The following is a 56,973-nucleotide window of genomic DNA, read 5'->3' on the forward strand; positions in this document are numbered from 1 at the left end:
GCGCCCGCCTTGCGGTTGGTCGGGCTGCGGCTTCGGCCGTCCCTGCTCCTGTGGCTTCCTGCTGCCCGGTGTACCTTGGGGCGTACCCTGCCCGAAGCGCCCGCCTTGCGGTTGGTCGGGCTGCGGCTTCGGCCGTCCCTGCTCCTGTGGCTTCCTGCTGCCCGGTGTACCTTGGGGCGTACCCTGCCCGAAGCGCCCGCCTTGCGGCTGGCCGGGTTGCCTCCGATCCTGCTCCTGCACCTTCTTCTGGTCGGGCTGCGGCTTCGGCCGTCCCTGCTCCTGAACCTTGCGCGGCTCAAACTCCTGCCGACCGCGATCCTGCGTCTGCCCGCGCTGTTCCTGCTGCTGGCCGAAACGCGGCTTCTGGCCTGGCTCCGGCTGCGTCCGCTGGAACTGGCCGCTGCCGACACCGCGCTGCTGCTGGCCACCGCGGGGATCCTGCGGCTGCTGCGCGCGCTGGTTCGGGCCGCCACGTTGCTCCGATCGACCGCCACCGCGGGGCTCCTGCGGCTGTTGCGCGCGCTGGTTAGGGCCGCCACGTTGCTCCGATCGACCGCCGCCGCGCTGCTGATCCTGCTGACCGCCGCGTTGGGGCTGCTGACCGCGCTGTTCATCGCGCGGCTTCTTTTTCTGGTCGTCGCCCTGCTGCCCTTGCGGCTGAAATTGCACAAGCTGCACTTGCGCTTCGGCGGTGCCCGGATCTCCAAACGCGATAACGCACGACGTTATACTCGTCAGGAGAAGCGGCATGACCATTTTCGGTGACATGACGGTTCCCTTTCGTGGAGCCAGCGCGTAGCCGAGGACTTGAAGCTCTCATGGAGAATTCCGAAAAGCCGGAACCGTCCCGCGCTAGGTTGTTTGCTCCAGTGGCTGAGGAGATGATTGAACGGGTGTTTCGGGCGGAATTTCGGCGGGAATAAATGCCTCGAGGCGTGCGAGACTTTCGGGGTCGGACAGTAAAGCCGCCTTCTCACCCGGTTTCAGCAGGTTCAGCAGTCCAGCCAGATTTGCGGAAACGTCAAGTTTAGCTCGTCCAATGGCGAGATTCGGCGAAATTCTTGACTCCAGCGTGATCGGTTGCATTTGAATCAACTCGCGATGGAGACGGCGAAGCTTCGGGCTCTTTACAAGTTGCGTGATGGCCTCATGCTCGGATGCGGCCTTTTCAACTTCGGCCTGCGCGCGATGCGCTTCGCCCGCGATTGGCGGCGGAGATTTCTCTTCCTCGATCTGAAGCAGCCCGAAGCGGCGGAATCCTTCGCCGGCCGAGCGCTGCGCCGACCACCACGACAGCGGACCGGCAAAGACGAGGCCGAGCGACGCGGGCAGCATCCAGAGGAACAGGATTTTTGACGAATACCAGGTGCCGATCGCCAGCGCGATGCCGATGATCATGTGCAGGCGGTGGAACTGCATGATTTCCCGGAACGGGAGCGAACCGTCGTCGCGGCGCTGGGGTTTCCATCCGCTGTCGCGGCCTCGGAACACGTCCACCACGGCGCCCGACTGGAGCAACATCATGATGTGCGCGAAAAGCGACGAGAGAATCGTCTCGACCAGCACGCCGATGAAGAGAAGAAACGGCCCGCCGAAGCCCTTCCGCTGGCGGCTGTCCATCAGCGCCAGCACATAGGCGAAAAGCTTCGGCAGCAGCAGCACGCCGAGCGTCAGGATCAGAAGTTGCAACGAACGCTCGCTGTCCTGAATCGGCCATTTCGGGAAGAGCGAGAAGTCGTCCGTGAAATATTGCGGCAACGTGTAGATGGATTGCAGCGTCAGTGCGAGCGCTATGATGATGAACAGAAACCACACCAGCGCCGACACATAGGCCATGATGCCCATCGCCATATGCACGCGGCTCACCCAGTGCAGGCCGTCCGCGAACATCACGCGCGAGTGCTGGAGATTGCCCTGCGCCCAGCGGCGGTCGCGCATGGCGAAATCGATCAGCGCGGGCGGGATCTCTTCATAGGAACCGGGGAGGTCCGGCACCATCACGACGCGCCAGCCCGCGCGGTTCAGAAGCGCCGCTTCGACGAAGTCGTGGCTGAGGATCTGCCCGCCGAAGGGCGGCTTGCCCGGCAGCATCGGAAGCCCGGCGCTCTCGATGAAGGCTCGCGTGCGGATGATCGCGTTGTGCCCCCAGAAATTCGACGTGCCGCGATGCCAGAACGCGAGGCCGGTGGCCAGCATCGGCCCGTAGAGCCGCCCCGCGAATTGTTGCAGGCGCGCGAACAGCGTGTTGCGGCCGATGGAAAGCGGCACCGTCTGCACGAGGCCGAAATCCGGGTTCTTCTCGATGATCGCCGCGAGCTTCGCCACCGACTCGCCCGTCATCAGGCTGTCGGCGTCCAGCACCAGCATGTATTCGTAGTTAGCGCCCCAGCGGCGGCACCAGTCGGCGACATTGCCTGCCTTCTTGCCGGTATTCTGGGAGCGGCGGCGATAGAAGATCCGATGGCCGCACGCCTCGCGCTCGCGGACGGACTGGAACGCCGCTTCCTCTTGAACCCATATGTCGGGGTCGGTGGTGTCGCTCAGGATGAACAGGTCGAAGCTCTTGCCCTGCCCGAGCTTGGCGACCGAGTCCAGCGTGGCGACCGCCATGCCGAAGATGCGGGCGGGCGCCTCGTTGTAGGTGCAGACGAGGATCGCCGTGCGGCCCGTCAGCGGGGCCTTCGCGTCGTAATCCTCGTGTTTGACGAGCGAGCGCCGCATTCCCGTCGCGATGACGAAAAAGCCGGCCAGCGCCGTCATGAACGACAGCGAAAGCCAGAAGATGTTGATCGAGAACAGCACCATCAGCGCAACGCCAAGGCCGCCGAAGCTGCCCACGCTCAACACGAGATAAAGCTGCACGATCAGATAAGCCGTGATCGCAAACGCAGCGCCGAAAACCAGGAAGCGGCGCAGGGGCGCCTGCACGTCCATCGGGGGCTTGCGGCGCGTGGCGCGGTCGAAACTTTCGAGGCTTTGCGGCGCGAACACCGATTGAACGCGCGAGGCCGGTACGGCGGGGGTCTCGGCGGGTGAAAGCGTATCGTGCATGCTTGACCTCAGGCCGTCCACCGGTAGATCCAGACTTCGGAAATCGGTTTGCCATCCGAAACAAGCGCGCATCGCAAATCGGCCTCGACCGAACCCTCGGCGGGCTCATATTCGAAAGCGACACGATGGCCCCCGGAAACCCGGTTTCGCCGGATGATAGCGTTCAAGATAGTTCCTGCACTCGCGGTTAGTTCCATGATACGGCTCTTGTCGCCGCAAAATTCGACGGAGTCATCGCAGAGCTTGAACTCTTCGGTTCCGGCAAAGTCAATGTTGAACAGCCGCCGTCCGGCGTTCTGCAACGATGCGCCGACGAGCGTCTGTGCCACGGTAGCGTAATTGATGCGTAGCGGCGGAGCGTCGCACCAGGTCAGGCGATACTTGTAGGCGTAGCTTTCGCCCGCCGCGAGCGGCTCCTTCGGGTGCCAGAACGCGACGATGTTGTCGAAATATTCGGTTGTTGTCGGTAGTTCGACGAGATCGACCGAACCTTGGCCGAAGCTTTCGCGCGGCTCGACCCAGAGGCTTGGGCGCTGCTCGTAATGAGCCTCGAAATCCTCGTAGCGATCCCCGCGCCGCTCTCGCTGCACGAGGCCGAACCCGCGAATGGCGTTGTCGACGAACGCCGAGAACTGCACGCGCGGCGGATTGATGAGCGGCCGCCAGATATGTTCGCCCTTGCCGTTCCAGATCGCGAGCCCGTCGGAATCGTGGACGCGGTCACGTACTTCGTCTGCTTGATATGATGTGCTTGGCGCGAAATAGAACATGCTCGTCAGTGGCGCTATCCCTGCATAGGTCATGGACTTGCGAGGAAAGAGCGTGCAATCCACGTCCATCACGGTATTAACTCGCGCCGAGATAACAAACTTGTAAGCGCCCGATACGCTTTCGCTATCCAGAAGCGCGAAGACTGTGACCGAGGCCGCGCCGGCGCGCGGGCGGACGATCCAGAACGCCCGGAACACCGGAAACTCGTCATGCGGCGGCAGCGCCGTGTCGATGGCAAGACCGCGCGCCGAAAGGCCGTAGCCTTGCCCCGGCGCTTTCGCCCGGAAATAGCTCGCGCCCTGGAAGACGGCGAACTCGTCCATCTGGTTCGCCTTGTCGATGGGCGTATGGATGCGGAAGCCCGAAAAGCCGGGCGCTGTCCCCTCCGGCGGCGGCGTCACATTCTGCCCATATGCGAAAAAGTCCGGGCTATATTTTATTTCGGTCGCCCGGCCGCCCGCCACCGTGAAGATCTGTATCGGCGTCGTGTAGAGATAGCCCGCGCTGAAAAGCTCCGCCGTGAAGCCGAGATTGTCATTCGCCCAGAGCGCTTCCTCCCGCTTGAAGCGGATATCGCGATACTGATCGTAATTGAGATCCTTGTAGTTGGCCGGGATGGTGTCCGCGGGCGGCGCGTAGGGCGACAGCGAAAGCAGGCGCGCGCGCTCGATCAGCGTCGCGAAGGAAAACGGCTCGCCGTCGTCTGCGCGCGCCTCTCCGACGACATCCGCATGCCGAGCCAGATAGAGCGCGGCTGCAAAGCCAGCGCCAAGCTTCAGGACATCCCGTCTGTCCATGGTGCACTGCCTCGCAAATGCCTGAGTCTTAAAAATGCTCGATGAGGTCGGGTAACGCCTCAGCGCGCCCACCTGAAAATCCAGGTTTCGGAAACGGCCTTTCCGTCGACGAGCAGTTGCGCGCGCAGATCGGCCGGATCGCTGCCCGATGGCGAATATTCGAAGCGCAGCCGCTGCATGCCCGCTTCCGGTCCCGCAGCGACGCGGGCATTGCGCACCTCGCCGACCGAGGCCGTGACCTGCGTGGCGATTGTCGACGGATTGCAGCCCTCGCAGCGCTCCGTGTTCGCGAAATCGACGATGAAAGCGATCTCGCCCGACTTCGTGTCGCCTATGCGCGTCTGCGTCACGGTCGCGCGCCGGTTCTCGACAGGCGGCGTCCAGCACCAGTGCATGCGGTAGCGGTAGCGATGGCCGATGCCGGGGCCGAGCCCGTCCTTCGGCCGCCAGAAGCAGACGATGTTCTCGTTGACTTCTTCCGGCGCGGGAAGTTCGATCAGGTCGATGGAGCCTTCGCCCCAGTCTCCGACCGGCTCGATCCAGAGCGACGGGCGCTTTTCGAACTGCGCGTCCGTATCTTGATAGGCTGCGAACGAGCGCTCCTTCTGGATGAGGCCGAAACCTCGCGGGCCCTTGTCGACGAAGACCGAGAATTGCAGCCGCTCGGGATTGAGAAGCGGACGCCAGATCTGCTCGCCTGCGCCGTTGAGGATCGCCAGCGCCTCCGAATCATGCACGCGCGGGCGGAAATCCCGGCGTTTCGGCGCGGCGGAGGGGCCGAAGAAGAAGCGGCTCGCGATGGGCGCGATGCCCGCATAGGCAATGCGGCGGCGCGGGTAAATCGTGGCCTCGGTGTCGATGATCGTGTCGAAGCCGGGCGTCACGGTGAACTTGTAGCGGCCGACCGCGCTTAAGCTGTCGAACAGCCCATGCACGACGAGCGACTGATCGACCGGGCGCGGCCTCTCGATCCAGAACGAGCGGAACAAGGGGAAATCTTCGCCGCCCGTCTGCCCGGTGTTGATCGCAAGCGCGCGCGCCGACACCCCGAAGACCTGACCGCTCGCGATGGCGCGGAAGTTCGTTGCGCCGAGGAACCGCAGGAAGTCGCGAAACACGCCAAGGCGGTCGATCTGCGCCTGCGCATGGAACCCGGCAAAATCGGACTGCGCGGGCGTTGCGGGCGCCTTCGCCGGCGGGTTGAACTCGAAAGCATCCGCCGCATAGGGTATCTTGGTGGCTCGTCCGGCCTCCACCTGAAACAGCTCGACCGGAAACGCGAAGATCGCGCCCGCGGTGTGGTAAGGTTCGAGACGGAAAGGCGCGTTATCGTTGCGCCAGATGGCCTGATCGTCCTTGTAGACGATGGCCCGGTTGTACTGTTCGTAGGTCAGATTCGTGAGCGCTTCGTCCACCTTCTTTTCCGGCGGCTTGAACGGCTCGTCGGCGCGGCGCCGCGCGAAGGCATCAAGCAGCTCCTCCGAAAAAGGATAGGAGTCCGGGCTATCGGGCGAGAGGTTGATCTGCGCGAACGACGGCATCGGGAACGCAGCAGCGGCGGCTGTGGATGCGGCGAGCTTGAGCCACGTGCGACGGTCCATTCCGTACTCCTGAAAGCAATCTGCCGTTGCGCGAAAGGATTTCCAGAACAGGTCAGATGCGACCGGCCGGCGCCACGACAAGGTGTCCGTTCACGACCGGATACAAAAATTCCTACCCCGCCTGATCAAGAGACGGTTTGGGGTCTTTTGGGGCGAATTTGAGGCGCTTTCCGGGGTTTCCGAAAGGAAGCGACAGGCGGTGTCAACGGGCTTCAGAAAAGCGTGAACACGCGCTCTTTCAGCCGCTCCGCCCAAGCCTTCCGAGGTCGCGCCCCTTGATCTTGCGTGTTATGGAAGACTATCTGACCGGCTAGGCCACTCATTATGTGAGCCTTCCAGACTGCAAGCGGGTGTGAATGACAAACTGGGTATCGAAATCCGTGCGCGGGCTTTTCCTGGCGTGCATCCTTCTTGCAGGTGGCGCGTCGGCGGAAGCCGCTCCGAGAAAACACGTCGAAGTCGATCTTCTTGCCGGGAACACCGCCGTTGTGCCCGGCGAAACGATCACAGTCGCCGTGCGCGAGCGGATCGAGCCGGAATGGCACACCTACTGGCTCAATCCGGGCGATTCCGGCGAGCCGACGACCATCGCATGGTCGCTGCCGCAAGGCTTCGAGGCCGGGCCAATCCAGTGGCCGCTTCCCGATATCATCCCCACGCCACCGCTCGTCGATTATGGCCACAGGGGCGAACTCCTGCTTCTCGTCGACATCGCCGCGCCGAAGGATGTGGCGGGCGACAGCGTGACGCTTGCCGCGAAGGTGAATTATCTCGTCTGCAAGGACGTCTGCGTTCCTGAAGAAAGCGACGTCCGGCTTACGCTGCCCGTCGCGGCGGCAGGCGGCGGAGCGCCATCGGACCACGCGGCGGCCATCGCGACGGCGCGCGCAAAGGTTCCGGTGCCGCTGCCCGGTACGGCTGCCTACTCCGTCGACGCCGCGAAGGGCGATCTTCGGCTGACGGTTAGCGCTGATGCGTCCATCCTCGACGGCGCGACGGACGCGCGCTTCTTCCCCCTCGACTGGGGTGCTGTGTCCAACTCCGCGCCACAGAAAATGGCGCTCGACGGCGGCAGGCTCACGCTCGACCTGAAGCAGGGCGAAACGAAAGAGACGCCGGACAAGCTCGAAGGGGTTCTGGCGCTCACCAAGGGCGGCGAGCGCAAGGGCTATGTGATCGCGGCGACGCGCGGGCCGGACGGCGCGGCGCTCGGCGCTCCCGCGAAGCTTGTCGAAGGCGGCGCGTCCGGTGGCGGCATCGCCGCGCCGCGCGCAGATACGCCTGCCGTGAACGACGGCGGCGTTTCGAGTGTCGGCCTCGCCATACTCTTCGCTTTCATCGGCGGCGCGATGCTGAACCTCATGCCATGCGTCTTTCCCGTGCTCGCGATCAAGGCCCTCGGCTTCGCGAAGAAGTCGGAAGGCGGCCACGTGCAGCAGGGGTTCGCCTATCTCGGCGGCGTGCTGGTGTGCTTCGCTGCGTTGGCCGCGCTCCTCGCCGTCCTGCGCGAAGGAAGCGCCGCTTTCGGCTGGGGCTTCCAGTTCCAGTCTCCCGCCTTCGTGCTGGCGCTGGCGATCCTGTTCTTCGTCATGGGCTTGAGCCTCTCCGGCGTCGTGTCTTTCGGCGGCGGCCTTATGAACGCGGGCGACGCGCTGGCGCGAAAGCCCGGCAATGCGGGCTACTTTTTCACGGGCGTCCTCGCTGCCGTTGCAGCGACGCCCTGCACGGCCCCGTTCATGGGCGCGGCCATCGGCTACGCGCTGACGCAGCCGACGGCGGTTCTCGCCGCCGTCATGCTCGGCCTCGGCCTCGGCTTCGCGGCGCCGGTCGTGCTCCTGAGCCTCAGCCCCGGCCTCCAGCGCGTGCTGCCGAAGCCCGGCGCGTGGATGGAAACGCTGAAGCAGGTGCTCGCCTTCCCGCTTTATGCCACCGCCGCGTGGCTCGTGTGGGTGCTGTCGATCCAGACGGGCAGCGACGGCGTGATGGCGGCGGCGCTTGCCTTCGTCGCCGTCGGCTTCGCGGCCTGGCTTGCGGGCAAGACGGCCTACGCGCCGCTTCGGACGAAGCTCGTCGCGCCCGTGCTCGGTGTCGCGGCCTTCGCGGTGTCGCTGTCGCTCGCGGAAACGGCGGGAAGCGTCAACATGGCGGCGACTTCGGAGAAGGCGGCGCTTTCGGGCGAGACCTTCACCAAGGCGCGCCTCGATGGCCTCGTCGCCGACGGCAAGCCCGTGTTCGTGAACCTGACCGCCGCCTGGTGCATCACCTGCAAGGTGAATGAACGCGTGGCGCTGAAATCCGACGCGGTCGCCGATGCCTTCGCGAAGCGCGGCATCATCTATCTCGTCGGCGACTGGACGAGCCGAAACCCCGAAATTACCGACCTGTTGCAGAAATTCGGCCGCGCGGGCGTGCCGCTCTACCTGTTCTATCCCGGCGGCGGACAGGAACCGCGCGTGCTGCCCCAGATTCTGACTGTCGGTCTCGTCCTCGACGAGACGAAAACGAAGGCGAAAATCGCCGGTCCATCCTCGAACAAGGGAGCCTGACGATGTCTTTCCTGAAACCTTTGGCCGTGCTGTTCGCAAGCGCTGCGATGACCGTCGCCGCGACCGCCGCGCCGGAAGTCGGCAAGCCCGCGCCGGACTTCTCGGCCACCGACTCCAACGGCAAGACGGTGAAGCTCTCCGACTATCGCGGCAAGACGGTCGTGCTCGAATGGACGAACGACGGCTGCCCCTACGTGCAGAAGCACTATTCGACGAAAAACATGCAGGCCCTCCAGAAGGACGCGGCTGCGAAGGGTATCGTCTGGCTGTCGGTCATCTCGTCCGCGTCGGGCGAGCAGGGCGCCGTCTCGGGCGCGGAGGCGAACACGCTCAGTGAAAAGCGCGGAGCCGCGCCCGCCGCCGTGCTTCTCGACCCGCAAGGCAAAGTCGGCCGCGCTTACGATGCACGCACGACGCCGCACATGTTCATCGTGAACGGCGACGGCACGCTCGTCTATATGGGCGGCATCGACGACAAGCCCACCGCGATGACGTCCGACGTCAAGGCCGCGAAAAACTACGTGCGCGCGGCGCTCGACGAGCTTGCGGCGGGCAAGCCGGTGGCGACGCCGGTCACGCGGCCCTATGGCTGCTCGATCAAGTACAAGCACAGTTCATAGCTTTAGCGCCGGGAACCGCCTTGACTCGGCGGCGAGAGGCCAAGCGCTTCGAGGCCCGACGCAACCGCCTTCTTCATGATTGCAGGCAGGGCGAAAGCCGCGAGTTTGTCGAGCGGCGCCCACTCGCCCGAAAAGGCCGCTGCGGCCGAGGCATCGGCGTCCGCGTCGGCCGCGAAAACGCGAAGCTCCAGATGAAAATGCGTGAATGTGTGCTGAACGATGCGCGCCTTCCGCCATGCCACCCTGGCAGGCGCCCCGACGCCTGAAACGGATGCATCGGCTTGGGCGGCATCCACCCATTCGGACGTAGGCACTTCCATCATGCCGCCGAGCAGGCCCTTGTCCCCGCGGCGCCGAAGCAGGATGCAGCCGCCGCGCACGATCACGAAAGCCTCGCCGCGCCGCGTCGGCCTCGCCGCTTTCGCCGCGCGCAATGGAAAACGCTCCGCCTCGCCCGTCGCGGTCGCGGCGCAGAAAGTCCGGACCGGACAGACCAGACACGAGGGAGAACGCGGGCTGCAAATGCCCGCGCCGAGGTCCATCATGGCTTGCGCGTAGTCGCCGGGGCGCGACGCGGGCGTCAACCCTGCGGCGAGCTTGCGCAGTTCCGGCTTCGCGGCGGGAAGCGGCGTCTCGACCGCGAACACCCGCGCGAGGACGCGTTCGACGTTTCCATCGACCACAGCGGCGGGTCGGTCGAAGGCGATGGCCGCAATCGCCGCCGATGTGTACGCGCCGACGCCCGGCAGCGCGCGAAGGCCCTCCTCGTCGGCCGGAAAGCCACCTCCGGCGAGCACTTGCGCGCAGGCGTGAAGGTTCCGCGCCCGGGAGTAGTAGCCGAGCCCCGCCCAGGCCGCGAGCACCTCGTCGCGTGTGGCGGCTGCCAGTGCATCGACGGTTGGCCAGCGCCGCGTGAATGCCTCGAAATAGGGGACGACAGCCTTCACGGTCGTCTGCTGAAGCATGATCTCCGACAGCCAGACGCGATAGGGATCCGCGCGCTCGCCCGGCTTCGCCCGCCATGGCAGATCGCGCCGCGCGATGTCGTACCAGCCAAGCAGCGCGTGCCGGAAGCTCTCGGCGGCGAACGGGGGCCGCATACTGTGCCTCTTCTGCATCAGCCGCACATCGAACGGGAGCACCCGGCGTTTCGCGCCTTCATGTCATGCCTCGAATCAGCCATCGCCCAAGCTATGGCGATCTTAAATCAACACGGCAAGAGCAGCGGCGCGAGTGCGTCGGCGGTTCCCTACAAAGGTCCGGTTTCGGTCGGACGGTTCATCGCGCCGGTCGCAGGCAAGACGCTTGCGCGGGGCGGCACGGTCATGGCCGAGCTTCTAGCGGAGTGGCCCGCTATCGCGGGCGCTGGTCTTTCGGCGCACACCAAGCCCGAGCGCCTGACGAAGGGCGCGCCGCAGCCGGGCTTCGACGGACGCACGCCGCCGTCGGTGCTGCATCTCAAGGTCGATCCGGCGAAGGCGCTCGACGTTCAATATATCGCGCCGCAACTGGTGGAACGGATCAACAGCATGCTCGGCTTCCGCGCGGTCAGTGCGCTGCGGATCGTGCAAGGGCCGATCGTGGCGAAGCCGGTTCGCCGCGCGCCGACCCGGCCCGCGCCCTCATCGCCGGGCGCCTCCGCTCCGGTTGCGTCCGCATCGACAAGCGGCACGCCCTCCGCGACGCCCGAACCTCAAGCCGCAATTCCGCAACCGCAGGATCGTCTCGCCGCCGCGCTCGCCCGCATGGCCGAAGGGCGAAAGGCGCGCGGTCTCTGATCGCTATCTCCCAGCCTCATGCGATGTCGCGCTTGAATTTTATCGTTCTACGCTCCAAAACATCGCGAACGCGGATTTGCATTTGGGAGAAAGCGCTCGTGTCTTCGAAACTGAAATTGGCAGTCTTCGCCCCATTGGCGGCTTTGGCCCTGGTGCTGGGCTTATCTTCTCTGACCGGCGGTCGCCTCGTTTCCCCTGCCGCGGCGCAGGACGCGGCGGCGCAGCCTGCCCTTCCGGACATGGCGCTCGGCAAGGCCGATGCGCCCGTCACGATCATCGAGTATTCGTCGCTCTCCTGCCCGCACTGCGCGACCTTCCACAAGGATGTCCTGCCGGAACTCAAGAAGCAGTTCATCGATACCGGCAAGGCTCGCTATATCCAGCGCGAGTTCCCGCTCAACGACGCCGCGTTTGCGGGCTCGGTGCTTGCGCGCTGCCTCGATACCAGCCGCTACTTCGCGTTCAACGATCTTTTGTTCAGGAAGATGGACGATTGGGCGTTCAAGCAGGACGCGCTGACGCCGCTCAAGCTTTACGCGAAGCAGGCGGGGCTGAACGACGCCGAATTCAACAAGTGCCTTTCAAACGAAGACCTTCAGAAGAAGGTGCTCGCCGTCCGCGAACTTGGCGAGAAACAAGGCGTGCGCGGGACGCCGACGTTCTTCATCAACGGGAAGAAGCTCGACGGCGCGGCAACGATCGAGGCATTCGCCGAAGCGATGAAGCCCTATCTCAGCACGCAATAAGCGACAACGGCGCCGCGAAAGCGGCGTTTTTCTTGTATAGAGGCCGCAGCGCGCCGGAGGGAGGCGCGCCCTGGTTGTACGGGTGGGACCGATGACATTTTCCAACGTGGCGCGTCTTGTGGGCGCGGCATCTTTCGCGGCTCTTCTGGCCGGCTGCACCGGCGGCGTTTCGTTGCCCGACATGCCATCCATGCCCGCGCTTCCGTCTCTGTCGCTTGGCGCGGAAGAACCCGTGAAGGTGGACGCGGACAAGCCGAAATCCGAAAAGCAGATTTCGGCGGCCGATCTCGCGGAGCCCGGTCCGCTCGGCGATCAGGTGATCGGCAAGGCGAACGCGCCCGTAACCGTCGTGGAATATCTTTCGCTGACCTGCACGAACAGCGCGAAGTTTCACGCCGAGACGCTGCCGAAGCTGAAGAAGGCATATATCGACAAGGGCAAGGTGAAGCTCGTCCTGCGCGATTATCCGATCGGCAAGGCCGCCGCTTCGACCGCTGTTCTGAGCCGCTGCCTGCCGCAGAAGGACTATTTCAAGGTCGTGGAGAAGCTTCTTTCGGCGCAACAGACATGGGCTGCGCGGGAGGTTAAGCCCGACGACATTTACAATGCTGTGAAGTTCACAGGAATAAAGCGGGACAAATTTGACGACTGCCTCACGAATCAAAGCATTAATGATGCGTTGGTCCTGGTAAAACAGCGGGGCAGGGGCTTTGGCGTTTCGGGAACGCCGACATTCTTCGTGAACGGCAAGAAATTGGCGGGTGCCGTGTCGTTCGAGGAAATGCAGCCGGTTATCGAGGCTGCGCTGGCGAATCCCGCCGCACCGGCGACGCAGCAGCCCCAGCGCTCCGCCAATCCGGCCTGACGCGATCCGCTCGCGTCGCGGTCTGGCGGGCGTGACCGGGCGGTGAAACGGAAGGGCGAGACTTGTGCAGATCACACGGCTAAGGCTTCTTGGCTTTAAATCCTTCGTGGAGCCGACCGAGCTTCTGATAGGCCCCGGCCTCACGGGCGTCGTCGGGCCGAACGGTTGCGGCAAGTCGAACCTGCTCGAAGCGTTGCGCTGGGTGATGGGCGAAACGTCCTACAAGACCATGCGCGCATCCGCGATGGACGACGTCATCTTCGCCGGCACCGACAAGCGCCCGGCCCGCAACATGGCCGAGGTCATGGTTGCCGTGGACAACACGAAGCGCACCGCGCCCGCCGCCTTCAACGACGCAGACGTGCTCGAAATCTCGCGCCGCATCCAGCGCGAGGCAGGGTCCGTCTACAAGGTCAACGGCAAGGAAGTGCGCGCGAAGGACGTGCAGATCCTGTTCGCAGACGCAGCGACCGGCGCCCGCAGCCAGGCCATGGTTCAGCAAGGCACCATCGGCCAGCTCATCAATGCGAAGCCGCAGGATCGCCGCCGCATCCTCGAAGACGCGGCGGGCATCGCGGGCCTCTATACGCGACGCCATGAAGCCGAGCTTCGCCTGAAGGCCGCCGAGGCAAATCTCGAACGCCTGAAAGACGTGCTCGGCCAACTGGGCAACCAGCTTGCGAGCTTGCGCCGACAGGCGCGGCAGGCGCAGAAATATCGCGAATTGACCACCGAGCTTCGCAAGCTCGAAGCCATGCAGCATCACCTGCATTATTCGGCTTCGAACGCCGCTGTTCAGAGCGAGGAGGCGCAGCTTCTCGAAGCCTTGCGCGCGGTCGGACAGTTCACGCAGGCTGAAGCGGCTGCCCTGCGGCTTCAGGCCGAGGCGGCGGACGCGCTCCAGCCCTTGCGCGACGAGGAAGCCACGCGCGCGGCGGTGCTGCATCGCATCGAGGTGGAACGCAACACGCTCGACCGCGAGGAAGCCCGCGCGAAGGAGCGCGAGGCGGAGCTTCGCGCGCGTCTCGTGCAGGTGCAGGCGGACGCCGAGCGCGAGGACGCCGCCATCGCGGAGGCGCGCGAGCTTCTCGAAAAATTCGACCGCGACGAGGAGGCCCTGCGCGCGCTTGGCGACGGGTCCGAGGCGCGCGCCGAGACCGAGGCACGCGCCGAAAACGCGATGGAAGGGCTGAACGAGGCGGAGGAGGCGCTCAACGCGCTCACTTCGAAGGTGGCCGAGCTTCGCGCCGAGCGCCGCCAGCTCGAAGCGCAGATCGCCGAACATGGCGGCCGCGCGGGCCGCTTCGCGCAGCAGGAGGCGGAGCTTTCGCGGCAGTTGGCGGAGCTTCGCGCGCGGGCCGGGGCTGCCTCGCCGGTGGAAGATTTGCGCGAAGACGTCGCCATGCTCGAAGCGCAGATCGAGGCCATCGAGGGCGACATCGTCGCAGCGGAAGACGCCGTCGCGGCTGCGCGGCTGCGCGAGAAGGACACACGCGATGCGGCGGGCGCGGCGCGGCTTCGCGCGAGGAGCCTCGAAACCGAGGTGGCCACGCTCATCAAGCTGTTGAAGCCGTCCGACGCGGGCCGGTTCAAGCCCATCGTGGACCAGATTTCTGTTTCGCCGGGATATGAGGTGGCGCTCGGCGCGGCGCTCGGCGACGACCTCGACGTGACGGCCGATCAGACATCGCCGACGCGCTGGACGCTTGTCAGCGATGCGGGGGGCGATCCGGCGCTACCTTATGGCGCGGAACGGCTGTCGAATTTCGTGCGCGGGCCGCTGGAGCTTTCGCGTCGCCTCGCACAGATCGGCGTCGTGGCGAGCCGCGAGGATGGCGAGCGACTGAAGGCGAGCCTCGCCGTCGGCCAGCGTCTCGTGACACGCGAGGGCGATCTCTGGCGCTGGGACGGGTTCGTGTCGGCCGCCAATGCGCCGTCCGCCGCCGCGCGGCGGCTCGCCGAGAGAAACCGCCTCGCGGGGCTCGAAGTGCAGCTCGACGAGGTGCGCGAAGCCGCCGATCGCGCGGAAGCCGACCGGCTCGCCGCGCAGAATGCCGCCACCGAGGCTCAGGCAGCCGAAAAGCGACTTCGCGAGGCCGTCCGCGCATCGCAGGCGCAACTGGCGCAGAAGCGCGCGACCTTCTCGCAGGCCGAGCGCGCCGCGATGGAAGAGGCGAACAAGCTTCGCAATATCGAGGAGGCCCGCGAGCGCGCAGCCTATGCCCGCGAAGAGGCCGAAGCCGCGCGAGAGGAGGCGCAGGCCGCGCTTGAGGAGGCGCGGCCCGTCGATCAGGCCGAAGCCGAGTTGGCGCGGCTCAAGGAGCGCGCCGCCGCTGCGCGCGACGTTTACACACAAGCCAAGGCCGCGCTCGACGGCATCGACCGCGACATCCGCGCCCGCGCCTTCCGCCTCAAGCAGATCGGCGAGGAGCGGCTTCGCTGGCTCCAGCGCACCAAGAGCGCAAACGCGCAGATCGACAGCCTCACCGAACGGCTCGATGGCATCCGGGCGGAACTTGCCGAGGCCGAGGAGCTTCCGGCGAAGATTGCGGACCGGCGCAACAAGATTCTCACCGAGATCGGGCAGGCCGAAACCGCCCGCAAGGCCGCAGCGGATCAACTCGCGGCCGCCACGAACAGCCTTCGCGACGCCGACCGCGCACTTCGCGACGCGCAGTCGGGTCTATCCTCCGCGCGCGAAACGCGCGCCCGCATCGAAGCGCGCCTTGAGGCCGCTCGCGAGCGCCGCGCCGAATATGCCAACGCGATCCGCGACACGTTCGAATGTCAGCCGCCCGAGATTTTGAGCGCGGTTGGCCTTGAGGACGGGGCGCCCCTGCCCCCGCCGCAGGAGATCGAACAGCAGATCGTGAAGCTCAAGGCGGAGCGCGAGCGTCTCGGCGGTGTGAACCTGCGCGCGGAAGAAGAGGCTGCGGCGCTCGGCGGCGAGTTCGACGGCATGGAGAAGGAGCGCTCCGACCTTCAGGAAGCCATCGGCAAGCTGCGCACGGGCATCGCGAGCCTCAACAAGGAGGGCCGCAAGCGCCTGCTCGAAGCCTTCGAAACCGTGCAGGCGCATTTCGAGCGGTTGTTTCAGGTGTTGTTCGGCGGCGGCGCGGCGGAGCTTCAGCTCATCGAAAGCGACGATCCGCTGGAAAGCGGCCTTGAGATCTTCTGCCGCCCGCCCGGCAAGAAGCCGCAGGTTCTCACGCTGCTCTCTGGCGGCGAGAAGGCGCTGACCGCGCTCGCGCTGATCTTCGCGGTGTTCCTCACGAACCCGTCGCCGATCTGCGTGCTCGACGAGGTGGACGCGCCGCTCGACGACGCCAACGTCGACCGGTTCTGCACCATGATGGAGGAGATGGCGCGTTCCACCGAGACGCGCTTCCTCGTGATCACCCATCACCCGATGACCATGGCGCGCATGAACCGGCTCTACGGCGTCACCATGCAGGAGAAGGGCATCAGCCAGCTCGTCAGCGTGGATTTGCAGGCGGCGGAGCGGTTCCGCGAGGCGAGCTAATACGCGTTTGCCTCGCAAGCGTCAGCGCGGGAGTGCCTCCGCTAGAGGCGCAATCCATGGTAAGATTTTCTTAACGCTTCGCGCGCGACGGTGACGCTCCATGTGTGAGCCTTGAGGCAAGCCGAATCATTCCATGGTGGGCCCGGTGATGAGGTGACGGAATGAGAACTCGGTCGATGGCTTTGGCGCAGAAAACTCCCCATTGGGGCAGCGTAGCTGTCGGCACAGGCGCCGCCGCCGCCGTGACACTGTCTCTCGCGGGCCTGGGTGAGGCGGCTCTTGCCCTTCTCGCGTTCGTCGGGGCCGCCGCCGGGGTTCTGTTCGCGACCGGCCAGATACAGTTCAAGCCCTCCGAGGTAACGACCGGCGACGCAGCCCACGATATTCTGCGGGCGCTTCCCGGCGCAATTGCCGTCACCAACAGGAAGGGCGTGATCCAAGGCTGTAGCGACAGCTTCATGGCCATCGTCGGGGGGCTTGGCGTCGATCACAATCTCTCCCGGCTCGGCGACCGAGACCGCGAAACGGCGGCTGCCGTTTTCCGCCTCCTTACCGCCGGACGCGAGGGCAGAAAGCACACCGAGACCATCCTTATTTCGAATGTGGCGGGCGGTGAAACTGCGGTGCTCGGGATAGCTCCCCTGGGCGAACAAGGGAGCCGCGCGCAGCTTCTTCTCTGGCATATCGAGCATTTCCGGAAGGATGCCTCGGGCGAGCGTCGCGCCCCCGATCTGCTCGAAAGGCTCCCGGTTGCCGCGCTGACGGTCAGCAAGGATCTCAGCGTGCAAAGCGCAAACAAGGCGTTCGAGAAACTGGCGGGAGGTTCGCCCATCGGCCGGGAGGCCTGGTCGCTTTTCAGAACGCGGCGCGGCAATCCGCTCACCCGGGCGAGACTTCGTGACGTCATCGCGAAGGCCGGTGGCAATATCCAGATTCAGGTGGTGAGCGCCACGGGTTTCACCCGGCAGGCCTCGCTGCATCTGGCCGACACACTCAATGGCGGCGGCGTATGGCTCGTGACGCCGACAGACGCCGCAGCCGGACGACTCGACGAGGCCTTCGAGACGATTGTCGCCTGTGCCCCCGAAGCGATGGCAATCCTGAGCACGAAAGGTGTCATCGTCGGCGCCAACGACGCTTTCCGTCAGATGTTCGGTGCCGAAAACGTGGACGGATCGCAGATCGACATTCATGGCAAGACGCTGGCCTCGCTCCTGGCCGAATCCTCCGCGCAGACGGTGAAGGAAAAGATCGGCGCATTGCTCTCCGCGCCGGATGCGAACCCCGCCCCGGTCGAGCTTCACGCCGCCCCAAAGGACGCGATAAACCGCCGTATCCGGCTTGTGATGTTTCCGGCGGCGGATGGAAACCACCTTGTCGTTACCGCCGCGGAACCCGTAGCCAGCGCGCTCACCGACGAAAAAGCCGCCCAAGGACAGAAGCTTCAGGCCGTGGGTGAGCTTGCGGGCGGCATCGCGCATGATTTCAACAATCTGCTGACGGCCATCATAGGCTTTTCCGACTTGCTTCTGCGTCGCTTCCGCGCGTCCGACCCCGCGTTCAAGGACTTGATGAACATCAAGAACAATGCGACCCGCGCGGCTGAACTCGTCAAGCAGATCCTCGCCTATTCGCGTCGCCAGACATTGCGCCCGGCGATGCTTCGACTGACCGACGTCATCGAGGAATTCCAGGCGACGATGGGGCGAACGCTCGGCGAAAAGGTCAAGGCCAAGGTGCAGCACGGTCGCGACCTGTGGTTCGTGAAGGCCGATGAGGGGCAGCTTTTCCAGGTCATCATGAACCTAGCGGTGAACGCGCGGGATGCGATGCCGGACGGCGGCGATATCACAATCTCCACTGCCAATGTGAGTGAACGCGAGTCCCTTCTCCTCAAGGATCGCGGCGTCGAGCGTGGGGAGTATGTCACGGTGGAGGTGCGGGATACCGGCACCGGCATCAAGCCGGAGATTCTGGAGAAGATTTTCGACCCCTTCTTCTCGACGAAAGAGGTCGGCAAGGGGACTGGCCTCGGATTGTCGACCGTTTACGGCATCGTGAAGCAGACGGGCGGCACAATTCTCGTCGACAGCGAGATTGGAAAAGGGTCGTCGTTTCGGATTTTCCTGCCGCGCTATGTCGAAACCGAACTGGATCTGAAGACGCTCGAAACCCGCACCGAGGCGCCGGAACAGACCGTCGATCTCACCGGCAAGGCAACCGTTTTGCTGGTCGAGGACGAAGACGCCGTGCGCTCCTTCGCCTCTCGCGCGTTGGCCACGCGCGGCTATACCGTGCTGGAAGCCGCGAGCGGCGTCGAGGCTCTGGAAATCATGGACAGGCATGAGGGGCAGGTCGATCTCGTGGTGAGCGACGTGGTGATGCCGGAGATGGACGGCCCCACCCTGTTGCGCCACCTGCGTCAGCGCAATCCCGACATTCGCATTGTCTTCATGTCAGGCTACGCCGAAGAGGCGTTCCGCAAGAACCTTGGCGCCGACGAGAATTTCATCTTCCTTCCGAAGCCCTTCACTCTCAAGAAGCTCGCAGAGACAGTGAAAGCCGCCGCTGCCTGAAAGCATGATCGGTAAGGTGGAACCGATTTTGCGGCGAGCTGGTGCTCAAACCCCGGAGCGCGCTCCGCTTTTCTCGGACGACGGACAATCACAATGGAAGTTGCAAATCAGGCGATGATGTCGGGGAGAAGCTGATCCTCGAACTGCGCAATCTTGTCCTTGAGAAAGAGCTTGCGCTTCTTGAGACGGGTAAGACGCAGCTGATCGCGATCCGGAGCCCCCTCCAGCGCCTTGATCGCATCGTCGAGATCGCGGTGTTCCTGTCTGAGCTGGGCGAGCTTCTGGCGCACGCCCCCGTCTTCCGAAGTGTTCATGAACCCCCCGGGGATGACGCCAAAAATACTCGGCCCCGAAAAATCGCTGACGAATTTCATCATAGCACGAATCCCGAATTTCCGAAAAAGCGCAATCTCCACGATCCCGTACGTGTAACACGGAATGGAAAGATTCTCATGAGATTTTGCAGAGGTTTAAAGGGTTTTGTTAAGATATGCCGCTAATTTGCAAAGGATTTCCGGTTGCGCGTCAGCGACTTCGCAACCGCGACATATTTGGCTCGTAATTTTGTCATCTTTTCGCCACAAATTGGAGTTGCGATAGGAGGGTTAAACAAAAGTGGAGGCCGGAAATGAGCCTTATTGCGCATATCGACGAACTCAAAGAGAAGCATCAGACCATTCAGCGGCAGATCGAGCTTGAAATGGCTCGCCCTCTCGTCGATGGGTTGAAAGTTTCCGAACTAAAGCGCCGTAAGCTCCTTCTCAAGGAGAAGATCGAAAAGCTCAAATCCGGGCAGGACGTCGCCCTCCGGGCGTAGCGCCTCCGAAACGGGCCAAGGCGGCAGGGCATGAACCTGCCGCTCAGGCCATAGCCTCATCCCTCCTTTCCAAGCCAATCTTTGTTGCTCCGCGCCCCATCCACCACGTCGTCTTTGGTCGCCGCGCGTCGCCTCAATCAGCACAAAAGTCTTGCGCTCGCTCGCGGTCGGCTTCATTCCTTTCCGCATGAGCGACAAGAAGCCATCGAAATCCCAGGTCAAGGCGCGACTGCCGAAAGGCATGCGCGACGTCGAAGCGCAGGAACTGCGCGCGCTGAAGCACATGCTCGACACTATCAGCGAGGTGTATGAGCGCTACGGCTTCGAGCCGCTCGACACGCCCGCGTTCGAATATACGGACGCGCTCGGCAAGTTCCTGCCCGACACCGACCGCCCGAACGAGGGCGTGTTCTCGTTCCAGGACGAGGACGAGCAATGGGTGTCGATGCGCTACGACCTCACCGCGCCGCTCGCGCGCTATGTCGCGCAGAATTTCGATGCCACGCCGAAGCCGTTCCGCCGCTACCAGACGGGCTATGTCTACCGCAACGAGAAGCCCGGACCGGGGCGCTTCCGGCAATTCATGCAATTCGACGCGGATACGGTCGGCACGGCCAACCCCGCCGCCGACGCCGAGATGTGCATGCTCGCGGCGGATACGCTGGAAGCGCTTCGCATTCCGCGCGGGTCTTACGTCATCAAGGTCTCGAGCCGCAAGATCCTCGACGGCGTGATGGAAGGGATTGGCCTCGGCGGGCCTCAGAACACGGCGCGCCGTCTCGCTGTGCTGCGTACAATAGATAAGGCGGATAAGTTTCCGTTGTCTGAAATCAAAAAATTACTCGGTACTGGCCGGATAGATGAAAGTGGAGACTTCACGAAGGGTGCTGGCCTTGACGAAACGCAAATAAAAATACTATGCGACTTTCTGTTTGCTGCTGAAATTAAGTTTTATGATTTAAATGATGCACATCCGTATATTGTATCCGGTGACGAATATATTAATGATTGTGGTTGGACTTACTCAAATATTGCTACATTAGCTAGCCTTTCCCCCTTCTTGCAATCATCTAAGGTCGGTGAGGCGGCTGTCTATGAACTCGAAAAGATTTTCCAACTTTCAGCCATCAGCGGCTACGGATCAAAGCGCATCCGTTTCGACCCAACCGTGGTGCGCGGCCTCGAATATTACACCGGCCCCGTCTTCGAGGCGGAGCTGACCTTCCCCGCGACCGACGAGAGCGGCCAGACCGTGCGCTTCGGCTCGGTCGGCGGCGGCGGACGCTATGACGGCCTCGTGTCGCGCTTCCGCTCGCAGCCCGTACCCGCCACCGGCTTTTCCATCGGCGTGTCGCGGCTTTATGCGGCGCTGTCGCATCTCGGCAAGATCGGCGCTGCGAAGGCGGCCGGACCTGTCGTCGTGCTCGTCATGGACAAGGCGCGCGTCGGCGACTACCAGCGCATGGCGAAACAGCTCCGCGACGCTGGCATCCGCGCGGAGATGTATGTCGGCGATGCGGGCATGAAGGCGCAGATGAAATACGCCGACAAGCGCGGCAGCCCCTGCGTCATCATTCTGGGGGAGGACGAGCGCGCCAAAGGCGAGGTCACGATCAAGGATCTGCTCGAAGGCGCGCGGCTTTCCGGCGAAATCTCCGATCATTCCGAATGGAAAGAAGCGCGCCCGGCGCAATTTTCCGTGAGCGAGGGCGATCTCGTCGCCGCCGTGCAGAAACTTCTCGAACAGCAGGCCAAGGCGTGACGGCGGAAGGCGCAAGGGAATTCGAGGCGCTCGAAGCGCAGGCTGCGTCCATCATGACGCTGTTCGCGGCGAAGGGGTACGAGCGCGTGGCCCCGGCCTTCATCCAGCCCGCGAGCCTGTTTCTGGACCGCATCGGCGAGCGGCTGCGCGCGCGCACCTACATCTTCAGCGATCCGAGCGGCGTCGAGCTTTGCCTTCGCCCCGACCTCACGCTCCCCGTGGCGCGCGTGTTCCTTGAGCGCGGCGGCGCCGATGGCATTTCGAAGTTCTGCTACAACGGCCCCGCCTTCCGCATTCAGGCGAAGCCCGAGCGGCTGCGCACGCGCGAATTTCGCCAAGCCGGCATCGAATATTACGGCGCGCGCGGCATCGACGCCGACCTCGAAGTGATGGCGCTGACGCTCGATGTCGTGCGATCCTGCGGCGTTCTCGATTTCACCATCCGCGTCGGGCATATCGGCCTCGTCCGCGCGCTGCTCAACGCGCTCGACATGCCGCAGCGCTGGCGCGACCGCCTCGCCCGCGCCTTCCGGCGGCAAGCCTTCGCGGAGGAACTCGACATCCTCTCGCGCTCGCAGGCGGACCGCGCTCCCGCGCTGCCGGAAACGGCGCTCGACGAAGACGGCTTGCTCGCCCATCTCGACGCGCAAGGTGTGCCGTTCATCGGTCTTCGTCGCCCGTCGGAAATCGTGAGGCGGCTGCAAGATCGCGCCGCGGACGTACAGGAAGCGCCGCTTTCCGCCGAAACCGTGCGGCTCACGCGCGACTATCTCGACACGCGCGGCGACGTGGATACGGCGCTCGACCGCATCGCCTCCCTCGCCGCCGACGCCTCGCTCGACCTCGGCCCGGTGATGGACGATGCGCGCGCGCTGCTCGACGGCATCAAGAAACTCGCGGGCTGTGCCCCGGTGATCTTCGAGGCAGATTTCGGGCGGCATTTCGAATATTACACCGGCATGGTGTTCCGCATCGACGCGGCGGGCGTGGACCGGCAAATCGCGGGCGGCGGGCGTTACGACGGCCTCATCGCTGCGCTCTCGGGCGGCGCGCGCGACCTGCCCGCCGTGGGCGCGGCCATCCACACCGAGCGGCTGCTCGTCGCGGCGTCGGGGAGATAGCGCATGGACAAGCTCATCGTCGGCGTGCCGTCCAAGGGGCGGCTGATGGAAGACACGCTCGACCTGTTTCGCGCGGGCGGCATCGCCATCGAGAAGACGGGCGACGCGCGAGGCTACAAAGGCGCGATGGCGGGCGTGCCGGATGTCGCGGTGGAATTTCTTTCGGCGGGCGAGATCGCGCGGCACCTGCAAAGCGGGCGCGTGCATCTCGGCGTCACGGGCGAAGACCTCGTGCGCGAGCAGATCCCCGATGCCGACGAGCGCGTGGACCTGCTGGTGAAATTCGGCTTCGGCCATGCCGATGTCGTCGTTGCGGTGCCGGATTGCTGGCTCGACGTGGAGACCATGGCCGACCTCGAAGAGGCGGGCGCGCTGTTCACGGCCGAGCACGGCAGGCGGCTTCGCATCGCCACGAAATATCCCATGCTGACGCGCCGCTTCTTCACCGACAAGGGCGTCGTTCACTATCGCACGGTGGAGAGCCTCGGCGCGACCGAGGGGGCGCCCGCCGCCGGCATGGCGGAAGGCATCGTCGACATCACGAGCACGGGCGCGACGCTCCGCGCGAACGGGCTGCGCATCCTGAGCGACGGGCTGATCCTTCGGTCCGAGGCCAACCTCGTGGCCGCGCGTGCGGCGCTCGCGGAGCCCCGGCTCGCCGCGCTCTGCACCGACATCGCGGAGCGGCTCCGCGCCGCGCGTGGGAGTTGACACGCTTTTAGTTCAAGCACCCATTCTGCGCTGTCGTAGCGGCCTTCTGACTGACAAAGCTGTCGCCTTGGCGGGAGCTTTGTCAGCAGTCAGAGGCGTCGTGTCGTAAATCGACACGACCCTCTGCGTGACGAGGAGTGATTCTTATGTACGGATGCCCAGCAGACGATAAGCGGGGCAGAAGCCGATAAGTGCGGAAGCGAGCGGAATGACGCCGAGCCAGCCCCACGGTGTCTGCGGTCCGACGAAGACCAACGCGATGAGACCCAGGCCCACGACGATCCGCAGGATACGGTCGAGTCCGCCGACATTGCTTGTCATGTAATCCTCCACATTTCCTAGATGTTATCTGATGAACGGCAGGCTATGCGTTCCCTGTCGGCGGGTCTGTGACTTAGTCACTTGAGCGGAACTTTTCGTCATTCTTATCGAATGCGTCATTTCACTTCGCCCGAACACTCTGCATCACCCGAGTTTGATCTTGGTCTCGCCGATAAACTCGTAGGGCGGAATGTCGAGGTTGCGCGGCGCGGGACCGCTTCTGACGCGGCCGAGCGTATCGTAGACCGAGCCGTGGCAGACGCAGAAATAGCCGCCGAAGGGACCGCGCGGGTCGCCGGGGTTCTGGCCCTTCGGCACGCAGCCGAGATGGGTACAGATGCCGACCGCGACGAGCCAGTTGTCCTTCCCGGCCTTGGTGATGTTTGCTGCCGTCGCAGGAAGCTCGGCCGTCGAACCCAGAAGCCGCGCGACGGGGTCCTTCAGGTCGGAGACATCGGCAGCCTTGCCCTTTTCGACTTCCTCGGCGGTGAGATTGCGGACGAAAATCGGCATGCCGCGCCAGAGAACGGTGACTGCCTGCCCCGTCTGCACGGGCGTGATATCGATCTCAATCGTCGCCAGAGACAGGGCGGACGCATCGGGGTTCATCTGGTCGACCAGCGGCCAAAGCGCCCCGGCTGCCCCGATCGCTGCAAATGCGCCGGTGGCGAGATAGAGAAAATCGCGGCGCGATACGTCGCCTCCGATGTCTTCAACAGTCGCGTTCATCAAGCGACCCTCCTTCTCGAATGGAACCGATTAAAGAGAAGGTGGGCGCCGAATAGCCCGCTGTCTGTGACTAAGTCACAGAACTGTGATCGTTCGAGCGGGCGAAATCGAAGAGCGCGCTGTCGGCCGGGACGGAAACCAGACCGCGCCCGATCTTCACCCAGCCTCGCCGCTGGAATTCCTGCAATTGCCTGCTCACGACCTCGCGCGCCGTGCCGAGTTCGGTCGCGAGTTGGTGATGCGTCGCCTCGACATCGCCATTTGCATTCCGAAGCTGCGCGAGCTTCTGCGCGAGCCTGATATCCACGCGCGAAAAGGCGATTTCGTCGATGATGCGAAACAGGTCGGTAATGCGGTCGCTGAAGGTCTTGAACACAAACCGCCGGAATGGAGGCGACTGGGCGATGAGATCCTCGAACGTCGCGCGCGGCGTGGCAACGGCTTCGACCGCCGTCTCGGCGATGGCCTCCGCGCGGTAATCCTCGTAGCCGAGAATGCAGGCCGTCGTAAGCGCGCAGCTTTCGCCCGCCGCAATGCGGTAGAGCACGATTTCGCGCCCGTTTTCCGAAACCTGCTGAACGCGGACGCTGCCGCTCAACAGAATGAGGAAGTTGGATGGCGCCTGGCCGGGTCCGAAAATGCGTGTGCCCTCGGGCAGCGCCGCGAGCCGACTTTCGTTCACAAGCCGCGCGCGCAGGGTTGGCGGAAGGTCATCGAGGGCGGGAAATCGGCCGATCCAGTCGGTCATCGGTGTCCATCTTTCTCTACAGCCCGTTCCGATCTGATTGAATCGCAATCAGATCGGAACGGGCTCTTCTTCGAAGTTTAGAGACGGATTCACCGATCAGGTTGCGTCAACCTGATCGGATCCGGCTCTAGCGATCATGCGGTGGCGCCTGCGAATGCGGATTAGATAGCCATTTTCGCAGCTTTGCCCCGATCTGAATCAAACTTCCATGCACATAATTTAGGCACCCGCTCCGCGCAGCACCGGGTTATCTGGTGAAAACCGATGCATCGTCACACAAATGCAACTCTCGACAAGCTTCAGGCAAGGAATCAGCATGCCGCCGTTGCGGCTGCTCCGTTGCCGCGCGATAGTTCACTTGGGTGCATATGGGCAATTCAAGACGGAGTATATACAAGTGGCACTTGGGGGTGTTTCGAAAATTGGGGCGGGCTTGCTGGCTGGCGCGGCGCTTGCTCTTTCTTCCACGACGGCGATGTCGGCCGACCTGTACAGCGGCGGCCTGAAGGATGGCCCGATGGAGGTCAACCCGTTCACGTGGTCGGTCTGGGCCGGCGGCACGAGCGACTACATCTTCCGCGGCATCTCGCAGACCCGCCGCGACGGCACGCTTCAGGGCGGCGCTGACGCTTCCTACGGCATCTTCTATGTCGGCACGGCGCTGTCGGGCGTGAACTTCGACTCGCCTTCTTCTGCTCCGGCGAATCAGGTCGACACGCATCTTGAAATCGACGTCTATGGCGGCATCAAGCCGGTGTGGAACGGTATCACCTTCGACTTCGGCATCATTTCCTACAACTATCCGAACCAGGAGGCTGGCCCCGAACTCAACTTCGTGGAATTCAAGGCTGGTGCAAGCAAGACGCTGTTCAGCGACATCACCGGCGGCCTGACGTTCTTCTATTCGCCTGACTATACGGGCGAACTCGGCGGCGCGCTCGCCATCGAAGGCACGCTGTCGAAGCCGATCTACACCTATTCCGACGTCGGCTTCACACTGAGCGGCACGCTCGGTCATCAGATGTTCGAGGAGGACTATGCCACGCCGACTTCGAAGCTGAACGACTACACCTACGGCAATGTCGGCGTGACGGCGGCCTACAAGGCGTTCTCGCTCGACCTGCGTTACTGGAACACGACGCTCGAAGAAAACGAAGCTCCGGCAGGCGTAGACGTCTTCCAGGCGGGTTCAGCATTCGTCGCGACCGCGAAGGTCACGTACTAGTCGCTTCTACGACCCCTTCCGAACATCTCTGAAGGCCGGGCAACCCGGCCTTCAGACTGCTGACAAAGCTCTCGCCTTGGCGGGAGCTTTTTGATTCATTGGGTCATGCTGAAGAAGCCGATTCCGCAACAGACCGCGCTTGAGATGGTGGGCATCAAAGGCCTCGCCCCGTAGGACCACCTCTGCGCAAGATGGAAGCGGCGGTCGAGTTCTCCTTCATCCGCGACCGGGTTGCTGGCCTCTACTGCGCCGACAACGGACGCCCCGCGCTCGATCCCGTCGTGATGTTCAAGGCTATGTTCATCGGCTACTGTTCGCGGTCCGCTCGAAGCGCCAAATCGTGCGCGACATCGAGGTGAATGTCGCCTATCGCTGGTTTTGGGGCTGAAGCTCACCGATCCGCTGTTCGACGCCTCGACCCTGTCGCAAAACCGCCTCCTGCACATCGAGCGCAAACGCGACCCGCCTCGTCACCCGCCATGTCTGGGAAGGGGCGCGCGAGAAAGCCGACAGCCACCGACTCACAGCCTGGGTTCCTTCCAGCGTGTTCACGTGAACGGAGCCGCGAACGTATTCGTTCTTGCCGTGCTCCACCGTGAAGTGGTCACTCATGCCGATCTTGCAGTAAAGCGTGGCCTCGTCGGTCATCAGCATGCTTACCATAAGCCGGTTGACCAGTAGCGCTACATCGCGCATTTCCTGCTCTTGTGCGGCGGCCATACAACCTCCGGCACCAGCACATTCACACCTCAGCCGGCGCGGCGACGTTGGCCGCCGAGAGCCCGTTCTAAACTAGCAACTTGCTTCAAATAACCTTGGCAACGCCGATAAGCCGGATATGCGCACCAAGGGCATCGCTCGCGTTTCCGAACGAACATATATGCGCACGCGGAATGAAGAATCGCGACAGCATGGATTGCGTCTCCCCGACTCCGATGATAGAAACGGCGAACTCGAAGGCTGGCGGTTCACCGTTCAGGATTCGACGTGGAGACGTGGCCGAGAGGCTGAAGGCACTCGTTTGCTAAATGAGCAGACCCCCAAAAGGGTCTCGAGGGTTCGAATCCCTCCGTCTCCGCCACTTGCCCTTGCGAAAGCGTTCTCCCGATCCGGCTGCGGCCGGATTTTCTCGTTGTTTTCGAGGGTTATGCGCGAGGGGCTGAGCACTGGCCCCGGTGCGCGATGGCCCGGAAGCGTTCTCTTAGGGCCGATATTCTCCGGACCTGATGACTGCGCGGATTTGGTGAACTTCTTGCAAGGCTCTGAAACTAAGTGGCTTTCGGCGCTGTAGGCTGAACACTTCGACGTCAGTGGCATCCGATGAAATGGAACAGAAATCGAACATTTGCCAAAAGTGGGGCTGGAAGCGGCGGCTCGCCGCCCTCGCGATCGTAACGAGCTTGCTCAGCGGCTGCGCGACGGTTCGTTCTGAGAACGGGAAGCTGGCGACATGCCCGCCCGTGGTCGAGTATGGCAGGGAGTTCCAGGCGCGGGCGGCCGAGGAGCTGGCCCTGCTGCCACAGGGATCTGCGCTCGCCGAGATGTTGAGCGACTACGCTGTCATGCGCAACCAGGCGCGGGCCTGCGGATAGCGCAGCTCGGTCAGCAACGTCGCTCGATCACCAAGGTGCTGGTTTCATGGCGCGGAAGGAAAACGGACCTTCCGCTCAGGATCGACGTGCGTTGTCGTCGCCAATCTCGATCTGAAGTTCTTCTGTTCGCAGCCAGATCGACAGGCTTTCCGTAGAGGCTTCCACCTGTTCCGGCTTCCGCAGGGCGCACTCCCATACCGTCGCCACGCGCCACCCGTCTTCGAGGAGTCTTGTGCGAACGGCGCTGTCTCGAGCGGTGTTCGCATCGAACTTCGCCCGCCAGAACTCCGGCCGGGTTGCCGGTACGGTCGCGTAGCAGCACCCCTCGTGTCGGTGCCAGAAGCAGCCGTGCACGAAGACCACGGCGCGGTACTTCGAAAGGACAAGGTCCGGTCGGCCGTGAACCTTGCCGGAATGAAGCCGGAAACGAAAACCGCGCGCGTGCAGTGCCCGCCTGAGAGCCAGCTCGGGCTTGGTGTTCTTTCCCCTGATCCCCGACATCATCCGGGAACGGGTCTGCTGGTCCACGATATCGGTCACATCCGTCCTGGTTTTCGTCCCTGAACCTGGTATACACCGGCTGAATCAAATTCGTCAGGAGCCTGATTTGCCTTCCACTTTCGGCATTGTCGATCTGTTTGCCGGCCCGGGCGGACTTGGCGAGGGGTTTGCTTCCCTCGTCGAGGACGGCCATGCGCCGTTCCGGATCGGCATTTCGGTCGAGAAGGAAGCGTCGGCCCATCGGACCCTGACGCTGCGTGCCTTTCTGCGCGAGTATCGTGCACGTCATGGCGTCTTGCCGAAAGAGTTCATCGATTTCCATGCCGGGCTGGCATCCGAACCGGACTGGTCAGCCGTCGATACCGAAGCGTGGCAGCATGCCATCGACGAAGCCCGCGCGCTCGAGCTCGGCACCGGGGCTGCGGCGACCGCCATAGATGGCGCCATCGCGACGCTGAAAGCAAAGTACGACGACACGATCGTGATCGGCGGCCCGCCCTGTCAGGCCTATTCCCTGGTGGGACGCGTTCGCTCCAGAGGCAAGGTCGGTTACGTCCCGGAAGAGGATGCGCGGCACTACCTCTTTCGCGAGTACATCCGGGTCCTCGACAAGCTTCGCCCGGCCGCCTTCGTGATGGAAAACGTGAAGGGCATGCTTTCGTCCACCGTCGAGAGCCGACTTGTCTTCGAGATGCTGATGGAGGATCTGTCCTCGCTCGGCACGGGCCATGCCCATCACTACGAACTTCGTGCCGTCCGGGTCGAGGATGGCAAGGCCAGCCTGCAGGAGGCGGCACAGCCTTCGGATTTCATCGTGCGCGCCGAGGCGTTTGGCGTTCCGCAGCGTCGCCACAGGGTGATCATAGTCGGGATCCGTTCGGACCTCGCAGGACGGGCCGCCGATGCGGAGATCGCTGTATCCGGGATGGCGCGGACCGTCCGCGATGTCATCGAGACGATGCCCGCCTTGCGAAGCGGTATCAGCCGCGGGCGCGACGACGCGGCTGCCTGGCGAAGAGAAGTCCTCGACGCTGCGAAGCTGCTGGCCGGTATCTCCAAGGGGAAGGAGAAACGTGCGATCCGTGAAGCGTTCCTGACCGTTTCGGAGCGAGTGAAGGAAAATCCGCCTATCGTTCGGGCCGCGTCACGGTTGCCAGACGGCTACGGCACTTCGAACGATGAGTTGCTGCAGTGGATCGAGCGACCGGAACTTCGCGCGATCGCCCAGCACGAGACGCGCGGGCACATGGCATCGGATCTGGGTCGCTACCTGTTCGCTGCCGTGTTCGGGACCGTCCGTGGCTACAGCCCGAAGGCCGCCGATTTTCCTCTGGTGCTCAGCCCCGATCACCGCAACTGGCACAGCGGTGTGTTCAATGACCGCTTCCGGGTTCAGCTGGCGGACGAGGCATCGACCACGGTCACGAGCCACATCTCGAAGGATGGGCACTACTTCATTCACCCCGATCCGATCCAGTGCCGCAGCCTGACGGTTCGCGAAGCTGCTCGTCTGCAGACCTTTCCCGACGATTACCTGTTTCTCGGCAACCGAACGCAGCAATATGTCCAGGTTGGAAATGCCGTGCCGCCGTTCCTTGCAAGGCAGATTGCAGCGCTCGTGCTATCTACGCTGAAACGGTGAACACCGATCTGTCATGCGGTGTTCGACGCATTAAATGCGACAACACCGCATGACAGGCATCATGATTGTCGCACCTCCTGGATTGAACCCCGCGGAACTGGGAATTCAGCGGCTCTCACCTTCGCCCACGTGTCCGCGCGCTTCGCAACCTCCGAAATTTGCTGGCCCGGGGCGATCCTGTTGAACTCGGCGTTTACGACGACGGCCCAGTCCCAGAGCAGGTCCCGCAGGCCCGCTGAAATCCCTTGCCGCATCCATATCTGCTCGAGGTCGAGCCGGTCACCAAGTCGATCGGCAACCACCGATACAACGTAAGTCGCGATGTTGACCCATCCCTGGCGAAACACCTCTTTCGCCTCCTTCGTCTTGATCATGCTCTCGATCGCCTTGAACAGAATGACCTTGGCGATCATCGCCCGATACCAGCGGGCATCGAGCGGGCTTGGGACAATGGTCGGATCGTCATCGAGAGCAGCCATGAAGGCCGCGAAGTTCTTCTCGCCAGCCATGGCGACCTGGTTCGGCTTGCAGCGCCACGCTTCATGGTACTTGGCGATGTCGTTCTTGGTCAGCTTGCGTTTCGGCGGGATCATCTCCTTCAGGTTCCGCCTCTTCGCGGGCGTGGTGCCTTCCCTCAGCAGCATGACGTTGTAGGCGCCAGCTGCGCGCTCGTAGAACCATCGCGTTGCACCGTCGGGGCACCACGTGTCGTTCGCGAGTTTTTCAAGCTCTCGATGGAACGGGCGGTTTGCCGACAGGTCGGACATCTTCACCGCGTTCTGACTGTTCGCATACCGTGACACGTTGCTGATCAGTCTCTCGCGCGCTTCGTCCTGCGATCCCTTGAGGATGATGATCTTGGCCGGGACCATGACATGGCTTAGATCGATCGTGCGATCATCGCGGGATGAGAAGTAGATGGTCGAGGTCGTCTGGCCGCCGTTCACGATCTGCAGACCTTTCAGGAAGGACAGGCCCAGATTCCCGTCGTCGGTCCGCTCGAAGGCCGCGTCGTCGCAGACAAGCACGAGGCCATTGTTGAAGGCGAGGAAGTGCTCCGGTTCCTTTCGCAGTGTTTCGACGATGCCCTTGTTGACCGCGCGCTTGTTTCCCAGAAAGGTGCGAATATTGGCTTCGAGCAGCGTCGTCCCGTAGCGCAGATAGAGATCCCGAATGAGCTGCCCTGGAATGGCGGTTAGGGCATACTCGTAGTCAGCGTCAGGGTCTGGGACATGTACGCAGGGAAGCGCCCGACCGATCGACTGGACGAAACTTACGGCCAGTTCGTCTCGCGGTTTGCCCTCGGTGTGGCGGAACAGCCTCTCCATATCCATGGCCTCGACAGCCACCATCTTCTGGTGAACCTCTTTGTTCGAGAACCGCTTGGTCTTGGTCTTGCCATCGGTGATCACGAACACACGAAGTCGGTCGATGTCGCCCCAGCGAGAACGAATGGTCGCAACCAGATCCCTGACCGGATGCGTCGGATCGATCCTTGCATCGAGGTTGCCGCTTGCCGCTCGAAACAGAAAGCGAACGCCTTCGCTCGCGGTTGCGGTGGCATCCGAGTCCCTGAGATCGTTCAGTTCTTCGGTCCCGAAATAGTGGGTCACGAAGAGGTCGAGAGCCGTTTCATCGGAGCTGAGCGCATAGCCTGTAATGCGAAGTTTCGCGTTGCCGACCTTGCCGCTCCAGTGGCAAACGGTTGGTGCCTCGCAGATCCCGGTTTCTGCAACATGCTCCATGACCATTTCCGCAAAAACGAGCTCATCCGAAGGAAATGGGCCTTCGCCGGCCTCTACGCGCTCGGCGATGATGGTCTGCAGATCGGAACGAAAGTTGCGGTGAAAATCATCGAGGCTCATGTCAATCCAGTCCAAATTCGTTGATCAGCTCCGAAAGTCCGATCGAGGGAACTTCGAGCGCGTCGAGGTCGAGCACATAGGCAGCTGAGCGGATGGCAGCTGGAAGCGCCGCGCGCGTGAGACGCGGCATGTCACCTTCCGCGCGGAACGCCCTTGCGTCCTTCAATGTAAGTGTGCGCCCGTAGAGCGCTGCATGCTCGTCGAGGTACCCCATCACCATGAGCAGTGCTTCGAACCCGCGTTGCACTCCGGCCAGTCCGAACCTTTCTCGGAGTTCAGTCACAAGACCGACGAGCGAGACCCCATCGGTATTCTCCTCGAAGCGAAAGGCGCACAGGAAGTTGGGCGCCCGGTCACCATCCAGCTGTTCGATGCTGTTGATCCGCGCGAGGAAGCTGCCGGTCCGGACCGTGCTCTTCACCTCTATCGCGCCACCCCGAACGTGGAAGTCCTGTGCAGCCCGCAACGGCCCCTGCCAGCAGTCGAGAGCACCAGCTCCGAGGGAAGTGTCCGTGAGCAGCCTGAGCATCCAGAGTTCGCCGAGCAGGCCGATCTGCGCATCGGACGAAAGAGGACGGTGCGTTCGGGCCATGAAAGCCTGCCACTCCCGGACCCGTTCGAGGAAGGCGTCCGCAACGTCGCGGCTCGCGCTGTTGGCTGCAGTCTCCAGCGTTCTCAAGACATCCACGACCATTATGGCGAAGATATCAGGTGAGCCCTCTGGCCGCCTCACGAGGGCGATCGCCGTCTTGCCCGCGAATACGGTTTGACCCTCGATGCAGGAGACGTCGAAACCCTTGCCTTCGGGCAGCCGTGCCGGATTGACCGGCCACGATCCGGGAAAGGAGACGATCAGGGCTTCCCGACCGAGCGGAAAGTGACAGCCTGCTTCGACCGAGACGGCGCCCATCCCTGTGAGGTGGACAAATCGCCAGTCTTCCGCCGCTTCTTGGCGCGCGAGAGCTCGCCAGGCACGCGCGATTCCCTCTTCAGTCCACCCACTCATTGAGGCCTCCCCACAGTACGCTGTTGGCGATGTACCTCGAATTGGAGACCCTTCTCTCGGAGTTGCTTGACGGAAAACTGATTGCCCAGGCGACGACGGGATCGGCATCCTTTAGCTCTTCGACCTCGGCACCCTCGGGATCGAGCAGGTAGAGCATCAGGAGACCACGCTCCCGGCGCGCCTGGACGCCTGCTTCGGTGTCTCCTTCCCCGAGAATATGACGGATCTGCGGACCTCTAGGCTCTGACGGAGGCTCCTTGCCCTCATTGCGATCGGTATCGTTGCGCCACGTTTTCTGGCTGAGGTCGAGCGCAGCCTTCCATTCTGCTTCCGTCAGATCGATGGCCTGATCGCGTGGCGAGATCAGGGTCTTGATAGAATATCGATCTGCATGTTCGGTCGTTCTCCTCCGCTTCAGCATGTTGACCGAAGAGCCGCCGACCTTGCGGTACTTGTCGTCCGGGCCCGTATCCTTTCCGATCAGCGCAACTGTCCAGCTCGTGAGCTCGCTATCCTTGTTCATCTCCTCGATGAAGTCCGCAATCAGCGGACTCATGATCCGGAAACTGGCAGGGTGGGTTCTGTAATCCCGCAGGAACGAGATGACGCTCAGGGCCGGCACATCTCGCCAAAGGTGACCGTTCCACTTCTGGCCTTGTGGAACGAAATGCTGATCATTGAGATCCGTCGATGGACCGAGTGCGTTGATGAACCGATCCGTGGCCTTGAAGTTCGCCGTGATGTCGTCCTTGCGGTTGGGGAACACGATAGTCTGCAGAAGGTCGCCCGAATAGGTCAGCTGCATCGCTCGAGCGTTTCTCATCTTGGCCCGAGAGGTCACCGTCAGCACCGAATGCGATTTCACCCGCAGACCGAACTGTTTTGGCGTGGCGCCGGCCGCGACCATGTTGTCGAACTCTTGGCGCAACTCTTCGGCGGCATCGGCGATATGGCCGAACCACTCCACCATTTCCTGCGACGTGTAGAGGCGGCAGACATCAAGGTAGCCGTCGCGGTAGCCGAACCAGCGCCCCATCTGCATCAGTGTGTCGTACATGCGCGCGGTCCGAAGGAAGTAACTTGTGCAGAGACCCTCCAGCGTCAGACCGCGCGCCAGCTTGTCGCCGCCGATGGCAATCACCTTGAGGCCGGTGCCATCATTTTCGGCGTAGTCGAGTGCGTCCTTCGCCGTCCCGTTAATTTCGCGCACGCGAATGTCTGACAGGACGTCGGGGAGGACGCCACGAATGTCCGCCCACGAGAAGTCCTCCAGCGTTTCTCCTTCGACGAGGGCGGAACGGATCCTCTGCATCCCTGGCAGAAAGGTTTCCTGATACTCCGTGCGCATGGACGCCTCGAGGTTCTCGAGCTCGATGCCGCGGGTGTAGCGGCCCTTCAGATCTCGCACGTACTCTGCGACCTGGTTGACGACAGCGTTCTGCACCGAGGTGAAGCGGGTAACGTGGATGAGCATCGATGAGTGCTTGCTGCCTTGTCCGCGCAGTTTCCTCACGGCACAGGCATAGACGAAGGAGCGGATCGCTTCTGCGAGCGAGTCCGGCACACGATCCTCTCCCTGCCATCGCGGCCGGTAGCCGTTCTTGTGTCGTGGCGGCATCCACGGCTGGAACTCATCGTCCAAAAGCGGGCGCACCAGGGGCAGGTCTTCGGGCGTGCTGGAAGCCGATCCGAAGACACGACCTGGTCCGACATAATTCGATGGCGCCGCAAGGCTGGTGATGAAGGCTGCGGGGAATAGGTCCGGTCCGTACTCCTGAGTTTCCCCACGGTCATGAATGAAGATGTTCGCAAAGGGTGTCGCCGTGTAGCCGACATAAGCCTTCCGCGAGAAATGGTGGAGGATCGACCGGATCAACCTGTTGATCGTCTTGGGCTCGTGTTCTAGATCCGGATTGCCGAACTCGTCCACGACATCTTCACCGGTGTCGACAGATCCGTGATCGGACTCGTCGTCGATCACCATGAGGGGCAGGTTGGTGACGAGTTTGCGACCTGTTTCGGGGTCGACGTGATTGGCCACACGGTTGCGGATCCAGTGCAGCAGGCGCTCCAGCACCGTCTTGTTCTTCTTGACGACGAACAACCACGGTCGCTGTTCCGGGCTGATGTTCATCTTCGCCGCAACGGCCGTGTTGAAGTCGCCCTTGTCGCTCCGATTCGTTGCAGCATTGGGACGGACCGACATGTCCCTGTCGATCAGTCCGACCCCCACTGCTGGGAGCTCGTCAGCATCCGCGATGGTGGCAAAACCGAGAAACCCCTCGTCCAGGCGGATCTGGGTCTGTGCTCTCAGGTTGTTGTGCAGGCCGGCGAGCACGATGATGATTTTGTAACCTGCGTCGGCGGCCTTGCAGATCAGTCCGGTATAGTTGCCTGTCTTCCCCGACTGGACGTGGCCCACGACCAGTCCGCGACGATCCCAGGCGCCTTCCCGTGTCGGGTCCTCGAGCTGCGAAAGGACTTCGTCAGTGGCGACATCGAGAGCATCTAGGGCCGTCCAGGGGATCCGCGCTTCCATGTACTCCGAGTAACGCTGCCAATAGGTCCAGCCCTTTTTCCTTTCTGCATCAAGCCAGGCGACATGGTCCTCACCGCTCGACAGGGTGGCGTTCTCGCCCACAGTGCGGCTTGAACGGCGGATCAGCTCGTCAACGAGCGCGTCCCTATCAACAAGGGCGAAATCGTCCTCCATCATGATCGACAGCTTGGTCAACTCCTTCTCGATCATTTCCGGAGTGACAGGGCTCTGAGCGCGTTCCGCAGCAAGGCGGAGCATGTTCTGGGCCATGGAAAGGATTGAATCGAAGGCCTTCTGGTTTGAAATCGTCATTGCGTGTCTTTCGCTTCAAGGGCTGCAACCAGGTCGAGGTGCCGGTCGAATGGGGGCGTGCGACCGAGCCGCTCGCGTGCCTCGGTCGGGCTGAGCCCGCGGAACTTCACCAGTGCTTCAAACATCGAGGACAGGGTCTCCATCACCTCGTTCTCGGCCGCTCCGGTGAAGCCAGTTCTCGGCGTCTCCTTGTCTTCCGCCGTATCCAGCCAGATACGCTGCACGGGCACTGTCTCTTCGATCAGCCTCAGAAGAGCGAGGATGTCGGACTTGAGTGGACCGGCGCGATCGAGGATCGAGGCGACAAGATCATGGTCACGAGCGATCCGGTAAGACGTTCCTTGTGCCGAACGCCGCGCTTGCCATGCTTCGGCGACTGCGTTCGGGCGCGTGCCTGAGGCCGGGGTCACGTGTCCGCGGTGGGCGAAGACCCGCCGCGCCGTGTCGCGTGTTTCTGTTGCGAGACGATGAAGCTGGGATCGCAGACGCACCGGGGGGCTGGCCGTCGATTTCAGGACATTGATCTTCCAATCGGCATCCGCGCTGTTCGGTATGTCGAGCCGAATACGTGCGAGCCTGTGAGCTTCATCGCGCGGCCATGGTTTGCCGCCATCGCCGAGGCCAAGCCACCCCCCAGCGAGAAGGAGACGCTTGTTGCGGTAGACGTAGAAGCCCTCCTGCTGCGTCCATCCCCCGGGCCCCGCCGCCGCTTCCTGCTCGGCAGGTTTGAGCATGTCGCGATGCGGAAGGACGTGGCATTGCACGGTCACACCGGTGGTGTGGAGGATCCGATACTCCGGACTTTCGAGCGCCTTGCCGGGATGACCGATGAGGTACGGATCCCAAGGCTTCAACCCTCTGCCATTGAGCGAGAGGCGCAGAATAGGCTGTTGGCCATCGATGAGGCGATGGAAGGTCATCGCAAGATGCGCCTCCACGCGATCCGCGAGCTCGATCATGTCGGTGGCCAGGAAGCCATCCGTCACGATACGGTCCAGTTTCTCCCAGAGTACGACGGTGCCGTGGGCCATCTGATCAAGCGGCGCGAGCAGATGCTCTGATCCCGGCGCCGGTCCCTCGAAGAGCGGCCAGTCTGCCCCGGGTTCCTGACCGATGAGATCGAGGTCCCAGCGCAGGCAGACGACCGGTCCACCTTCCTTCCGACTGGCGACGGTGAGGCGACGAGCCTGAGAGAAGCTGGCCGTCTTCAGGCCCAGCCCGAAGCGCCCGAGGTCGGTGGCGGCGCGTTCAGCCCTCGGATCGCGAGCGCCAAGGCGCATGCCAGCCTCCAGAGCCGCGTCGTCCATGCCTTCACCGTCATCGACGATTCTTACCCAGCTCTCTGGACCGGCCCACTCAAGATGAACGGCGACGTCGCGCGCATTTGCGGCGATGGAATTGTCGACCAGATCGGCCAGTGCGGTGGAAGGCGCGTAGCCGAGTCCACGAAGGGACTCGAGCATCGACCCGGCATGAGGAGGAGCATTTCTTACACCCATCCCGTCACATCCCCAGCAATTCCTGGAGCCGACGCTTGCGACCCGGATGGGAAAGTCGATCGAGGCCCTTCGCTTCGATCTGACGAATGCGCTCGCGCGTCACGCCGTAGATCTGACCGATTTCCTCGAGGGTCATGTCGGAATCGCGCCCGATACCAAAGCGCATCCGGATCACATCAGCCTGACGTTCCGGCAGATCAGCCAGTGCGTCTGTCACGATCCTTTCGGTTTCTGCCTGGTCGAAGACATCCACTGCTGGAGGTTCGGGCAGCAGGTTGTCCCAGTCGTCGAGGCTTGCGGGATATTCGGCTTCACGCGGGATGCCGCGGAACTGTCTGACCTCGTCGATTGCCCATTCCAGCTCTTCGGCGAGATCAAGGTCGGAAACGGCACCGCCGACCCGAACGTCCAGCCTGTCGAGGGCGCGATCAAGCTTGGTGACCTTCTCGTTCCGATGCACCGGGATGCGGATCGCCGCGCCTTCATCAGCGCGCCATCGCATGATGGCCTGTCGCATCCAGTAAGTGGCGTAGATGAGGAAGCGATAACCACGTTCGGGATCAAATCGCCTTGTGGAACGCTGCAGACCCATGAACGCGACCTGAAAGACGTCCTCTGGATCCTCGCCTTCCTCCACGTTCCGCGAGGCAAACCGCCGCACGTAAGGCAGGTGCTCGCGGATAAGGTGTTCGGTAGCGGATTCGGAGATCAGGATTTCGGCTTCCAGCTGACTGGCCTCGGCTTGGCACGCTGGGAACTGCTTCAGTCTGCGGACCAACTCCTTTTGGAATGCCAGAGAGAGATCCAATGCCTCGAGCGCAGCAAGTGCCTCTCTTCGTCGTTTGCCGTCCATTACCCGGCCAGTAGTGTTCCAAGACCTCAGGGCGTCCGCGGCGGCCATTACTTCGGACGTCTCCGCATGGCCCGGTCGCGAGGGAATAATGGTTCTCAGGGAGACCGAGCCGGGGTCTCGCGAACCGTCGCGGATGCGGTCCATGACGTCGAGGATCGTTTCGACGGCGGTCTCGGAGGCCAGGATGCCCAGCTGGAGTTCCTGCTTGGCCCGCATCATTGGCTCCAGCAGTTGCAGCTCTTCTGATTTGTCCATGACGAAGCGCTGTGTGCCGGGAAGCCGCGTCCAACGCGTAAGGGCTGCCTCTAACGCGTCAGCAAGGTCATCGGACGATGTGTCTGAGACGGCGTCCCAGATGTCGGCATCATGCCCCGTCGCTTGAGCGAGATCGAAGCCAGCTGCTTCCAGGTTGCGCTGGAGATTGATGCGCAGTTCCTCGAGATCACCATTCCCTTCGCAATGGGCGACCAGGCGGTCGATATCGTCGAGGGAGCACCGACCCTTTGCCAGAATCTCCTCTGCCCAGGTGAAGCAGAGATCTGGGTCGATCGACATCCGCGTGCCGGTCTGGACGACCGCTCGTTTGACCGATTGCCGGCCGCGGTTGCGGACCTGCAGGAAGTCACTCTCTGCACCGTGATCGGCGGCCGCAGCGGCACTGGAGCCGATGCCCTCTCCGGAAATTGGTGCTTGTGAAAGGTCGAGATCCCAATCCCCGTCCTCGTTATCTGAAACCACTGGTGACGAACTGATGAGCGCTACGAATGTCCCCGATGCCGTATCGCCCGCGTACTGATCGAAGAACTCCTCTGGTTCTGCCTCAGCTTCGAAAGTCAGCAGGTCATCTAGGTCGTCGGTCCTATCGGCTGGCTCCGTCTCCTGAAGCATGGCGAGACGGTGCTCCAGAACTGCATCGGGCCCGGTAACGACAGTCTCGACCTCAAGTGAAACCTCGCGATCGCCAACCGTCTCCGCTTCCGTCTCCGGGGACCCCGCAACAAGCGAAAACAGGAGCTGCGCGGCGAGACCGTGACCTTCGGCAAATGCCACATCCGCCGGTGTCTGTCGGTCGTGGTTCAGTGCGCCGGGGTCAGCTCCCGACCGAATGAAGAGATCGCAAACGGCAAGATTGCCCATGCGCGCAGCAAGGTGGAGCGGCGTATCTCCCTTAGGGTCGGCCGCGTGGAGGCTGGAGGATGCCGCAAAATCGGCAAGCCTCTCGAGCTTCCCTTCGGCGATCAGCCGGATCTCGAAAGGCCCAAGAACATGGCTTTCCGGTTCGCTCTTCGTTTGATCGCGACTGCCGAGGATGCGGGACAGTCTATCCATGATCTTCATGAATGACCTCCCTGTTGAGAAGCACGATCTGCTGGTCCTGAGGCTTTCTCGCGTCGGGATCAGTATCAAGCCCGAGACGCCTGAGCGCGTAGTACAGCAGCGCGCGCCGGACCTTGATCTTCACCTTGCCGCCACGCATCCCGTAGTCGAGCGCGATGACCTTGGCCTGGGTTTCGGAAAGGGCGGGGTGGGGCCCGATTTCCAGAGTGGCTTCAGTATTCCAGTCGCGGTCGTCCATCGCGGACACATCGCTTTCCCGACACTCTCGAATCTCGAGCATTCGCGAGAGCAGGAAATCCTTGAAGGCTTCGTCGGTCAGGCAGAACGCCCGTGTGTGCCAGCGGAACCCGTCGAACCCGATGGCGTGCGGAGCGATCCAGCGCCAGCGCGGCTCCGGACTGGACAGGGACTGGTACTTCACTTCGATCGCCTCGGACCGGCGTATGGCGCTGACCACGGAGCGGAGCGTCACGGGATTGACGCCGCGCACCGGGGTCGGGGCTGAGGCGTAGGGTGGGAGATCGGCAATCCAGGAGTCCTCGCGGTCGAGGATCCCGTCCGCCACCGACCGAAGCTGGGCGAGGTAGCGGCTTGCGTCGGGTTTGAGGAACCGGGGCTTGAACTCGGGGCCACGGACGTAGGTCCGCGCGCTCTTGTCGTAGACCATGTTGTCGGGCGCGAAGCCGATGTAGCGGTTCAGGTCGGTGGACGCCTGGTTCACCGAGACCCCGAACTGGTCCATCAGGTCGCTGCGGTTCACATGTCCCTCCCAGAACAGGCGGAACTCTATGAACTCGAGACGCTGCTCGACTCCCCAGCGAAGTTCGGACCTCTCGTTGTCCACCGTGGCCTCCCAGCCCCCTGATGCGCATGGTAACTATGCGCGCCCATTTTCTGGGTTGTCGTGAGGCTAGCCAGGGGATGATGATCTGGCAATGGAAATGCGTCTCCTTGCAGCATCAATCTCGATCCAAGCGAACAGCGGCCATAAAGGGCTTAGGCAGAGGAGAAGCACTCAGTAGCCCCAGCCAGAGCTGACGGGGGGATCGCCGAGCGGATCTTCAAGCTCGTCGACTGCCGGGAACAGATCGCCTTCGCCCGCAAAGGATTTCGCAGCATCCAGTCCGGTTCGACGATCAAGCTCGGCCAACCGGGACTCTACCCACTGCAGCATCCGGCCCAGATCCGAGTCGACGGACAGGCTGGCTTCCTGCGGCAGGCCGGAGATCCATTCGCGGATTTCGCGGGCCTCCCGACGCAGCTCAATGATCTGCCGCAGGTGAGAAAGTCGCATCTCCTCGCGTTTGAGGCGGGCCTGTGCGAGCTGTCGCCGGTGCTGCAGGATTTTCCACTGCCTCTCGCGCTCCTCACGCTCCTCGCGGCGCACGCGAATGGTCTCTAGAATGAGCTCTATGCCGGCGACTATTTCGGGGACCATCCGTTCCACGCGTTGCGTCTTGCCGTCACCCCACGTCTTCCGCAGGCCGTCCGCCCACGCGTCGATCGAGAACACGAGCTCGCCGGTCCACGCAGTCACATATTCCGGCCAAGGCGGTCGGCTGCCGAACGAAACGCTGTCCCAATCGTTGCGCCGAAGGGACCGTGCCTGTTTCTCTTTCCTCTTCTCCTCCCGAGCGGTTTCTTCTGGAGTCGGTACGTATTTCAGCCTTCTCGTTCGTTCGAGCAGGGTGAAGCTGATCTTGTCCGCGCCCTTCTGAACGGACATCTTCTCTCCGTTCGCTATCAGGCTCAGCCCGACCTCGTCGAGCGTCCGCGCCAACGCGTCGAGGAAGAAGCAAGCCCGTTCGGCGGACGCAGCGCCGACGATCACGCCACACTGGCCTGGCGCCGTGGCGCTGAGGACGCCCTCCTTGTCCGGCTTCCTGGTCCGAAGGAACTTCACCGTTTGCGCCACCGAGGAGTGTGGGTTTTCCATCAGAGGCATTGGGGATTCTGGCGTCGCCTTGATGGTAGCAGCCCGGACTTCCCGCTCAGCCTTTCGCTTGCAGGCAAGTTCGGCGATGCCGTCAGGGAGAGCTGAGGTGGCCCCGCGAATGCTTACCCGATCGAGGCTTCGATCCCTCAGTTCGAGGAACGGCGGCACTTTCGGTTGTTCTCCGGTAGCAACCTTGGCCCAGTACCCCCGGGGCGGTACGGGAATACGATGACGACTGCAGACCTTCGCGAGCCCCCGATCCGATATCCCGAATTCCTGTGCAAGCGCTGTCATCGGCTTGCGCCAGACCAAGTCGTAGAGGTCTCGACGGCTAAGTATCTGTGAAGGCGACAATTCTTGAACTCTCCGCAATACAGCTTCGCGCGGAAGCAATATCCCGCAGCGCCGTTTTAGCTGTCATCGCCACCCGGATGAAACCTGGAGAAGGTTGGATATCAGGCCCATCCCCTCCGCCAACCTTTTTTTGCAAAAATCCCGTAAGTGCCCGTCTTAATTCAGCTTTTTGCCGTAGCGCAAATTGTTCAGCGCTGCTTCGCCCAAATGTGCTATACATTTCGATGCACAATTTGGGAGAGGCGCGGCTGTGAAAGACACAACCATTTTCAAGCGGGCCGATACGTGGCAACTCCGCCGCCGCGTGCCCGCGCGCTATGCCCCCGTCGAAGAGCGCAAGGTGATCTGGCTCAGTCTTCACACCGATTCGGAGAGCGTGGCGCGCCGCAAGGCCGCTGCTGCATGGGTGCAACTCGAAGAGGCCTGGGAGGCCCGTCTCGCGGGCGACACGAACGATGCGGAGAAGCGTTACGCCGCCGCCCTCAACCTTTGCGGAATGCGCGGCTTTCGCTACCTGCCTGCCGAAAAGATCGCGGCGGAAACTAAAAGACGAGGCTCTTCGAGAGCGCTGAGCTTTTAGAACCGCTCAAAAATGCAACCTCGACCGCATTTTGATGTGGCCTCTGCTTGTCTGTTAACCGATACGGACCATCGCATTTAACGCATGAATGTGCCTGCAGGCGACCTGGCGGGCGCGGCTTTGAATAAGGCAATACGGGCGATCGATGCTCGGAACCGCCGAAGCAATCCTTACGCACGTTGGAATGACATTCCATGATCGGCGATCCGACAGTGGACGCCCGCGCAGAAGCGCGAAGCTGCTTCCGCGAGTAGGGATTCTTGCTCTCCGATGTTTTTTGAGATGCCGCAAAGCACTCCTGAATTAGGCTCCGGAAGCGCTGCGGTCGTCGCGTGACGAAATCCGAAGAACGAGAGAATGAGACGGCAGCGCACTTTCGTGAAACGCGGCAATCCCCAGAACCAGTGAGATAACACACATGACGTCCTCCGAGCGAACCGATCCCACAAAGCAGCATGCCAACGGCGACGCTAACCCGAGCAGCAGTCCGACCACGGGCGGCTCTCCGTTCACGCTTCCGACGCCCGGCGGCAAAGACAAGACGGTCGCTACGCTTCTTGGCGAGGTCTGCTGGCTGTTTTCGCAAAGCCCGAAGCACAAGAATTTCTTCATCTCCGATCTCGAGTGGCTGGTGATGACGCCGATCCTGCTCAGGCAGATTCGCGTGTTCTATGCTCCCGACCGCCCGATCGGCGTGGCGCTCTGGGCCTTTGTTAACGATCTGGTCGAGGAGCGCTTGAAGAGCGGCCATGCGCGCCTGGCGCCCCGCCGACTGGAAATCGGGCAACAAGCTGTGGCTCGTGGATATCGTCGCCCCCTTCGGCGGACAGGACGCCATGCTGACGGATCTGAAGGAAAAGGTGTTTCCCGAACGGGAGGCGAGTTTTTTGGGAGTAGCTGAATGGACGCAGTAGAAAAGCTAAAGTAAGGAATTAATGGAACTGATACCGAGATGTCTCTACGGAGCCTGAGATCAAATCGGATGTTCGCCGCGATCGCAGTTATCATCATAGCTTTTTTGATCTATAATGATTTTTAACAAAAAATAAATTGTCGTAACAAATTCTTATGCTCGATAGCGCATGAATACTATTTTTACATGAAAAGGATGACGCCTAATGAAACCACGGATGCATTTGATATTATAACAAAGTATAGAAACGTATCGACTGATATCGATTTATACCACATGCTATTACGATTCCGCTCAGAACCTGGCTTCAAAATTACGCAGAATGGTGCCAATGTAATAATATCTACGTATTTTAGGATTTATTATGCAGCTTATATCCCAATTGTATCTGAGATGATTATTATATAATTCAGTGATACTGGGGTGACTGTGAGGCTAGTCTCTGCAAGCACAGCAATTATAGCGCTGTAGGTATACAATATGACCGAGAATATTGTAGTAGGTTATCATGCTATTGGCACAACTGGAGATATAGCCCATCATAAATTTATAATATATTATCGCGCTGACGGCACTGCCATGCAGATACATGGAGAAGGCTCCCAAAACTATGGTTGGTCTCCGATAGATGAGTTATCGCCGATGCGAAGGCCGCCCTCACGCGGCTCCCGCACCGGTCAGGCGAGGGAGGTTGCCCGCGAGCACCTGCGTTCGATGCGGATGGGCATCGACCCGCGCGATCTGAAGCGGCAGGACGAAGCCATGAAGATCACGCTCAGGCAGGTGGCGGACGCCTATTTCGCGCGTCCCGGTATGCTGAAGGAAAGCACCCGCGCGGAAATGGATCGGCACATCGAAAAAGTGTTCGAGGCATGGAAGGAGCGACCCATCGCTTCTATCACGCCCGCTGAATGCCGGAAGCGCTTTGAGGAGATGGCCACGCACGGCTTGCGCGGGAAAGGCCCTGCGCCGACGCAAGCGAGCCTCGCGCTGGTGACGCTTCGGACCCTCATCAACTTTACCATAGGCGAATATAAGCAAGCTGACGGTAAGCCCCTTATCGAACATAACGCCGTCGACATTCTCAAGAAGGAGCTGAAGCCATCGGTCCCTCGCACCCGCCAAATCGACCGCCGCAAGGTCGGCGAGTTTTGGCACCTGCTTGCCGAAGCACGCCATCGTGCTCTCGACGACGACGCGCTCGCGGGCGTCGACCTCGTGAGGTTTTTGCTCCTTACCGGCGCTCGGCGAAATGAGGGTGCTGAGCTCACATGGGACCGCGTCAACATCGATGACGACGATCCGACGAATTGCTGGTGGCATCTTCCTGATCCAAAAAACCGGAATCCGGTCTGGCTTCCCCTGTCTTCGCAAGCGGTCGCAGTGCTGAAATCAAGGAAGCGGGTGAGCGGGAACCCGCATGTGTTTCCTTCGCGGAGCAGGACCGGCCACATCATGGACACACGCGGGCCGCTCGAACGGTTGAGTAAGCGAATCGGCATGGAAAGGCTGTCGGCGCACGACATGCGGCGCACCTTCGTCACGCTCGGCGTCAAAGCCTGTCGGCTCGACGTTGCGAAGCTGGAGCTTCTCACGAACCACGTGCCGCAAGGCGTGACCGCCCGCCACTATCTTGAAACCTCGGACCTTCGGGATTATCACCCTGAAGTTCAGGCAATTGGCGATTTGATAGAAGCGGAAGCCGCCGTTGCGGCAGGCCGTATAGCGCCGCGCACAGCGGCGTTGTTTGGCCCCGCTACTACCGCGGCGGCCCCGTGCTGATCGAGGCGCTAGCTGGCGCTGTGCCGCCCCACTAGCGGGGCAGGGGCATCGCGGCCTTTGGCGCAAGCGTACGCGCGGAGGTTGTGCTCTTTTGGTAACAGGCGCGCGGGAAATTGTGCGACTGCGCAAATCTTCGCATACAGGCACGTTAAGTCTTTGTTAACATAACCTTGCTGGCCCGCTTCTATCCAAGTGTGCGCCGTCTCACATCGGCTCCGCCCTTGCGCGGAGTGTTCACCCTAAATCGACCGTCCGGGTAAGCGACGGCAGGATTTTTCCTGCCGAAGGTATAATACCCGGCAGGACTGGCGGAGGTTTGCTATGTCCCATTCGGTTGATCTTGACGACTTATTGACGAACAAAGAAGCCGCCACGCTTCTCGGTATCAACCCCAACACCCTCGAGATTTGGCGCTGCAAAGGCCGAGGTCCGGCGTTCATCAAGCTGGGCACCTCGCCTAAAGCGGGCGTCCGCTATCTCCGCTCCGCTCTGTTGGCATGGCGCGCGAAGCAGTCTTTCACCAGCACGAGCGCCTACACGGCGACCCTCAGACAGCCAATCAGCAAGCCCTCCGACGCGCGCCCCATGAAAAAGCGGGCTGTTTCTGCGTAACGGAAGGTCGTGGCAAGCCAATCGTAAGTTCATTCACAAAAAAACGGCGGGAGTTTGGCAATCCCGCCGCTAGTGATTTCAACTATACCTGGAAAGATAAGCTGTATGGAAGACGTTAAAGAAAATACGGTTGTTCCACAAGCTAATATTTTAACTGATCAGCGGGCGAAGATACCACAAGAGCTCAAGAATTTACCTCAGTGGGCGCTTGCTGGCGCCGATAAGCGACCGTTGAAGGTTGACGGAAGTAACGCCAGTTCAACGGATCGCGCCACATGGACAACCTTTGAGAGCGCATGCTCCGCAGCCGCGGAACGCGGATGGAATATCGGCTTCATGCTAAACGCTGAAGACCCTTTCACCTGCATCGACCTCGACGTGAAGGACAAGGATACGCATCCAGACGAACCACGACTTTGGACGCCACCCGAACAATCCAATCGCTTCCAAAAAATTATTACGTCTTTCAACTCCTATACAGAGCGCTCCCGCAGTGGGAAAGGCTTCCACATATGGGTCCGCGGGAGCATTGGGCGCGGGCGTAAAAGAGATGGCGTGGAGGTGTACAGCCAAGATCGATTTATCATTTGCACGGGGGACGTATATAGCGAGAAACCTATTGAAGATCGAGAGACACTACTTGGCATACTCGTTCGTGAGATAAACAATGGTAAAGAACCGGCGCTGATTGAGCTAGCAGATGGCGGAGTTCCGAACCTCGCGCTCGCCAGTAATTTGAATGAAGATAAAGGAGACATCGGAAAACTGTGGCGAGGTGGCTGGCAAGATATGGGTTATCCGTCACAGTCGGAAGCCGACCTTGCCCTTGTTAAGAGGCTTATGACTGAATGCAATTCATCCGAAGACTGCTGGGCGACCTTTCTCCTGTCGGAACTGGGTAAACGCGACAAAGCTAAACGACCGGATTATGCGAGAAGAACAATCAGCGTTGCTATACAACACTTGGAGAATGACGCCGCCCAAATTCAGCACGGGAGGCAGATGCTCGAAGTTGGGTTCATGTGCAAAGATACGTTGATAAAAATTATTCACGGTCGAACGAAAATGTTCAAAGTGGATTCGGAAAACGATAATGACAAAGCCTTCGCGGTTCCGGCAGCTTGTGCATTCCATGACCGAACGCCGCTAAATTTCCTTGCCACACCCAGTGCCCCAGCACTCGACCCGGCGCACCTGCCTTCCCCGATTGCGTATTTTGCAAACGCATATGCCGATGCGAACGGCTTCGACCGAAGCGGAGTTATCATGGCGGCAATTTCTGCTGCCGCTGCCATGCTCGATGACAGTTACACCCTTGAGGCGAAGCCTGGGTGGCGCTTGTCACCGCGTCTTTGGACCGTGCTGATCGGCAAATCCGCTACGGGGAAGAGCCCGACAATTAAAGCGGCGACGGAACCTGTGAAGCTTAAGCACTCCGAAGTCGTGAAATGCTTTCAGGCTACCTACAAACCGGACCCAGATCGCCCTGACGCACGTCCTCCGGAACCCGCTCTCTACAGTAGCGACGCGACTATTGAAGCCCTCTCTGAAAAACTGCGGCACAACCCGCGCGGATTGTTGATGCTGACAGAAGAGTTCTCTAGCTGGATCGGCGCTATTGATTCGTCGGGCCGGGGAGAAGCCGCGAAGAACCGAGGGGCATGGCTTCAGCTATATGACGGCGGACCTTACCAAATAGACCGTATTGGACGAAAATCATATCAAGTGCCGAACTGGGGAGCCTCCGTCCTGACGGCGACGACGCCAAGCGCTCTTGCCGAGCACTTGAAGCACTTGCCTGAGGACGGGCTGATTCAGAGGTTCATACCTGTCATCGTTGCCCCGCGTGACTTCGACAAGGATGGTGATGCATGTGCCGCGCAGGATCACTGGAAAAAATACCTAGACTATCTTTTCAGAAATTCGAGGACAACGATTCAGTTCAGCCCTGAGGCCCGCCGCCTGTTCAAGGAGAGCGAGACGGAGCTAGGAAAGATGGCGACGGCGATGGATGACGTTTCCTCGGCGCTGGCTTCACACATCGGAAAGCATAGCGAGATGATAGCACGCATCGCGCTCGTGTTCCACGCTTTCGAAGAAAAACCTAGCACGACCTTGTCGGCCGAGACACTGCAAAAGGCGATTAACCTCATGAGACAGGTGCGCAAGCACTCAGTTGTCTTGTTCACCGACATTCTTGCTCGGTCGCCTGCAACCGAGGTTGCAAGAGCCTTGGCTCGCTCGCTTGCCGCTGCGGACCCCGCAACGCAGACGATAGGCCGCGATTGGATGACACAGCATTGCCGGGCCTTTGAGAAGGCGAAGGATGATCGGACTCGCCGAGAAGCCGTGCAACTTCTTGAAGACCTAGACTGGCTTCGTGACGCCAGCAGCCGCACCTATGGCGGTTGGCCGACGAAGTGGGAGGTTAACCAAAACATCTTCCGCCTCTACGCACAAGAGGGTGAAGCCCATCGTGCCAAACGAGCTGCCGTGCAGGAAGTCTTTGGTGAGCAGGCACGAGCGTGAGCTAAGGCCAGGGGAGGGGGGGGGATAATGCGCTAAATCTCTGGCATCTCTGGCTTGGGTGTGTGTCGCTTATGCTATAGAGGGATTGTAACCTTTTATTTCCGACGCGTGCCCAAGCCAGAGATGCCAGAGATAGCGCCGTGGCTGGTTCTCGCTCACTCTGTTGTAAATGCTCCACACCGTGCCCCCGCCAAAGGGAGCAGCGCGCGCTTCGGGGGCGCCGCACTTTTGACGCACGCCGTGGGCCGCACGCTGCCGCGTGCGCTCGCGTTAGCGCAACCACCGCCACCCATGTAGCGGGAACCGCAACCCCGGCTGTAGCGGCCCCTGCGCCCCGTAGCGCGCCGCCCCCTGCCCGCGTATGCATGCGCCCCGTGTGGTCATCGTCGCATAAGGTCCGGCCCACAGATTTGCAATTTGTGGTTCACTGAAGCATAACAAGAAGTGAACCTATTGTTTTTGCGCGTTTTTTGCAGTTTACGCTTGTTGACCCAATTGTTAACCAAGTAATATGCAAGCACATCATAAGTTTCAGCTCCAAACGGGGAAAACAAATGTCCGAAGTAGACACTAGAATTAGTCCATCCCTTCATCCAAGCAATATGGCGAGTGTCGAAGGATATGACGATAGCACCGCGCATTGCGTCGCGCAGATCGAAAGTGCTTTCACAACGACATATGAGACCTTGCGGAAGGTTCATAATGCTCGCGAGAAGGCGAAAACGAACCCGACTTGGAACGAAGCCCAGCAGATCGTCAACACGGCGGATTTTGCGGACAAGGTGATGCTTGACGCCACCCGCGCCATTGACACGGCGCTGGCAAATATGAAGAAAGGCATTGCCTCGCATGAAGCGAAACTTGCCCAACCGATTGCGAGCAGGTCAAGCTCGGTCGTTGCGGTGGAAATCCGTTCGCACCTGCAGAAGCTCTCGTCCGAAGATCGACGCAAACTCATCCGCGCGGCCATAAAGGCGGGCGATGCTGAGACCATGTCGAGCGTGCTTGGCGCACCAGCCTACCTCTCCGGCCTCAACCCTGAGATGCAGACCGCTTACACCCGCGAGTGGAATGCGTCGCAGTCGCCCGACGTTTTCAAGCAGCTCACGGTGATGCAAGGCGCGTACGGCCTGCTTTCCGAAAGGTCGGCGCTTTTTTGGGGCGAGATGCAAAAAGCGGTGGGGGCTCCTTGGGAGAAGGTCAACGAGCTGCGCACCGCCAAGAATAAAGCGGAGAAAGCCTTCGCTCTCTGATCGCAAGCTTGATGATATCAAGGAGGCTTCACTCATGGCGGAATATGTTCAGCCTGACTGGTTAAAGGGCCACATGCCTAAAAGGGCGGGCGGAGCTGGCAATGCGAACTGGAAAAAAGGCATGCCGTCGCCCAATCCCGCCGGTCGACCAAAGGGTATCATCGACAAGCGGCAAAAGGTTTCGCAGGCGCTTGTCGATGATGCGCCTAAGGTCACGCGTGTGGTCATCGACGCCGCGCTCCAGGGCGACATTCAAGCTGCCGGTCTTGTCCTCTCTCGCGTAGCGCCGACCCTTCGTGCGCAATGCCAGCGCGTGGAATTTGATTTCGACGCCACCGCGCCCGCCGCCCGGCAGGTCGAGCAGGTATTGCAGGCTATCGCTGAAGGCAAGGTTGCGCCGGACGTGGGCAAGCAAATTATCGAAGCGATTAGCGCGTTGAGTTCGGTTCGCGCCGTGGAAGAACTCGAACACAGAATTATCGAACTGGAAGCGAGGCAAATCTGATGTCGATCATCAAGACGAAACGAAACTTTGTCAGCGCCTACCCGCCGGAGCCTCAGGATTTATGGGTGAAGACGATAATCAAGAGCCCGGAAGGTTATCGGACCCTGCTTGTGCAGCCCATCGCAAAGTACGAGGAGGCGGTGGCGTGGGCCGTCAGCATGGCAGACCAGTTCGCGCACCCGATAGAAATCCTTCCGATCGATTTTTGCGACTGGGTGAGCTCGAAATGGACGAAAGGAGTACTTGACAAGCTATCGCTCGATAAGACGCAGAGCTTCGAACGGATGGCGCGGGACGCGCTGCTTGACAGTCAAGACCCCATAGTGCGGCGAAACGCGGATAAGGTTCTTGCCGTGCTTGGGAGCCGCATACAATGAGCAGGCTCACCCCATTCGGGTCCTACGCGGCATGGGAGATGTCGGAGCGGGAGAAAAAGGTCCCCGCCGTCGACCCCGCACCTGCCGTCGACCCTGCCATCACGTGGCATCGGGGGCGGGCTTATCGCAATGAACGGTCCCAACGAAGCCTCAAGAACAGCCCCACGCCTGAGGACATGGAAGCCATCAGGCAACGGTATGTCGAAAAGAAGCTGCTTGAGAAGGAGACAAGCGAAAGAATGTTTGCGCGTACCCTTGCGTTTCTAAGAACCCTATCATCAATGGAGAAGGACGATGAGCAACGTGCGGTACAGCGACGTTGAGAATCCCAAGTTCGACGGGCCGAAGGCGGACGACGATATCAAGCCCGCTCCGGGCGTAACGGTCGAAGACATGGAGCAAATCAGGCTTCGATATTTCGAACGCAAACTCGGCCGCGAGGGCGCAGCACGATTTCTGGCAAAGCCCGATGAAAAGCCAAAAGCGGAATAATGCCATGCTGGACCCTAAGCGGCAGCTCGCGATTGCAAAAAAGCTCAAAGAACTTGAGGCGGCGGCGGAGAACCGCGCTTACATGCTCAACCTCGTAAGACTGATCGACGGCATCAAGCGGAGATGACCACATGGTGGCCACACGATCCATGTTGGCGCGTGTGCGCCGCCTTGAACGCCCGCGAAGGTCGACGCTCGCCGATTACATTCTTTCGCCCGAGTACGAGGCGGAGGTGAAGGCTGGCATTGAGGCGGGGACGCTGGACCGCATCGACATGCCGGGTGTCTTGGCCGCCATGCAAAAGTTGGTGCTCGAATACGGAAGTGCGTCGTGCCGAACAACCATCTCTCGCTAATCGCAGGATTCATGCAACAAGGTCTACTATAACCCTTCCGCAAGAATCAATAAAATCAGTCATATTTTTACATTCAAGTGAACAAATGGGTGTTTTTTGGTTGGTTATTGGGTCCATATCGGACTCGTGAACAATCGCGTTGCGCCGCATTGCGATTAGTTTCATTTGAGTGCTAGCGAAATGTCCCTGCACGCCCATCTTCGTACCGACTTTTTCCCATTTATTGCTCTCTGGCCAAATTAAAGAAAGGCCATCGCTAATTTTATTTGGATGCTGAAAAGCCATATATCTCAGCTTGGCTACGATCGCACTCTCAAAGAGATGCTCTTTCGGCGGAACCGTAGCACCAACCAAATCAGTGTGAAGTTGAATTGAAATATTTTCGCAATGATATTTTGGTGTCGGAGGTCTGTCTCCCTGAAATATCTGACACATACCGATTTTTATTATGTCGTGCATAAGCTTATCAAAAGCCGCCACGGCCACAACAAGTTGACCTCTCAATAGATCATCGAAAGGCACGGGTGCTCTAACTTGAGATTTTAGAAAGTCGTACAAAACAGACTGTTCGCGGGAATTGTTTATATTCGTTTTAAAAATTTCCAGTGCATTATGCATGGTCGATCATCGAAACGATATTATTAGAGATATTCAAAAACTGCTCGCGAAACCGAGCACGACGTTCTAGCGCATTCTGAAGTATTGGTCCTGTTTCTTTAATTTCGTCATCGCGCAAAGCGAATACAGGAACGCCTTCGACACGTGACTTCGGGAGTAGACCTTGAAAATCTGGGATATTGCCAAGGCAGTAACCTAGCTCTGAAATGCCTGGGGATATTGATCCAACTCCAGTGTCATCCCTACGCGTTTAAGTTCTGGAAAAAGACGGTCGCCTACTCGGGAGTTGATTTCATTTATATTCTCCCTATATGGCCGCGCGGCCTTACCGTTGCGAACGTTAAATCTTTGAATTAATGTTCCGATAAATTTGGGAGTTCCATCAGGCAGAGGGTAAGCGGAATCTGCAAATAGCGATAGAGACGACTTCTTCCATGCGACCCAGCGCGGAAGTATGGTCTGGAGCGTCTCTAGAGCCATTAAAGAAAATGGATCTGGGTTTGTAGGTATAATGAATGCATCTGATATCAAAAAAAGGTTTTGGTTTATTGAGCTCAATCCAGGGTTTAAGTCAATGATAGTTACGTCTATCTTATATTTTTCTTCTGTCAGTCGAATCAATTCAAAAAATGCACCCGGTAGATTTTGAAGAGCTGTTATCGCATTATTGGAAGTTTGAGCAAATGTTAAAGCTGCATCATACTCGGACAAATTGGCGTGCCCGGCGAGAAGAAACAGGTTAGGTGCTCGCGGAGGACTGATGCAATCAACAGCCCGAATGGGAACCGGCTTGCCGCCAAAGGCGGGAGCCACGCCATCCTTGATATTTTCTGACTTTGTTTCGTCTTCGAAATAGTATTCCTCGAAGCTATCTCTCAGAATTAATCCCGTAAGATTACATTGAGGGTCGGCATCAACCAGTAACACTCTCTTATTCTCAGCTATCATCCACCCAATGTTATAGGCAGAGGTCGTCTTGCTAACGCCACCTTTGTGATTAAAAATAACTAAACGCTTTGCCATGCGGTGCTCCAAAGATTCTTTAATACCTATATATCGATTAAATTGAGAAAGCTATATCTATCGGCGCTCTCGCGCGGCGCCTCACCCTAACAGGCTTAAGGCCGAGCTTATCGGCACAAACGCGCGCGCTAGTGCTTTATTTTGTGGGTAAGATATCAAACTAATTGATTCAGAAAAGTTGCCGTGCAATCGACGCATGTAGGGCCTACACTTTGCTCGCGAAGCGGGCAGAGATCAGACGGAGCCGTGCGCATGGCCGATCAAAAAGCACCGCCAAAATGGCGTCAGTTGACCGGCAACTCTGGCCTGAACTACGCCGCATGGCAGCTATCGCGGCGAGGCTGGCACGTGATGCCGACCATTCGAAATGCGCGAGGATCGGACCTTATTGTTACCAATACCGATGAGACAGTATTCTTCGGTGTGCAATCGAAAGCCCTTAGCAAGCGGTATGCCGTCCCGCTCGGTGAGTTCATTCAGAATCTGCGTTCTGACTGGTGGGTCATCACCATAAACGCAAACTCCGACAATCCAATTTGCTACATCATGAAAAAGGATGAGGTTCGGCAGCTTGCATCGCAGGACAAAAACGGTGGCGCATTCTGGCTTGAACCCTCGGCCTACGACCGCGACGAGTTTCGTGAAGCTTGGCACCGCATGGGCGCGCAACCGGACCCGCTATCGCTGACGCCGTAGGACGACGGCACGCCACTCCCCTCACCCTAAAAGGCTTACGGCAGGCTTATCGCACAAAACGCGCGCGCTTTAAACCTGCGCTTGCGCTGCGTAACCCATTGTTTTTACTAGGGAAAAATGGCGCACCGGGGAAGATTCGAACTCCCGACCCCCAGATTCGTAGTCTGGTGCTCTATCCAGCTGAGCTACCGGTGCGGAGCAGGCTCGCAAAAGCGATCTGCGAAGGCCCATATCTCTAGCGGGTAACGCGCGGGGGCGCAAGCATTCCGTGGCGAAATTTCGGACCATTTTTCGCCCCTCGCACCCGGCGAGCCGAAATCGAAGCCACGCGAAGTGCGTATCCGGCGTAGCGCGAGGTTCAACTCGCATCGCCGTCACAGGCCCGCGAAAGGACTTTCGCTTGATCGCAGCGATTCTGAACGAAACAGGAGCCACAGCATCGCGCGACGCCACGGTAGCATACCAAGGCGGGATCGAAACAGCCGCAGCTTCCGGATTGTTAACAAGTCGTATCAAATGATACTCCACATTTGACAATATACGGATCTGACGTTAAGCGTTTTTCATTCTGAAGACCAGAAGGTCGCGTTTTGGAAGGCGTTGCCAGCGGGAGTTTGGTGACTTGATCAAAATTGGTGTTAATCATTCGGGGTATCCGGTTCAACGGAACATCATGTCCTTGCAACATCGGGACGTTGTATTTAAGAAGTGTTATGATCTATTTAAGGTGCCGGAATACCTAATTTTCAGAGCGAGCAACAGAAGCGTCCAGTTATTATTGAACTCATTTTGCGATTTCGGCGCAAATCGTAGCGTTGATTTGTATCATTTCTTCAATGTTGTGAGTCTATCTGCCAAACCCTGGATATCCACTTTTGAAACGATCGTGCCGAGGCTAGGGATCAAAAACTCGGCTATCACAGACTTCTACGTAAAGAGGTTGGCAAATGATAGCTGCAAGAGCTTGATTGCGATCTCGGATTGCACCGCGCAAATCCAGATGAGCTACATCGAGAAGGCCTTCCCAAAATACGCCGATAAAATTCGTCATAAGCTGACTCGAATTTATCCCCCGCAAAGGGTCCAAGACCTAGCCACACCTAAAGACCGTGACCGAGATGAGCTTCGGTTTATTTTAGTCGGACACCAGTTTTTTGGGAAAGGGGGGTGGGAGGTCCTGCAGGTGTTCGACAATCTATTTCCAGCGCACCAAAATCTCCGGCTAACAATCGTCTCGTCACTAGAAACTGACAACTACGCTTCAGTTACGGGTATAGCCGACCAGAACAGGGCGCTTGCGTTAATCGCAAAATGGCCGGAACGCATCACACACTTCAAGCGACTGCCGAATAGAGAAGTGCTACAGTTGTTCGCGAGTTCGGACGTTGCCCTGTTACCGACATACGCAGAAACATTCGGTTATTCCGTTCTGGAAGCACAATCCTTTGGCGTTCCTGTAATTACAACCGATATAAGGGCGCTTCCGGAGATAAATAACAACGAAGTCGGTTGGATAATAGAGGTGCCCAAGGATGAGTACGGTTACGGGATACTGGGAAGCACCGCGCAACGCAGCGCTTTCTCCCAATCGATAGTCGCCGGACTGAAGACGATCGTTTTGAATATCCTGTCCGGAGCCGGCAAGGCGAGAGAAAAAGGGCAGAAAGCTCGAGCCCGGATCATCCAGCATCACAGCCCGGATACTATCGCTTCACTGGTGCGTGAGCACTATCAAAAAGCACTTTCATAAGGATCCGGCGCTGAGACTACGGCGCAAACCCACCGTCGGCGGCGCTGTCGTTTCTAAACAAGGCATTCTGTAGTGAGGAGCGCAAAGATATGGGAATGATAAACGATATGGCCCTTTTCTGGTGTCGAACTGTGCCGGTTGAACATGGAAAGGATAGGCTTGAAAGGTTTATTCGACGACCGAGCAGTTCGGAATCGGCCCCTTTTCGTGGACAGCATGACGTTACCTATGAACTGGATTGGGCGGATGGCACGCCGTCGATCATGTGGAAGATTTATACACGAGGAATTCACGAAAGAAATACATATAGACATATTGTCTCTATGTTCAGAGGTGGACTATTCGGCGAAAAGCCAGTGTTCCTTGACATTGGCGCCAATATTGGTTCCTACGCGCTTAACGTGGCAAAATTGGCGCCGCATTCGACTGTGCATGCGTTTGAGCCAAATCCCATCGCGATCGACTACCTGGAGCGAAACATAGCTCTTAATGGGGTCTCGAATGTTCGGGTTCACAAATTCGGACTTTCCAGGGAAGTTGCGTCGTTTCCACTTTATAATGATAGCTTGTCGCAAGCTTCAATCCACAAGAAGGGAGGGACCGGTCGCTTTCTTGAGATCTCGGTCAAGCCGCTGGACTTGGTAGCTGAGGAAGAAGGTATCGATAGGGTGGATCTGATAAAGATTGATGTGGAGGGGCATGAATCCGCAGTTCTGGACGGTGCGCTTCGTACGTTTGAGAAGAACAAGCGACTGGTTGTGATTATGGAAATTGATCGCAACGCCGATCTTGTTGGGACGCGGGAACAGTTGTTCGAGCGAATGCTGAACATGGGATTTTCAGCATATCTGCCCAAAGGTTATCCGTTTTCCATGAAACGGGTTCGCGAACTGGCGCCCACCTACGAAGACAACGTCATATTCCGTCGGGGGTTCTGACGGAACGGAATGCTTCAGCCGATTTGACGCAGAGATGCGATCATGCGGCGGCGAGTCGGATCTGATACCGCCGTATCGAAAGTCTGACTCGTGTTGCGGTGTTGCGATTCTGCAGGTGGGCGGATCGTGATTGCCTGCCCTTGCGATTCGAAGGGAGGCAACATGATGGCGCTTTCGATAAGAGCGGATCGAACTCCGGCGATGCTTCGCAAACTGGCCGGGTCTGAAGTCAATCCGCGGGGGGGCGCGGCGGTTGCTTGCGATCGCCAATGCGCGTTCGGGCGTGAGCCGCAAGGAGGCTGCGGAAGCGGCCGGGATGGACCGCCAGACCTTGAGGGACTGGGTCATCCGCTATAACGCGCAAGGCCCGGACGGGCTTTACGATTGCTGGAGCGACGGGCGACCGCCCCGCCTTGCGCCGCACGAGCAGGCCGAGTTGATACGCATTGTCCTGCGGGCCCCGATCCTGAGGCCTCGGTTTCTCTCGGCAGAAGGCAAGACCCGGCCATCCGCAAAAAGACCCAGGCCTTGCTGAGGCCTTTGAAAAGTTAGCGGTGTTCTCAGACCACGGGATCAGCGTTTTGGCTGGCGGCATAGGCCCAAGGCATGAGTTCATCGATTTTGCGCATCGGCCAGCCATTGACGAGGCGTGAGAGAATGCTGGCGAGATAGGCCTGTGGATCGACGCCATTGAGTTTGCAGCTCTCGATCAGGGAGGCGACGATTCCCCAATGCTCTGCTCCGCGGTCGTGGCCGGCGAAGAGTGCGTTTTTCCTGTTCAGAGCCAGAGGCCTGATGGAACGC

49 protein-coding genes, 2 tRNA genes and 2 pseudogenes are annotated in these 56,973 nt (G+C 60.5%); 33 read left to right on the plus strand and 20 right to left on the minus strand.

All coding sequences use genetic code 11. The annotated features are described in order from the left end of the window. Window positions 1-765, plus strand: a 765-nt coding sequence (locus KKP04_RS13420; protein ID WP_215032499.1) for a hypothetical protein, incomplete at its 5' end; no start/stop codon positions are given. Between the two features lie 87 nt (window positions 766-852). On the opposite strand, the gene mdoH is transcribed toward KKP04_RS13420, so the two are convergent. Genes mdoH through KKP04_RS13435 form a run of 3 tightly spaced genes read right to left on the minus strand, consistent with a single transcriptional unit; the run spans window position 853 to window position 6,220 of the window. After that, the gene (gene mdoH, locus KKP04_RS13425; protein WP_215032502.1) at window positions 853-3,051 is read right to left on the minus strand and encodes a glucans biosynthesis glucosyltransferase MdoH; all 2,199 of its coding nucleotides are present in this window, start codon (window positions 3,049-3,051) and stop codon (window positions 853-855) included. Between the two features lie 8 nt (window positions 3,052-3,059). Beyond that, on the minus strand, window positions 3,060-4,619 hold the full coding sequence (locus KKP04_RS13430) for a glucan biosynthesis protein (RefSeq protein ID WP_215032505.1): 1,560 nt from the start codon (window positions 4,617-4,619) through the stop codon (window positions 3,060-3,062). A gap of 59 nt (window positions 4,620-4,678) precedes the next feature. Next, window positions 4,679-6,220, minus strand: a complete 1,542-nt coding sequence (locus KKP04_RS13435) for a glucan biosynthesis protein (protein WP_215032508.1) — start codon at window positions 6,218-6,220, stop codon at window positions 4,679-4,681. A 356-nt stretch (window positions 6,221-6,576) separates the two neighbouring features. Between KKP04_RS13435 and KKP04_RS13440 the strand changes: the two genes are divergently transcribed. Both KKP04_RS13440 and KKP04_RS13445 read left to right on the plus strand, forming a co-directional pair. Then, window positions 6,577-8,766 carry a protein-disulfide reductase DsbD gene (locus tag KKP04_RS13440; RefSeq protein WP_215032523.1) on the plus strand — a complete coding sequence of 730 codons (2,190 nt, stop codon included), beginning with the start codon at window positions 6,577-6,579 and terminating at the stop codon, window positions 8,764-8,766. A gap of 2 nt (window positions 8,767-8,768) precedes the next feature. Then, complete coding sequence (locus KKP04_RS13445; RefSeq protein ID WP_215032528.1) at window positions 8,769-9,386, plus strand: thioredoxin family protein; 618 nt, start codon at window positions 8,769-8,771, stop codon at window positions 9,384-9,386. A 2-nt stretch (window positions 9,387-9,388) separates the two neighbouring features. On the opposite strand, the gene mutY is transcribed toward KKP04_RS13445, so the two are convergent. Beyond that, the gene (gene mutY / locus KKP04_RS13450; protein ID WP_215032531.1) at window positions 9,389-10,486 is read right to left on the minus strand and encodes an A/G-specific adenine glycosylase; all 1,098 of its coding nucleotides are present in this window, start codon (window positions 10,484-10,486) and stop codon (window positions 9,389-9,391) included. A 93-nt stretch (window positions 10,487-10,579) separates the two neighbouring features. Here mutY and KKP04_RS13455 point away from each other — a divergent pair, with 93 nt between their 5' ends. The 5 genes from KKP04_RS13455 (at window position 10,580) to KKP04_RS15585 (ending at window position 18,874) form a co-directional block, all read left to right on the plus strand. Then, on the plus strand, window positions 10,580-11,164 hold the full coding sequence (locus tag KKP04_RS13455; RefSeq protein WP_215032534.1) for a DUF721 domain-containing protein: 585 nt from the start codon (window positions 10,580-10,582) through the stop codon (window positions 11,162-11,164). 98 nt (window positions 11,165-11,262) lie between these two features. Then, complete coding sequence (locus KKP04_RS13460; RefSeq protein ID WP_371818807.1) at window positions 11,263-11,910, plus strand: DsbA family protein; 648 nt, start codon at window positions 11,263-11,265, stop codon at window positions 11,908-11,910. A gap of 91 nt (window positions 11,911-12,001) precedes the next feature. Next, a complete protein-coding gene (locus KKP04_RS13465; protein ID WP_215032540.1) occupies window positions 12,002-12,775 on the plus strand; it encodes a DsbA family protein in 774 nt (257 codons plus the stop codon). Between the two features lie 64 nt (window positions 12,776-12,839). Then, entirely contained in the window at window positions 12,840-16,298 is a 3,459-nt protein-coding gene (locus KKP04_RS13470; protein WP_215032543.1) for an AAA family ATPase, read from the plus strand. 161 nt (window positions 16,299-16,459) lie between these two features. Further along, the gene (locus KKP04_RS15585; protein WP_251134109.1) at window positions 16,460-18,874 is read left to right on the plus strand and encodes an ATP-binding protein; all 2,415 of its coding nucleotides are present in this window, start codon (window positions 16,460-16,462) and stop codon (window positions 18,872-18,874) included. A 107-nt stretch (window positions 18,875-18,981) separates the two neighbouring features. Here the strand turns inward: KKP04_RS15585 and KKP04_RS13480 are convergent, their stop codons facing one another. Beyond that, window positions 18,982-19,188: a YdcH family protein gene (locus tag KKP04_RS13480; protein WP_215032546.1), complete on the minus strand. Its 207-nt coding sequence runs from the start codon at window positions 19,186-19,188 to the stop codon at window positions 18,982-18,984. Between the two features lie 314 nt (window positions 19,189-19,502). Here KKP04_RS13480 and KKP04_RS13485 point away from each other — a divergent pair, with 314 nt between their 5' ends. From KKP04_RS13485 to hisG, 4 genes are all read left to right on the plus strand, one after another. Then, complete coding sequence (locus tag KKP04_RS13485; protein WP_215032550.1) at window positions 19,503-19,691, plus strand: YdcH family protein; 189 nt, start codon at window positions 19,503-19,505, stop codon at window positions 19,689-19,691. A 187-nt stretch (window positions 19,692-19,878) separates the two neighbouring features. Then, window positions 19,879-21,453 (plus strand): histidine--tRNA ligase, encoded by a 1,575-nt coding sequence (gene hisS / locus KKP04_RS13490; protein ID WP_215032664.1) that lies wholly within the window; start codon window positions 19,879-19,881, stop codon window positions 21,451-21,453. Continuing rightward, complete coding sequence (locus KKP04_RS13495; RefSeq protein ID WP_215032552.1) at window positions 21,450-22,574, plus strand: ATP phosphoribosyltransferase regulatory subunit; 1,125 nt, start codon at window positions 21,450-21,452, stop codon at window positions 22,572-22,574. The genes hisS and KKP04_RS13495 overlap by 4 nt, the downstream gene beginning before the upstream one ends. Before the next feature lie 3 nt (window positions 22,575-22,577). After that, window positions 22,578-23,285: an ATP phosphoribosyltransferase gene (gene hisG / locus KKP04_RS13500; RefSeq protein ID WP_215032554.1), complete on the plus strand. Its 708-nt coding sequence runs from the start codon at window positions 22,578-22,580 to the stop codon at window positions 23,283-23,285. Window positions 23,286-23,429: 144 nt separating this feature from the next. Here hisG and KKP04_RS13505 read toward each other — a convergent pair whose 3' ends face one another. From KKP04_RS13505 to KKP04_RS13515, 3 genes are all read right to left on the minus strand, one after another. Next, window positions 23,430-23,606: a DUF2892 domain-containing protein gene (locus tag KKP04_RS13505; protein ID WP_215032557.1), complete on the minus strand. Its 177-nt coding sequence runs from the start codon at window positions 23,604-23,606 to the stop codon at window positions 23,430-23,432. A 144-nt stretch (window positions 23,607-23,750) separates the two neighbouring features. Next, window positions 23,751-24,335: a ubiquinol-cytochrome c reductase iron-sulfur subunit gene (gene petA, locus KKP04_RS13510; protein WP_215032560.1), complete on the minus strand. Its 585-nt coding sequence runs from the start codon at window positions 24,333-24,335 to the stop codon at window positions 23,751-23,753. A 70-nt stretch (window positions 24,336-24,405) separates the two neighbouring features. Further along, the gene (locus tag KKP04_RS13515) at window positions 24,406-25,083 is read right to left on the minus strand and encodes a Crp/Fnr family transcriptional regulator (protein ID WP_215032563.1); all 678 of its coding nucleotides are present in this window, start codon (window positions 25,081-25,083) and stop codon (window positions 24,406-24,408) included. Window positions 25,084-25,558: 475 nt separating this feature from the next. Here KKP04_RS13515 and KKP04_RS13520 point away from each other — a divergent pair, with 475 nt between their 5' ends. The 4 genes and pseudogenes from KKP04_RS13520 to KKP04_RS13540 all read left to right on the plus strand — a co-directional run bounded on the left by KKP04_RS13520 (window position 25,559) and on the right by KKP04_RS13540 (window position 27,900). Then, on the plus strand, window positions 25,559-26,308 hold the full coding sequence (locus KKP04_RS13520; protein WP_215032582.1) for a TorF family putative porin: 750 nt from the start codon (window positions 25,559-25,561) through the stop codon (window positions 26,306-26,308). Between the two features lie 105 nt (window positions 26,309-26,413). Continuing rightward, a pseudogene (locus tag KKP04_RS13525) lies at window positions 26,414-26,743 on the plus strand (transposase); the annotation flags it as partial. 554 nt (window positions 26,744-27,297) lie between these two features. Further along, window positions 27,298-27,389 (plus strand) — tRNA-Ser (locus tag KKP04_RS13535). Window positions 27,390-27,633: 244 nt separating this feature from the next. Next, window positions 27,634-27,900 carry a hypothetical protein gene (locus tag KKP04_RS13540; protein WP_215032585.1) on the plus strand — a complete coding sequence of 89 codons (267 nt, stop codon included), beginning with the start codon at window positions 27,634-27,636 and terminating at the stop codon, window positions 27,898-27,900. Between the two features lie 75 nt (window positions 27,901-27,975). Here the strand turns inward: KKP04_RS13540 and KKP04_RS13545 are convergent, their stop codons facing one another. Further along, on the minus strand, window positions 27,976-28,440 hold the full coding sequence (locus KKP04_RS13545; RefSeq protein ID WP_215032588.1) for a very short patch repair endonuclease: 465 nt from the start codon (window positions 28,438-28,440) through the stop codon (window positions 27,976-27,978). A gap of 67 nt (window positions 28,441-28,507) precedes the next feature. Here KKP04_RS13545 and KKP04_RS13550 point away from each other — a divergent pair, with 67 nt between their 5' ends. Next, the gene (locus tag KKP04_RS13550) at window positions 28,508-30,043 is read left to right on the plus strand and encodes a DNA cytosine methyltransferase (RefSeq protein WP_215032591.1); all 1,536 of its coding nucleotides are present in this window, start codon (window positions 28,508-28,510) and stop codon (window positions 30,041-30,043) included. 59 nt (window positions 30,044-30,102) lie between these two features. Here the strand turns inward: KKP04_RS13550 and KKP04_RS13555 are convergent, their stop codons facing one another. The 7 genes from KKP04_RS13555 to KKP04_RS13585 all read right to left on the minus strand — a co-directional run bounded on the left by KKP04_RS13555 (window position 30,103) and on the right by KKP04_RS13585 (window position 41,703). Beyond that, entirely contained in the window at window positions 30,103-31,908 is a 1,806-nt protein-coding gene (locus tag KKP04_RS13555; protein ID WP_215032593.1) for an AIPR family protein, read from the minus strand. Between the two features lies 1 nt (window position 31,909). Then, window positions 31,910-32,914, minus strand: coding sequence for a PD-(D/E)XK motif protein (locus KKP04_RS13560; protein WP_215032596.1), 1,005 nt, complete (start codon window positions 32,912-32,914; stop codon window positions 31,910-31,912). Then, the gene (locus KKP04_RS13565; protein WP_215032599.1) at window positions 32,898-35,765 is read right to left on the minus strand and encodes a Z1 domain-containing protein; all 2,868 of its coding nucleotides are present in this window, start codon (window positions 35,763-35,765) and stop codon (window positions 32,898-32,900) included. The genes KKP04_RS13560 and KKP04_RS13565 overlap by 17 nt, the downstream gene beginning before the upstream one ends. Next, window positions 35,762-37,228: an ATP-binding protein gene (locus KKP04_RS13570; RefSeq protein WP_251134110.1), complete on the minus strand. Its 1,467-nt coding sequence runs from the start codon at window positions 37,226-37,228 to the stop codon at window positions 35,762-35,764. The genes KKP04_RS13565 and KKP04_RS13570 overlap by 4 nt, the downstream gene beginning before the upstream one ends. A gap of 40 nt (window positions 37,229-37,268) precedes the next feature. Beyond that, window positions 37,269-39,455: a sigma-70 family RNA polymerase sigma factor gene (locus KKP04_RS13575; protein WP_215032605.1), complete on the minus strand. Its 2,187-nt coding sequence runs from the start codon at window positions 39,453-39,455 to the stop codon at window positions 37,269-37,271. Continuing rightward, window positions 39,439-40,299, minus strand: a complete 861-nt coding sequence (locus KKP04_RS13580; protein ID WP_215032608.1) for a WYL domain-containing protein — start codon at window positions 40,297-40,299, stop codon at window positions 39,439-39,441. The genes KKP04_RS13575 and KKP04_RS13580 overlap by 17 nt, the downstream gene beginning before the upstream one ends. 171 nt (window positions 40,300-40,470) lie before the next feature. Continuing rightward, window positions 40,471-41,703 (minus strand): hypothetical protein, encoded by a 1,233-nt coding sequence (locus KKP04_RS13585; RefSeq protein WP_215032611.1) that lies wholly within the window; start codon window positions 41,701-41,703, stop codon window positions 40,471-40,473. A 292-nt stretch (window positions 41,704-41,995) separates the two neighbouring features. On the opposite strand from KKP04_RS13585, the gene KKP04_RS13590 reads away from it, so the two are divergent. The 12 genes and pseudogenes from KKP04_RS13590 to KKP04_RS13635 all read left to right on the plus strand — a co-directional run bounded on the left by KKP04_RS13590 (window position 41,996) and on the right by KKP04_RS13635 (window position 51,144). Continuing rightward, the gene (locus KKP04_RS13590; protein WP_251134111.1) at window positions 41,996-42,325 is read left to right on the plus strand and encodes a DUF6538 domain-containing protein; all 330 of its coding nucleotides are present in this window, start codon (window positions 41,996-41,998) and stop codon (window positions 42,323-42,325) included. A gap of 418 nt (window positions 42,326-42,743) precedes the next feature. Further along, window positions 42,744-43,064 (plus strand): annotated as a pseudogene (locus KKP04_RS13595) (toxin-activating lysine-acyltransferase); the annotation flags it as partial. Between the two features lie 10 nt (window positions 43,065-43,074). Next, entirely contained in the window at window positions 43,075-43,239 is a 165-nt protein-coding gene (locus tag KKP04_RS15975; protein WP_371818808.1) for a toxin-activating lysine-acyltransferase, read from the plus strand. A gap of 479 nt (window positions 43,240-43,718) precedes the next feature. Beyond that, window positions 43,719-45,020 carry a tyrosine-type recombinase/integrase gene (locus KKP04_RS13600; RefSeq protein ID WP_215032617.1) on the plus strand — a complete coding sequence of 434 codons (1,302 nt, stop codon included), beginning with the start codon at window positions 43,719-43,721 and terminating at the stop codon, window positions 45,018-45,020. A 321-nt stretch (window positions 45,021-45,341) separates the two neighbouring features. Then, window positions 45,342-45,632, plus strand: a complete 291-nt coding sequence (locus tag KKP04_RS13605) for an AlpA family transcriptional regulator (protein ID WP_215032620.1) — start codon at window positions 45,342-45,344, stop codon at window positions 45,630-45,632. A gap of 105 nt (window positions 45,633-45,737) precedes the next feature. Beyond that, window positions 45,738-48,161 (plus strand): DUF3987 domain-containing protein, encoded by a 2,424-nt coding sequence (locus KKP04_RS13610; RefSeq protein WP_215032623.1) that lies wholly within the window; start codon window positions 45,738-45,740, stop codon window positions 48,159-48,161. A 554-nt stretch (window positions 48,162-48,715) separates the two neighbouring features. Beyond that, window positions 48,716-49,414: a hypothetical protein gene (locus KKP04_RS13615; protein ID WP_215032626.1), complete on the plus strand. Its 699-nt coding sequence runs from the start codon at window positions 48,716-48,718 to the stop codon at window positions 49,412-49,414. A gap of 73 nt (window positions 49,415-49,487) precedes the next feature. After that, window positions 49,488-49,919: a DUF5681 domain-containing protein gene (locus KKP04_RS13620; protein WP_371818811.1), complete on the plus strand. Its 432-nt coding sequence runs from the start codon at window positions 49,488-49,490 to the stop codon at window positions 49,917-49,919. Next, a complete protein-coding gene (locus KKP04_RS13625) occupies window positions 49,919-50,296 on the plus strand; it encodes a hypothetical protein (protein ID WP_215032632.1) in 378 nt (125 codons plus the stop codon). The genes KKP04_RS13620 and KKP04_RS13625 overlap by 1 nt, the downstream gene beginning before the upstream one ends. A gap of 294 nt (window positions 50,297-50,590) precedes the next feature. Further along, window positions 50,591-50,788 (plus strand): hypothetical protein, encoded by a 198-nt coding sequence (locus KKP04_RS13630; protein WP_215032635.1) that lies wholly within the window; start codon window positions 50,591-50,593, stop codon window positions 50,786-50,788. 4 nt (window positions 50,789-50,792) lie between these two features. Further along, a complete protein-coding gene (locus KKP04_RS15785; protein WP_256437999.1) occupies window positions 50,793-50,915 on the plus strand; it encodes a hypothetical protein in 123 nt (40 codons plus the stop codon). 4 nt (window positions 50,916-50,919) lie between these two features. Further along, window positions 50,920-51,144: a hypothetical protein gene (locus KKP04_RS13635; RefSeq protein WP_215032638.1), complete on the plus strand. Its 225-nt coding sequence runs from the start codon at window positions 50,920-50,922 to the stop codon at window positions 51,142-51,144. Between the two features lie 9 nt (window positions 51,145-51,153). Here KKP04_RS13635 and KKP04_RS13640 read toward each other — a convergent pair whose 3' ends face one another. Next, the gene (locus KKP04_RS13640) at window positions 51,154-51,762 is read right to left on the minus strand and encodes a hypothetical protein (RefSeq protein ID WP_215032641.1); all 609 of its coding nucleotides are present in this window, start codon (window positions 51,760-51,762) and stop codon (window positions 51,154-51,156) included. Window positions 51,763-51,957: 195 nt separating this feature from the next. Then, window positions 51,958-52,785, minus strand: a complete 828-nt coding sequence (locus KKP04_RS13645; protein WP_215032644.1) for a ParA family protein — start codon at window positions 52,783-52,785, stop codon at window positions 51,958-51,960. 252 nt (window positions 52,786-53,037) lie between these two features. Between KKP04_RS13645 and KKP04_RS13650 the strand changes: the two genes are divergently transcribed. Next, a complete protein-coding gene (locus KKP04_RS13650; protein WP_215032646.1) occupies window positions 53,038-53,481 on the plus strand; it encodes a hypothetical protein in 444 nt (147 codons plus the stop codon). A gap of 118 nt (window positions 53,482-53,599) precedes the next feature. Here KKP04_RS13650 and KKP04_RS13655 read toward each other — a convergent pair. Next, a tRNA-Arg gene (locus KKP04_RS13655) sits at window positions 53,600-53,676 on the minus strand. A gap of 427 nt (window positions 53,677-54,103) precedes the next feature. Between KKP04_RS13655 and KKP04_RS13660 the strand changes: the two genes are divergently transcribed. From KKP04_RS13660 to KKP04_RS15980, 3 genes are all read left to right on the plus strand, one after another. Then, entirely contained in the window at window positions 54,104-55,231 is a 1,128-nt protein-coding gene (locus tag KKP04_RS13660) for a glycosyltransferase family 4 protein (protein ID WP_215032649.1), read from the plus strand. A 95-nt stretch (window positions 55,232-55,326) separates the two neighbouring features. Further along, window positions 55,327-56,169, plus strand: coding sequence for an FkbM family methyltransferase (locus KKP04_RS13665; RefSeq protein WP_215032652.1), 843 nt, complete (start codon window positions 55,327-55,329; stop codon window positions 56,167-56,169). A gap of 253 nt (window positions 56,170-56,422) precedes the next feature. Beyond that, window positions 56,423-56,704, plus strand: a complete 282-nt coding sequence (locus KKP04_RS15980; protein WP_215032655.1) for a helix-turn-helix domain-containing protein — start codon at window positions 56,423-56,425, stop codon at window positions 56,702-56,704. Window positions 56,705-56,729: 25 nt separating this feature from the next. Here KKP04_RS15980 and KKP04_RS13675 read toward each other — a convergent pair. Next, on the minus strand, window positions 56,730-56,973 hold a 244-nt coding region (locus tag KKP04_RS13675), incomplete at its 5' end, for a transposase domain-containing protein (protein ID WP_215032658.1).

This window comes from Rhodomicrobium sp. Az07, from assembly GCF_018619475.1.
Lineage (GTDB): Bacteria > Pseudomonadota > Alphaproteobacteria > Rhizobiales > Rhodomicrobiaceae > Rhodomicrobium.

What these genes read in the sequence shown, in the direction of transcription:
- mdoH (WP_215032502.1), bottom strand. Translation starts at nt 3,051, where the DNA reads ATGCACGATACGCTTTCACCCGCCGAGACCCCCGCCGTACCGGCCTCG.
- KKP04_RS13430 (WP_215032505.1), bottom strand. Translation starts at nt 4,619, where the DNA reads ATGGACAGACGGGATGTCCTGAAGCTTGGCGCTGGCTTTGCAGCCGCG.
- KKP04_RS13435 (WP_215032508.1), bottom strand. Translation starts at nt 6,220, where the DNA reads ATGGACCGTCGCACGTGGCTCAAGCTCGCCGCATCCACAGCCGCCGCT.
- KKP04_RS13440 (WP_215032523.1), top strand. Translation starts at nt 6,577, where the DNA reads ATGACAAACTGGGTATCGAAATCCGTGCGCGGGCTTTTCCTGGCGTGC.
- KKP04_RS13445 (WP_215032528.1), top strand. Translation starts at nt 8,769, where the DNA reads ATGTCTTTCCTGAAACCTTTGGCCGTGCTGTTCGCAAGCGCTGCGATG.
- mutY (WP_215032531.1), bottom strand. Translation starts at nt 10,486, where the DNA reads ATGCGGCCCCCGTTCGCCGCCGAGAGCTTCCGGCACGCGCTGCTTGGC.
- KKP04_RS13455 (WP_215032534.1), top strand. Translation starts at nt 10,580, where the DNA reads ATGGCGATCTTAAATCAACACGGCAAGAGCAGCGGCGCGAGTGCGTCG.
- KKP04_RS13465 (WP_215032540.1), top strand. Translation starts at nt 12,002, where the DNA reads ATGACATTTTCCAACGTGGCGCGTCTTGTGGGCGCGGCATCTTTCGCG.
- KKP04_RS15585 (WP_251134109.1), top strand. Translation starts at nt 16,460, where the DNA reads ATGAGAACTCGGTCGATGGCTTTGGCGCAGAAAACTCCCCATTGGGGC.
- KKP04_RS13480 (WP_215032546.1), bottom strand. Translation starts at nt 19,188, where the DNA reads ATGAACACTTCGGAAGACGGGGGCGTGCGCCAGAAGCTCGCCCAGCTC.
- KKP04_RS13485 (WP_215032550.1), top strand. Translation starts at nt 19,503, where the DNA reads ATGAGCCTTATTGCGCATATCGACGAACTCAAAGAGAAGCATCAGACC.
- hisS (WP_215032664.1), top strand. Translation starts at nt 19,879, where the DNA reads ATGAGCGACAAGAAGCCATCGAAATCCCAGGTCAAGGCGCGACTGCCG.
- hisG (WP_215032554.1), top strand. Translation starts at nt 22,578, where the DNA reads ATGGACAAGCTCATCGTCGGCGTGCCGTCCAAGGGGCGGCTGATGGAA.
- KKP04_RS13505 (WP_215032557.1), bottom strand. Translation starts at nt 23,606, where the DNA reads ATGACAAGCAATGTCGGCGGACTCGACCGTATCCTGCGGATCGTCGTG.
- petA (WP_215032560.1), bottom strand. Translation starts at nt 24,335, where the DNA reads ATGAACGCGACTGTTGAAGACATCGGAGGCGACGTATCGCGCCGCGAT.
- KKP04_RS13515 (WP_215032563.1), bottom strand. Translation starts at nt 25,083, where the DNA reads ATGACCGACTGGATCGGCCGATTTCCCGCCCTCGATGACCTTCCGCCA.
- KKP04_RS13520 (WP_215032582.1), top strand. Translation starts at nt 25,559, where the DNA reads ATGTCGGCCGACCTGTACAGCGGCGGCCTGAAGGATGGCCCGATGGAG.
- KKP04_RS13540 (WP_215032585.1), top strand. Translation starts at nt 27,634, where the DNA reads ATGGAACAGAAATCGAACATTTGCCAAAAGTGGGGCTGGAAGCGGCGG.
- KKP04_RS13555 (WP_215032593.1), bottom strand. Translation starts at nt 31,908, where the DNA reads ATGAGCCTCGATGATTTTCACCGCAACTTTCGTTCCGATCTGCAGACC.
- KKP04_RS13560 (WP_215032596.1), bottom strand. Translation starts at nt 32,914, where the DNA reads ATGAGTGGGTGGACTGAAGAGGGAATCGCGCGTGCCTGGCGAGCTCTC.
- KKP04_RS13565 (WP_215032599.1), bottom strand. Translation starts at nt 35,765, where the DNA reads ATGACGATTTCAAACCAGAAGGCCTTCGATTCAATCCTTTCCATGGCC.
- KKP04_RS13570 (WP_251134110.1), bottom strand. Translation starts at nt 37,228, where the DNA reads ATGCTCGAGTCCCTTCGTGGACTCGGCTACGCGCCTTCCACCGCACTG.
- KKP04_RS13575 (WP_215032605.1), bottom strand. Translation starts at nt 39,455, where the DNA reads ATGAAGATCATGGATAGACTGTCCCGCATCCTCGGCAGTCGCGATCAA.
- KKP04_RS15975 (WP_371818808.1), top strand. Translation starts at nt 43,075, where the DNA reads ATGCGCGCCTGGCGCCCCGCCGACTGGAAATCGGGCAACAAGCTGTGG.
- KKP04_RS13600 (WP_215032617.1), top strand. Translation starts at nt 43,719, where the DNA reads ATGACCGAGAATATTGTAGTAGGTTATCATGCTATTGGCACAACTGGA.
- KKP04_RS13605 (WP_215032620.1), top strand. Translation starts at nt 45,342, where the DNA reads ATGTCCCATTCGGTTGATCTTGACGACTTATTGACGAACAAAGAAGCC.
- KKP04_RS13610 (WP_215032623.1), top strand. Translation starts at nt 45,738, where the DNA reads ATGGAAGACGTTAAAGAAAATACGGTTGTTCCACAAGCTAATATTTTA.
- KKP04_RS13615 (WP_215032626.1), top strand. Translation starts at nt 48,716, where the DNA reads ATGTCCGAAGTAGACACTAGAATTAGTCCATCCCTTCATCCAAGCAAT.
- KKP04_RS13620 (WP_371818811.1), top strand. Translation starts at nt 49,488, where the DNA reads ATGCCTAAAAGGGCGGGCGGAGCTGGCAATGCGAACTGGAAAAAAGGC.
- KKP04_RS13625 (WP_215032632.1), top strand. Translation starts at nt 49,919, where the DNA reads ATGTCGATCATCAAGACGAAACGAAACTTTGTCAGCGCCTACCCGCCG.
- KKP04_RS13630 (WP_215032635.1), top strand. Translation starts at nt 50,591, where the DNA reads ATGAGCAACGTGCGGTACAGCGACGTTGAGAATCCCAAGTTCGACGGG.
- KKP04_RS15785 (WP_256437999.1), top strand. Translation starts at nt 50,793, where the DNA reads ATGCTGGACCCTAAGCGGCAGCTCGCGATTGCAAAAAAGCTCAAAGAA.
- KKP04_RS13635 (WP_215032638.1), top strand. Translation starts at nt 50,920, where the DNA reads ATGGTGGCCACACGATCCATGTTGGCGCGTGTGCGCCGCCTTGAACGC.
- KKP04_RS13640 (WP_215032641.1), bottom strand. Translation starts at nt 51,762, where the DNA reads ATGCATAATGCACTGGAAATTTTTAAAACGAATATAAACAATTCCCGC.
- KKP04_RS13645 (WP_215032644.1), bottom strand. Translation starts at nt 52,785, where the DNA reads ATGGCAAAGCGTTTAGTTATTTTTAATCACAAAGGTGGCGTTAGCAAG.
- KKP04_RS13650 (WP_215032646.1), top strand. Translation starts at nt 53,038, where the DNA reads ATGGCCGATCAAAAAGCACCGCCAAAATGGCGTCAGTTGACCGGCAAC.
- KKP04_RS13665 (WP_215032652.1), top strand. Translation starts at nt 55,327, where the DNA reads ATGATAAACGATATGGCCCTTTTCTGGTGTCGAACTGTGCCGGTTGAA.